Here is a 56,758-nt window from a genome sequence, read left to right as displayed (position 1 = left end):
CCGCGTGGCGCTTGAGCATGGCATTGGCCAGCGGCAGGATGTCGCCCTGCCGCTCGCGCAACGGCGGAATCTGGATCGGAAACACGCTGAGCCGGTAATAGACGTCCTCGCGCAGCACGCCCTGCTGCACCGCCTGCTGCAGATCGCGGTTGCTGGTGGCGATGATGCGCAGGTCGAGCACGATGCGCTTGCGCCCGCCGAGCCGCTCGATCTCGCGCTCCTGCAATACCCGCAGCAGTTTGGCCTGCAGCGCCGGGGCCATCTCCGTCACCTCGTCGAGCAGCAGCGTGCCACCCTGCGCCTGCTCGAACTTGCCGGGTGCCGACTGGCCCGCCCCGGTGAACGCACCCTTCTCGAAGCCGAACAAGGTAGCCTCCAGCAGCGTCTCGGGAATGGCCGCGCAGTTGATGGCGATGAACGGCGCCGAGGCGCGGGGTGACTGCGCGTGAACATACCGCGCCATCACCTCCTTGCCGACCCCACTCTCGCCCAGCAGCATGACAGTGACATCGGTCTGGGCCGCCTTGCGGGCGATGGCGAGAATCTGCTGCATCGCCGCCGACTCGGCCACCATTTCACCGTCGCCCTGCGCCTTCGGTTTGGCCTTGGGCACCGTGGCCGGGGCTGAAGGCGCTGGGCCTGGATCGGCCTTGGGCGTTGCGAGCGCGGTCGCTGCGGGGACGAACTGCCGAATCTTGGCCAGCGCTTGCGACAGTTCGAGCGGCGCACTCAGATAGTCAGCCGCACCGTTCTGCAGAGCCTGCACCGCCGCCTGAACCGAGCCGCGACGCGCCATGACCAGCACCGGCAGACCGGGGCGCAGACGGTGCAGCCGCGCGAGCACGCGCGTGGCGTCAACGCCGGTTTCATCACCATCGCAAAACACCAGATCGGGCGACCAGCCTTGCTCGGCCGCGCGCACGGCGCCCTCTTCCTCCGAGTGCAGCGCCACGACGCAGCCCGCGCCTGCGAGTCCGTCGCGCAGGCGCTCTCCCCGCGACGTATCGTGGTCGAGCAGCAGAATGCGTGGAGACGTCATCGAGTGAAAGCGCCGTCAGGCGGTAGCGGCAGGGCAAAAAGACGCATACCGGAAGTTAGCAAATCCAGGGCCTGCGCGGTGACGATTTTCCGTCACCTCGATATCGGGCTTTGGGTATGGGGAATCCTCGGCTCATTCAGCGCCGAAGAAATCTCAAATCCGTGACGAAGTCCTGCGGCTCGCCAATTTCGATCTTGGCGAAGGCCGGATGCAGCGGATTGAGCAAGTAATTGGTCTCCGCCGGGATCACGGCGCTCGGCACGGCCAGAACGGCGCTGGATCGGCGCTTGGCCCAGTCGGCTCCAAGGGCCTGCAGTTCCTGCCGAGCTGCTGCGTCGCGCCAGTTGGCGGGAAGCTGCTCGGGAGCGATCCGCTCGATTTTCAGATGGGTGGGCAGGATCGCGGGGATCATCACATACCGCGCACGCAGCGGCTCGTCCTGCACCAGCATTTCCAGCATGGCCAGCGACTGGCTGCCTGCGGTGTAAACGACGGGAATGCCCTTGCGGTTCCAGCGCCCGCCATATAGCCTAGCACCCTCGCCAGTGAATGCGGCTTGCGCGAACCGGGACGTGACCAGCCGCCAGACCGTGCGCATCAGGCGAAGACGCCGTGTTCGATGCGGCCCAGGGTGTCGAGCACGGATTCCGCGCCGATGTCGGTATCCAACAGCGACAGCGGGGTCATGCCAGACAGGGCCGCATTAGGCGATTTCAACCAGTCCAGCGCGGCATCCATGTCCTCGAAGACCTCTCTTGCCCGCTCGGCCACGCGGGCGAGCCGCACCAGCTTGGCCGATTCCTCGCTGTTGAACTGCCCTTCCTTCTTGCGCCGCGCCAGTGTGCGTTCAGGGATGCCCAAGGCCGCGGCCAGCTCGGCCTGGGTCACGTGCAGGGTCTTGGCAAGCGAGTCCACTGCCGCCGAGGGAATCCCCTGGCGTATGACCGACACCCATTGCAAGGCGGTGCGGGGCCGCGCAGGCAAGACTTGTTTGCCGCCGAGCAGGGTTTCGACCGAAAAGGCAAGGGCCATGTTGATGCTCCACCATCCGCCAAATGGCCTCAAGCATACACAAAACTGGCGGCCATTCGCCGATGGCTGGACTCTATTTTTTTGCCTCGGTGTCCAGACCGTACTTGCGAATCTTCTCGACCAGCGTGGTTCGCCGCAAACCCAGATGCTGCGCGGCGTGGGCGATCACGTAGCGGCCGCGCTCCAGCGCCTGTTCGATCAGGCTGCGTTCGATCTGTTCGAGGTAAGCCCGCAGGTCCATGCCCTCCTCGGGCAGAACGGGGGTCAGCGCGGTCTCGACCATCGCCGCCATCAAGGCTTGCAGCCCGTCCTGCTCGTCTTCCGGCGGCGCGGCGATCGCCGCCTGCTCCTCCAGCCCACCGTCTACGATCTCCAGATCACTGCCCGAGCGCAGCTTGGGCGGAAGATCGGCCAGACGCACGATGGAGCCGGCGTGCAGAATGAGCAGGCGTTCCATCAGGTTCTGCAGCTCGCGCACATTGCCCGGCCAGCGATAGCGCAACAGGGCCTGCTGCACGCCTTCGCCGAACCGCAACCGGCCCAGGCCCTGGGCCTCCAGCCTTTGCAGCGCGTGTTCGGCCAGTTGAAGAATGTCCTCGCCGCGTTCGCGCAAGGGCGGCACCTGCACCGGAAACACGTTCAGGCGGTAGTACAGATCTTCCCGAAACCTGCCCAGGCCGATCTGCTGCTCCAGATCGCGGTGGGTCGCGGCGACGATGCGCGCCTGCGAAGCCAGCACCTCGCTGCCGCCGACGCGCTCGAAGCATTTTTCCTGCAGCACGCGAAGAATCTTGACCTGCAAAGGCGGACTCATCTCGGCGATCTCGTCGAGGAACAGGGTGCCGCGTCCGGCCAGCTCGAAGCGCCCCTTGCGCGCATTCAGCGCCCCGGTAAAGGCGCCGCGCTCATGGCCGAACAGTTCGCTCTCCATCAGCTCGCCGGGAATGGCGCCGCAGTTCACCGCGACAAAAGGCCGGGCGGCGCGGGGCGACCAGGCATGCACCGCCCGCGCAACCAGCTCCTTGCCCGTGCCCGATTCGCCCAGAACCAGAACCGTGCTGTCGGTCTGCGCCACGCGACGAACCTGCTCGCGCAGCAGGCGCATGGGCGCGCTCTCGCCCAGTAGGAGCACATCGGCGGTCAGCGCGTGTGCGGAGATGGAGTCGTCAAACATGGCCGACATTTTCGCAGCCGGACGGCACGACGAAGGCACGCCTGGTGCGCCAGATCAGAGCCGTGACCCCGTTCAAGGCAGTTTGCGCAGAATGCCCTCGGTGCCCGTCAGCTTGCGCAGAGGGCCTCGTGCGGCGCGTGCGGCGTCGGCGTTTCGGTAAGGTCCGACGTAGAACAGACGCAGGCCTCGAACCTCCTTCGCCACCACGCAGACCTGGGCATAGCCCGCGCCGTGCAGCTTGCGGGCGAGTCGGTCAATGCTTTGCTGTTTGCCGAAGGCGCCGACCTGCACATACCAGCCCGCGGCTCGGCAGACACCCACAGCCCCGCTCGGCCGGGGTTTCTCGGTGGATGCGGGGGCATGCGCCTTGCGCACTGGCGCTGCGGTCGGCCGATGCTTCGGCTTGGGTTCAGGTTTGACGGTGGAAGGCGCGGCCGCCACCCCCGGAGCCTTGGCCGACGCGGCGGCTGCGGCGGCCGTCGTCTCGGCAGCCGATGGGGCCGCAGGCGTGCTCGCCGCAATCGACGCGGTGCTCGACACGGCGGGTGCGCTTGCCTGCGTTGCCGTGGCTGCCGCAGGCTGGCTTGCCGCGGCCAGTGCGTTCATCGCCGCCGCCGCATTGCGTTCTTCCTGAGCCGTGCTCAGGGCGGGTTTGGGCTGAGATGCCGCCACGGCCGAAGCCGAGCGTGCGGCGACGTTGGATGCACTCGAAGCCGGATGGACGACGGTGCTTTTGGTGCCTGGCGCAGATCCTCGCAGACCCAGCGCGGCCCAGGCGATCAACCCCAGGAGAATGAGAATACCGAGAACGAGAATGCCGCGATTGAGCCAGCGAACACGGTTTTTCAGGGGTTGGAGATCGTCGTTCAAGAGTGCGTTCCGGGGCTGGGCGGCGTGACGGGGGTCAACTCGGCGGCCGGCCCGGCGGGCTGCGCGGGGGCTTGGGCGGGCAAGATGGGGGTCTCGTTCACGTTCGCATGGCTGAGGGGCGACACGATCACCACACTGACGCGCCGGTTGGCCGCGCGTCCCTTGGCCGTGTCGTTGGATGCGACCGGATGATATTGACCATACCCTGCGGCGACAAGTTGCTCAGGCCGAACGCCTTGCGCAATGAACATCTCCACCACCGACACCGCCCGGGCCGACGACAAGGCCCAGTTGGAGCGATACAGCGGGGTGTTGATTGGCCTGTCGTCGGTGTAACCATTGACCTGGATCGGATAGTCGACTCCGTGCAACACCTGGGCGATCTGATCGAGCAGTTCCTGCGCCTGAGGCGTCAGTTCGGCTTGGCCCGAGGCGAACAGCACCGTGTCGTGAATGTCGATCACCACGCCCAGTGGCGTCATGCGTACCTGCACATCGCCCTTGCGGATGGCGCTGCTCAGCAGCGCCTCGATCTGCCGGGCCACGCCTTCGAGGGTTTTCTGCACTTCCTTGGCGCCAGGCCCGCCTCGACCGGGCTGAATGATCTCGGGCTTTTGCTGCTTGGGAATGGGCGGCAGGTCGATGGCCGACGGCATGCTGTTGAACGGCTGGCCCACCTGAACCGGATTGGGCGTGGTGGGCTGACCGGTGAAGGCCGCAATCATGGTTTGCGACAGCACCTTGTACTTGCCTTCGTTGAGCGAGGAGATTGAATACATCACGACGAAAAACGCGAACAGCAGGGTGATGAAGTCGGCATACGACACCAGCCACCGTTCGTGGTTCTCGTGCTCTTCGTGGGCTTTTTTGCGGGCCATGGAATATCCGTTCGATTCAGGGCGAGCGGGGCATCACAGCCCCTTGCGCTGCCGCGCCACCTGACGGCGATGGTGACGGAAGATGAGCCGGTCGAGGTCGTTCTGCACCTGCTGATCGAGCGGATCGAGTTCCAGCGTGTGCCAGAACTGCCCCCGGTCGGGGCGCTGCTCCGTGACCTGCCCCGAAAGCAGCAGCGGCAAGGCGATGCGATGCCGCAGGTAGATGCGCGCCCACAGTCGCCGCCCTACGTCCAGCGGCTTCTCGCTGGCCCAGCGCAATTTGCGTGACGACAGCGCACAAGGCCGCTCAGAGGGCAGATTGCCCAGTCCGCGCAGCGCCGCACTGGCCATGAGCAGCAGCAGATCGACCCGCCGCTCCAGGTTCTGGATGGGGTCGCTTCGGCCATGCTCGGTTTCGTGCGACACCGGCGGCTCGTCAAGCATCAGCAAGGCGCGCAACAGGGTGTTGTTGTCGGACATCACCTCGGCTCGCGTCTGGGGCGGGTTCAGCTCGTCCACCCAGTCTAGCGGGAACACCCCGTCGAGCTGCACCGCCGCCACCGCACCGTGCAGCGCATCGGGGTGGCTGGCAAAAAAACGGGAATCGGGAAAATCGGCTGATTCGTTGGGCTCGGACATGGCGCTGTTCTCCTCGCTTGCATTGTCCCACCACAGCAAAAGCCGGGCCAGTCCGAATCGAGAGCGGACAGCGCTCAGGCCGCGGCTTGCTCCAAGCCCTGAAGCCACGAGTCGCGCAGCGCGGTCACGACCGTGCGGCAATCTTCAATGGCCTGCAAGTCGTCGAAGATATTGGCCTGCGCCAGTCGCGCCAACAGATAGGTGTAGATGCGCTCCAGGCGCTCGCCCACCGGCTGCTCGGCGAGCTGCGGGCCGTCGGGCAGCACGGCCAGCAGATGCTCGACCAGTTGATAGGCGCGCCCGAGGGCTTGCCCCTTGAGCGGCAAATCCTTGCCGTCGGGCTGGCGCAGGGCGGCTTCGGCGCGGCGCAGGTATTCCAGAATGCCGTCGAGCCCGAGAACATAGAGCTTGTCTGCGGGAATGCCCTGGTTCTCCACCTGACGATAGGCGCGCGTGGCAAAGGCTGCTGCACTCATCAAACTCTCCTGATATGGCGGCGATCAGCCGCCAGTCGAACTGGAACTAGAACTTGAACTACTGCTGGACGGGTTGAAGAACGCCGTCAGATACTGCCCCACCGATTGCAGTTGGGCCACCTGGGTCTGCATGGCGTTGAACTGCTGCTGCAGCAGCGCGGTCTGCGCCGCAGCGCTGTTCTGCAACTGGGTGATCTGCTGATCGATGCCTTTGATGGTGTTGTTCAGGCCGCTGGTCGCGGCGGAGACGAAGCCGCTCTGGGTGTTGAGCGCCTGCGTCAGAATGGCGTTCATCTGCTGATAAAGGCCCTGGCTGACGGTGACCGAGCCGAGACTGCCCGTGGCTTGGCCGGTGATATTCACCTGCAGCCCCAGCGCCGCGCCGGGGCCCGTCACCGTGAGCTGCTGCCCTGCCCCGGTGCCGACCTGCCCGTTGATCGAGCCGATCACATCGGTGCCCTTGACGGTTTGCAAGGTCGTACCCACCCCGGTACTCCCTGCAGACGCCGGCTGTGTGGAAACGACCGTGAAGCTCTGTGCGCTGCCGTAGCCCGAGGTCTGAAATTCGAGGCTGCCGTTGTTGTTGAGCGCCGTGATGCCGCCCAGACCCTGCTGGCTGAGGGTGGCGTTGATCGTGGCGACGATGGCGTCGATCGTCGAACCCGAGGCCAGTTGCACCGAAACACTGGTGGCGCCCGAGCCGAACACCAGGGTCTCGGAACTGGTGATGCCGCCGCTGGCCACCGGATTGGCTGCGGTGAACGTGCCCTGCGTGGCCCCCGAGGTGACATTCACCGCGTAGGTGCCGGGCTGGGTGTTGTTGCCCGCGCCGACATATTGCACATTGGCGTTGGTGGCCGTTCCCACCTGGCCGAACAAACCGGCCACGGCGTTGTAATTGCTCTGCAGGGCGCTGCTGAGGGTGCCGGAATCGAGCGACAGCGTGCCGTCCTGAGCCAGGCTCACGCCCACCGCGCCGAGCGAGGTGTAGGCACTGCCCGGCGTCGTGCCGATGCCCTGACCGCTGATGAGATTGAGAAGCTGGGTGCGCAGGGTCTGGATGCCAGCGTTGCCGATCAGCGGCCCGTTCTGTCCCGAGGTGCCGCTGGAGGTCGATCCGCCGTTGTACGCGGTGAGCTGATTCAGCGTGCCCATCGTCGTGTTGAAGGCGGTGACGAAACTCTGCACCGAGGTGACGAAGGCGCTGGTGTCGTTGGCCACGGTGAGGGTGGTCGATCCGCTGGCTTCGAGCAGGTTCAGACTCACCCCCGGAATGGCCCCGCTCACCGTGTTGGTGGCGCTGGTCACCGCCAGGCCGTTGATGCTCACCGAAGCATTGCGGGCGGTCTGGCTCTCCGTCATGCCGCCCGAGGTGCTGGGGCTGTAGCTCAGACTCGCCAGCGACCCCGTGGCGCCGCTGGTGCTGACCGTGAACGCATTGGCCGCCCCGGTGTTGTTGCCCGTGAGCGTGAGGCGGTAGCCGGTGCCATCGAAAATGACCGCGGCGTTCACGCCACTGTTGGATTGATTGATCGCCGCAGCAATGCCGTTGAGCGAGTTGTTGCTGTTGTCGATGGTGATATTGGTCGCCGTGCCGCTGCCCACCTGGATCTGCAGCGTGCCGGTGCCCACGGCCGTGTTGGTGGCCGAGGCGAAATCTTGCGAATAGATGCTTTGCGTCTGCGCCAGAACGATATTGCTCAGCGAATAGGTGCCCAGCGGCGCGTTGGAACTGGCCGTTCCCGACACCGCGCTGGAATTGCTCAGATTGACGGTGCGGTTGTTGAGCTGGGTCACGTTCTGCAGCCCGGCCACCGTCGATTGCAGGCTGGAGAGACTGCTCTGCACCGAGCCCCAGGCGCTCAGGGTGGACTGATATGACTGCTGCTGGTTCTGCAGCAGCGTGATGGGCTGCTGATACGCCGCCGACAGCGACGTGATCAACGACTGCACGTTGATTCCGCTCACCAACCCTGAAATGGACACCGACGACATACCGAACTCCCGATGCGTTACCGCTTGTTGAACTTAACGACACTCCCGGGCTGAACTGTAGGGCCGACGAGCCGGAGGCCGAGCATTCAGGCCTTTTCCTGCAGCAGACTGCCTGGCGGCATCGGCTGGTCAGCGTTCTCCGCCGCGGCCTTGACCACTTGCTCGGACGGCACGTAGTAGCGCACGAAGACCTGCTGCGTCACCTTGTCCTTGAGTTCCACTAGAAGCTGGCCCGGGTGCGAGCCGTCTGGATTGAGACCTGCGCTCAGCGCCACCGAGGGCGCCTGCTGGCTGACCTGCTTTTGCAGGGTGTCCACCGCTTTGGCCACAGCTGCGGGTTGAAGCGCGGCAGCGGCTTGCGGCTGCGCCGGACCGCTTGCTGCAGCCGACGCGCCGACGGCGGCCGATGGCGGGTTGGCCGCGATGGTCGGCAGCTGAGGCTTGTTGCTCAGCGCGGCCAGTCCGTTTGCATTTTGAACGTCCATGATGCCTCCATGCACTCGAAACCAGAATCAGGATGCAGATGGCAAAACCCCCGGGACACCTGACGGCGGCCCGGGGAAACCCCCTGGAGAAACTCAGGCGTGCTTACGGCAGCAGCTTGAGGTAGCTCTGTTGCAGCGAGTTCGCCGTGGCCAGAGTCGAGATGCCCGCTTGCTGCAGGATCTGGTACTTGGACAGCTGCGTCGTCGCCTGCGCGATGTTGGCATCCTGCACCACCGACTGCGCGGCCTGCAGGTTGGTCGCCGTGGTCTGCACGTTCTGCACCGAAGCCTGGATCCGGTTCTGGATCGCGCCCAGCGCCCCGCCCTGCTGGTTCAGGGTATTGATCGCCTGGTCAATGATCGACAGCGCCTGGTTGGCCCCTTGCACCGTCGAGACGTCCACCGTGGACACCGCCGACAACGTGCTGATGTTGCTCAGACCGATGGCCGTGCCATTGCCCAGCGAATAGCCCTGGGTGGACTGCAACTGGGTGAAGCCCTGCACCAGTGCAGTGGTATTCGTGCTCGATATCGTTGTACCGCCCGCATCCAGGGTACCTCCACCGGTGAAGCCGGTGATGGAAATGTTCTCGCCCTGGCTTTGGGTGAGCACGAGTTGGTTGCTGGAGTTTACGCTGGCGGCAATGCCGGTCTGGGCGGTCGAGCCATTGATAGCCGAGACGAGGCCGCTCAGGCCGGTAGGCGACACATCGGTGACGTTGGCCGAGATGTTGACCCCGTTGGTCTGACCGGTCGTCGTACCGTTGCCGATGCTGAAGCTGAAGCTGCCGGTGGTGACGGTGAAGGCCACGCTGGTGTTGGCCGTGGCGGTCACACCCGTGTTCTGGCTGATGGCATTGATGCCGGCGGCGACGCTGGCGGCGGAATCCGTCGCGGCCACCGCCACGCTGTCCGAACCCGCATAGCCCGATACCGAGACGTTGCCGGCCGTGAAGGCACCTGCGCTGGCCGTGATGGTGTAAGCCTGACCTGCCGCGTAACCATTGCTGCCTGCCGCGCCGGTCGTGCTGTAAATTGTGCCGCTGGCCGCCATCACGTTATTGCCGATGGCGTTGGAATTGGCGTTGGACACGGACACGTTGATGATCTGGTTGGCGTTGGCGCCCACCTGGAACTGCTGGCCGCTGAACGAGCCGTCGAGCAGGTTCTGACCGTTGAACTGGGTCTGCGTGGCGATGGTCTGCACCTGCGCCAGCAACTGCGACACCACACCTTGCAGCGAGGCCCGGTCTTGCGAGGTGTTGGAGCCGTTGGCCGACTGAACCGCGATGGTGCGGATCTGTTGCAGCAGGTTGGTCTCGTTCTGCAGCGCGCCGGTGGCGGTCTGCACCAGCGACACGGCCTGGTTGCCGTTGGACACGGCCTGATTCAAGCCGTTGATCTGGGTCTGGAAGCGCTGCGAAATGGCGTAGCCCGCCGGGTTGTCCGCAGGCCCGTTGATCTGCTTGCCCGTGGACAGCTGCTGAATGTAGGTGCTCAGACTGCTGGACGTGCTGTTGAGCGCGTTGAGCGAATTCAGCGAATTGACGTTGGTGTTGATGATGCCGGAAATGGCCATGATGGAGCTCCTTTGCTATGGGGAAATCCGGCATCCGTGCCGAATACGGACAACCCTGTCCGCACTCCACTTGACGGCACGCCTGCGTGGGACTTTAGGCTTGCCGGTGAAAATTGTTCTATTGCGGTGGTACCGTCGCAAAAAAGCAGTGCGGCCCTGCCCGTGCAAGACGGAACTGGGCCGCAGCCGTCTGAAAAATCCGCTTAAGGCAGCAGCTTGAGGTAGCTCTGTTGCAGCGAGTTCGCCGTGGCCAGGGTCGAGACGTCCACCGCGGACACCGTCGACAGCGAGCTGATGCTGCTCAGGCCGATATTGCCGCCATTGCCTAGCGAGTAGCCCTGGGTGGACTGCAGCTGGGTGAAGCCCTGCACCAGCGAGACCGCCTGGTTGCCGTTGCTGACTGCCTGGTTCAAACCGTTGATCTGGGTCTGGAAGCGCTAAGAAATGGCGTAGCCCGCCGGGTTGTCCGCAGGGCCGTTGATCTGCTTGCCCGTGGACAGCTGCTGAATGTAGGTGCTCAGGCTGCTGGACGTGCTGATGAGCGCGTTGGGCGAGTTCAGCGAATTGACGTTGGTGATGATGATGCCGGAAATGGCCATGATGAGGCCCCCTTGCCTCGTGTGTTCTGACTCGTGCGTCGGCCGCAGACGTCCTTGTCCACACATCGCACGGCGGCACGCAGTGACAAAACTTTAGGGCGACGCTCAACGATGCCGTTGCGCACTGAACATCCCGGGAGCGTGCGCCTTACCTCCGGTCATTCAGTTTCGTTCCTGAACACTCTCCCGGACTGCCCGCCCCAGCGTCTCGCGAACGTGACTCACCGTAGTCTGAATCTGGGCCCGAGCCGCCGTTCTTTGCCCAAGCGCTTCCCGACAATGTTCCTGGTGCAGGCGCTGGCGCTCACCGGCCTGCTGCGCGGCGGCGATCGCCTGCGCGACGGCGTTCAACGATGCCCGAAGTCGCGCCTGCGCGGCATCGCTGTTCGTCGCTGCCTGATTGGGAAACGGCTCCGGGACGGTGGGGAGATCATCGAGCGCGGGCGCGGTCTGCAAATTCATCTCTCCCGCGCTTGCCAGCAAGGCGTCGAGGTCGGTCTCGGTCTGCTCCAGCGGCAAACCCTCGGCCGCTGGGTCGGAGGCAAGATGCGAAAGTTGCAGACGCAGATTCAGGCCCAGCAACGTCAGCGCCTCGGCGGATTGGGCGAGCCGCTCGGCGTAGCGTCTCTGTTGAAGGGCGCTCTGCTCACTCGTAGCCTCGCGGGCTTGGACGTAGGCTCGAATCGCAGCATCGCGCTCGTTCATCGCCACGGCCTGGGCCTCCATAGCGGTCTGCAGCTCTTCCACCGCCTCTTCCAGCGCCTGGAATGCCTCGACATGGCTCTGCCCAGCCAGGTCTGTTTTGTCTTTGCCTTGCCCGGTCGGTGCGTCCGGCCATGGCTGTGTGTTCAACCAGGCGGATTCCAAAGATGACAAAGCCTGTGCTGCCTGCTGCGCCTGCCCTCGCAGCGCGGCGAGCCGGGCTTCGGCCTGCGCGACCTGGCGCTGCAAGGCCAGACCACGCGCCCGCTCGGCTTCGAGTGCAGACGCCAGCGCGTCGAGCCTAGCCTTGTCGTCCTTTGCCTGGTCCAAGGCTGGGCGTATGGCTGCGACCACGTCGACCAGCGGCTGCCAGATGGCCGACACCGGGGCGTCATCGCGCTGCGACGCAGCGGGGGCCAGCAGGCGTTCGCGCTGGATGTGCTGCATCTGCAGCACATCCAGCCGAAACAGCAGCCCCAGATAGAAAGCCAGCACCACGAGCAGCGCAGCGCCCGCGCACCATGCGGTCAGCAGCAGCGGCGGTTCGGTATCGACCCAGACGAGCGCGACCAGGCCCGCGCCCCAGATCAGGGCCATCAGGCTCAGCCACAGCAGGCGGCGTTGCGGGTTGCGCATCATCTTGACCTCTCCGCCTCGGCCCAGCATGCCTGCCACAAGGCGGCGACATCGAACACGGCGATCGGGTCGGCCGAGGCGGGCAGCGACGCAGAAGGTCGATCGCCCGCGCCCTCCCCCGCATGCAGCAGACCCTGAATGGCGTTCCACGGCGCGGGCAGCCCCGGCCTGGCGGGCGCCCAGTGCCTCGTGAGGGTGGCCGGGCTCAGCCGCAGCAAGCCCTCCACACCGTCCACGGCCAACACGCCGGCCTGCTGCGCCTGCGTCCAGACCAGGAAGCGCGCATCGCCACCGGCAAGGCTGGAGCGCCGCAGCAGGCAGGTGCCCAGATCGAGCACCAGCAGCGGTCGGCCCTGCCACGCCATCAGCCCGGCGCAGTGCGGTTGCCGCTCGGGGCTCGGCAAGGCAATCAGCCGGGGTGCCAGAACGACCTGCCGCACGGGGGCCGCCTCCAGCGCATGAATCTGGCCGCCCACTCGAAACCTCAACCAGGACAAGCCTTGGCTCATGGCATGCCCCGGCGCGCTCACTGCACTACCCTCCTCGCTACGCTCGACCCCCCGAGGGAGTTGAGCGCCACCTTCGGGCGGCCGTGCGGTGGCGCTCATGCCTCAGCCCCCGCAAGCAGCTTTTGGCTGAGCCAGGGAAGGTCAATGAGAAGCACCGGCTCTCCAGCGTCCGGTGCCCAGGGGGCGCCCTGCCAGGCCGTGGCCTGCACGCCGCAAGCCGTCTTAACCGCCTGCGGCACGGGCCAAAAGATCAGCTCCCCCGACGGGCCGATGGCATCGACCCGCACGGCAAACGGCGGCTCTCCCGATGGGGGCTGCAGCAACAGCGCCGCACGACGATCTGGCGCGATGGCCTCTCCCTGGGTCCAGCACAGGGCGAGATCGAGGGCTGGCAAAGCCTCGTCGTCATGGAGCAGGAGCAGAGGTCCGCCGGGCTGTATCCAGCAAGGCGTGTCGGGCGCCAGCACCCGCGACGCCGATGCCACCGGCACCGCCACAACCCAGGGGCCGACCCTGGCCGTCTGCACCGCCAGGGGCTGGCCGCCTTCTGCCTGCTGCTGCGCCGGTTGGTCGGGGGCTTGCACCGCGTTCTCGGGTTCCGGTTCCGGTTCCGGTTCCGGTTCCGGTTCCGGTTCCGGTTCCGGTTCCGGTTCCGGTTCCGGTTCCGGTTGCGTCTCCAGTTGCGTCTCCGGTTGCGTCTCCGGTTGCGTCTCCGGTTGCGTCTCCGGTTGCGTCTCCGGTTCCGTCTCCGTCTCCGGCTCCGGCTCCGGCTCCGGCTCCGGCCCCGGTTCTGGCTCCGGTTCTGGCTCCGGCTCCGGCTCCGGCTCCGGCTCCGGCCCCGGTTCTGGCTCCGGTTCTGGCTCCGATTCTGGCTCCGGTTCTGGCTCGGGCGCCAAATCAATGGTGAAGGCCGATGGCGGCTCCGACTCCGGCGGAGGCGAAATGTCTTCTGAACCGGCCAGATGACGACGCAAGCCGTCGATCACCGCTTGCAGTTGATCCCAGCGCAAGGGGGCGCCTGCAGCCATCGCGGGCAGTTGCTGCAACAGGTCTTGCTCGCCAAGGCGACAGAGTGTGCTGACGGCTTCGAGCTGCAGGAAGTCGGCGCCGATGCGGATGCCTCGCAGCGCTTCGGCCGCGTTACCCAGGGCTTGCAGGGTTTCGTCGCGCGTGGTCTGGGGCTGCAATCCGGCGATGAACAGACGCAGAAACTCCTCCGCATCCACGCGGAAAGCCGCCTGCAGTTCCTGCGCGCTGGCCGAGCGCAGGCTGCTGGGCGGTCGGTGGCCGAGGGTTGCCATGGTCATGGTGGAGGCGCTCGCCACCTCAGTCGATCGGGCCTTGCCGCCTTCGTGATGGCGTGACACATGAGCGCATGGCGCAAGACGAAGATCTCATCGGCACGTTCCGCGCTCGAGGCGCACCTGATCCCGCCCCTCGGCCTTGGCGTTGTAGAGCGCCAGATCGGCACAGCGCAGGGTCTGGGCGATCGCGCGGTCGGTCAGGGCCGCCACGCCTGCGGAGATGCTGATGTGCAAGCCGCCAGTCTGGGTCTGCACCAGAGGACGCTGCGCGATGGCCTGCCGCATGCGATCGACGATACGCACCGCCTGCGCCGCCGTGGCGCCGGGCAGAACGAGCACGAACTCCTCGCCGCCGTAGCGATAAACCCCGTCGTAGGGGCGCAGTGTGCTGCGCATGAGGCGGGCAAGCGCCGTCAGTACCCGGTCGCCGGTCTGGTGGCCGTGCTGGTCGTTGACGCACTTGAAGTGATCGACATCGAGCATCACGACCGCGCATGGGCGACCTTGGCGTGAGACCAGAGACTGTTCGCCCTGCAGACGCTGCTGCAGCGCGGCGCGCCCCGGCAGCCCGGTGAGCGGGTCATGCGCCGCGCGCTGGGCGGCCAGCGCCACCTCGAGATCGGCAAAGCCCTGCAGCACGTCCAGGCCCAGATCGATCAGACGGTCCCAGGTCTGCATGGCGCGAAGCTGCTGCTTGTCGGTGGCGGCAAGCGCATTGATCAACAGGCAGAGTTCGTCGAGCCGCTGCAACTGCGCCTCGCGCAAGGGCGGGAGATCGGCGGTATCTGGCCCGCAGGCCTCGATCGCCTGGTCGAGCTGGTGTTCGATCGCAGCTCGCGGCAACGCCGCCACCGCACCAGGATTCTGGCGATAAGCCCCCAGGCGCAGACAGCGCTGCAACCAGGCGGCATAGATCTGTCGAGCGAGGCGCAACGCCTCGGTGTCTGCGGAGCTGGGTGGCTGCACCGCCAAGGAAGCGGCGTCATCGCACCGACTCTCAATCACGCTCAAGTGCGGCGCAGACCACGCGCTCGACTCGGCAGTGGGCATCAGGGCAAGGGCTCGCATGAGGATCTCCTAATAGGGTTGATCCCTGCATAGCAAACCCGGTGCCACCCCGTTATGCCACCCTCGAGCATTTATCAGTGGATACTTGCCCCCAATTACAGCCATCCAAGGATTGAATCAGGCCGCCATTCCCCTCAAAACCCCGTAAAGACGGTTTTTTGACGCCATCAACCCTGACTTACTGCAGCGGCACCACCACCTGCCCCTGCGCATCCACGACGCCGCTGACCACCCGGCCCGACTGCACATTGCGCACCAGCACCGACTGCCCGACCCGGCCATCGGCCAGGGCCTGCCCCAGCGCCACCAGTCGTACCCCCAGCCCCTGGGCGACGAGGCTGACCGACTGGCCGTAATGGACCAGCTGCGGGCCCGTCAGCATGCTCTGCACCAGCGGCTGGCCAGCCGCCACGCTGTAGCGCAGCACCTGCCCGACCAGCGCCTGGGCATCGTTCACCGCCCCTGGGGGCAGACGCGTCGCATCGCGCTCGACCGTGGTGAGGTCGGCTGCGGTAAGCACATGCCCGGCCTGCAGCGCGCGCGCCACGACCACCACGCCCTGCTGCCGGTCGACACGTACCGGCAGATAAAGCGTCCACACCGCAGGCCTCGCGCAGCGCACTTCCACCGTCTGCGCGCCATAGGGATTCGGGTTGCCGAAGTAGGCGGTGCGAAGCTCGGCGCAGGGCGGAAAGCGCAATCCGGGTGCGGGGCCCTGCACGTCGATCATCACCTTCTCGCCACTCGCAGGCAGACCCGCGCGCACGAAGGCCTCGACCGCCGCGCGAATCTTCGCAGGGCTCTCCGCGGCAGGCACCGCCCAGGCCGCCGACATGCCGCCCAGTGCGATGACAAGGCCGAGAGCCCACAGACCGGCGACAAACCGGCCATGACGAAACCGAGGAAAGATGCGCAGCATGGCGTGAAGACTAAAGGGCCAGAGTTGGAGAAGACGCCCACAATCCGCAAGGTTCATACCAGCAAGGACGCGTCTCTTTCGCCCCTGACGACTGCCTGCCGCACATCCCCTGACCGGCAAACTCTTGCCGCTGGGCGCTTGCCGCTCGCCGTGGCAAACGCATTCTCCGAGGGCAAGGCAGTTGCGCAGCGGCTTGACCTCGCTGGCATGGAATCTGCAGTCAACAGGGCCAGCAACGCTCAGAAACAACAGCCATGACCTCAGCCCTCGACCGCGAATTCGCCCCGCTTCAAACCGCACTGAACCTGCGGGCGCAGCGGCAGCAACTGCTGTCGGCCAACATCGCCAACACCAATACGCCCGGCTACAAGGCGGTGGACCTGGATTTCTCGGCCGCTTACAAGGCCGCGCTGTCCGGTCAGCAAACCGGCAGCCTGCCGCTCAAGACCGACCATCCCCGCCAGCTCGCAGGCAGCGTCGCCCCGGCGGGCTCGGACTTCGTCGCCTACCAGGCCGGCAACACCGTGCGGCTCGACGGCAATTCGGTCGACATGAACCGCGAGCAGGCGGCGTTCCAGAAAAACAGCATTCAGTACGAAGCCGACCTGACCTTTCTCACCGGCAAGATCAAAACCCTGACCTCGGCCATCACCGGCAACTGATTCCAGGACCGACACCATGTCCCTGTTCTCCGCCCTCGACGTCGCCAACTCCGGTCTCACGGCCGAGAGCTACCGTCTCAACGTCGTGGCCAGCAATCTGGCCAACGCCAACTCCGCCGTCAGCTCCAACGGCCAGCCCTACCGTGCCCGCGAAGTGGTGTTTGCCGCGCAGCCTCTGTCCGGCCCGGGCGTGCCCGCCGGTGTCAACGGTGTGCAGGTGGCCGGCGTGGTGGAAAAGCCCGGCCCGCTCAAGTTCGTCTATGACCCCGGCAACCCGCTGGCGAACAAGGACGGCTACGTCAGCTACCCCAACGTCAATCCGGTCGACGAGATGGTCAACATGATTTCCGCCTCGCGCGCCTATCAGGCCGACGTCAACGTGATGACCACCACCAAGAACCTGCTGCTGAAAACCCTCACCCTGGGCCAATGACCCTCGGCGCTGAACAAGGAAACCCACCATGAGCACCTCTCCCATCGGCTCCAACGCCTTCCTCTCCTCGCTGCAGACCAGCAGCAGCAGCGGCACCTCGGGCAGCAGCACCAGCGGTCTGGGCGGTCTGGCCGACGTCAACACCTTCTACACCCTGCTGGTGACCCAGCTCACCAACCAGGACCCGATGAACCCGCTGAGCAACCAGGACCTCTCGGCCCAGCTGGCCCAGTTCAGCACGGCCAGCGGCATTCAGAGCATGCAGCAGTCCATGGCCACCCTCACCGCCCAGCTCGCCCAGACCCAGGGTCTGCAGGCGGCCAATCTGGTGGGGCAGACCGTGGTGTTCGACAACAACAGCGTCAGCCTGCCCGCCAGCGGCACTGCGGCCGGTGGCTTCACCCTGGCCTCCGCCGCGCAGAACGTGCAGGTGCAGGTGGTCAACAGCGCCGGGCAGACCGTCAGCACCCTGCAGCTCGGGGCGCTGCCCACCGGCGTGCAGACCTTCACCTGGGACGGCTCCACCAGCAACGGCCAGCAGGCCCCGGCGGGCAACTACACCTTCAACGTCAGCGCCACCGACGGCACCGGCCAATCGGTGGCCGCAGTGCCCTTCGGCACGGGCAAGGTGCAGTCGGTCTATCTGAGCGGCAGCAACGGCCCGTCGCTGCAGTTGCAGGGCCAGAGCGGCACCGTACCGCTGTCGAGCATCCAGGGCGTGATGTAAGCGCCAGAACCTTTCAGCATTCCGATCACATCGTTTTCCGGGGGATTCCATGAGCACGTTTCAAACCGCCCTGTCCGGCCTGAAGGCCGCTTCCACCGATTTGCAGGTGATGGGCAACAACATCGCCAACGCCAGCACCGTCGGCTTCAAGAGCTCCAACGCCGAGTTCGCCGACAGCTACGCCGCAGCCATCGCCGGCACCTCGCCGCAGTACGGGCAGGTCGGTATCGGCACCACCGTTTCTACCGTGGCGCAGCAGTTCTCGCAGGGCAATATCGAAGCCACCAGCAACCCGCTCGACGTGGCCATCAACGGCAGCGGCTTCTTCCAGTTCGACTACAACGGCTCCACGGTGTATGGCCGCAACGGCCAGTTCCAGCTCGACAAGAACGGCTACATCGTCGATGCCAGCGGCGGCCAGCTCATCGGCACTCCGGCGGTCAGCGGTGTACTCACCGGAGGCTCTGGGCCGCTGCAGATCACGGCCACCACGCTGGCCCCGAAGGCCACGACCAGCGGCACCCTGCAGTTGAATCTCAACGCCTCGGTCACCCCCATCGCCAGTGGCACCGCCTTCAGCACCAGCGACCCCACCAGCTACAACTATTCCACGACCAGCACCGTCTACGACAGCCTGGGCACCGCGCATCTGCTCACGACCTACTACGCGCTGCCGTCCACCGGGGCCACTGCCAGCGGCCAGGCGTGGAACGTGTATTACTCCGTGGACGGCACCAGCGCGGCGGGCGGCATCACCAGCGGTGGTCCTTCGACCATTCAGTTCACCCCCACCGGTGCCATCAGCGGCACCGCGACCCTTGCAGTCAGCGGCATCACCTGGGCCGATGGCGCCGCGCCGTCGAACATCACCCTGAACTTTGCCGGTTCGACCAACTACAACGCCACCTCGGTGGTGAACGCGCTCACCACCGACGGTTCGGCGGTGGGCCAACTCAGCAATCTGTCGGTCGATCCGAGTGGCGTCATCTACGGCCGCTACACCAACGGTCAGTCGGCGACGCTGGGCATGATCACCCTGACCAACTTCAAGGCGCCGCAAGGGCTGCAGAGGCTGGGGAACAACTACTTCGTTCCCACCTACGCATCGGGGCAGCCGCTCACCGGCCAGCCTGGCGGCGGGGGGCTCGGGGTGCTGCAGTCGAGTGCCGTGGAGCAATCCAACGTCGATTTGTCGTCGCAACTGGTCAATCTCATCGTCGCGCAGCAGGCCTATCAGGCCAATGCGCAGACCATCAAGACACAGAACCAGGTGGTCCAGACTTTGCTTAGCCTGTAAGCAAACCCAACCTCGACCCCACCCAAGACCGAGCCATGGACACCTTATGGATTGCCGCCACCGGCGCCCGCGCCGTGCTGCAGCAGCAGGCGGTGACGGCCAACAATCTGGCCAACGTCAACACCACCGGCTACCGCGGCGAACAGGCGCAGTTCCGCGCCTTGCCGGTGTACGGCAACGCCTTGCCGACCGGCGCCTACACCGCGGTGCAGGGGCACAGCGCCGATCTGCAGGAAGGGCCTATCGTGCACACCGGGCGCAATCTCGACGTGGCGATTCAGGGTCAGGGCTGGATCGCGGTGCAGGCTCCCAATGGCGACACGGCCTACACCCGCAACGGCGATCTGCAGATCAACAGCAACGGCATTCTCTCCACCAGCGACGGTCGGCCGGTGCTCGGCCAGAGCGGCGCGCCCATCTCCATGCCGCCGCTGGAGTCGATCCAGATCGGCTCGGACGGCACCATCTCCGGCGTTCCGGTGGGCAGCCAGCCCAACGCCCTGGTCGTGGTCAATCGCATCCAGCTCGTCAACCCGCCCGCCGCCCAGATGCAGCGCGGCGCCGATGGCCTGTTCCGCGACATGCAAGGCCCGGCACCGGCCGATGGCACGGTGCAGCTCGCCGTGGGTTCTCTGGAAGGCAGCAACGTCAATCCGATGCAGGCCATGATCCAGATTCTCGACAACACCCGCGCGTTTGAAATCCAGACCAAGCTGATGCAGACCGTGGACCAGAATCACCAGGCCGCCACGCAACTGCTCAACGTCAGCTGAACTCCGCAGAAAGACCGACCACCATGATCCGCTCGCTTTACGTCGCCCGCACCGGCCTGGAGGCCGAACAGACCCGCATGGACGTGATCGCCAACAACCTGGCGAACGTCAATACCAGCGGCTTCAAGGGCTCGCGCGCCGTATTCCAGGACCTGCTCTACCAGAACCTCACCCAGCCCGGCGCGCAATCGTCGCAGAGCACCCAATACCCCAGCGGCCTGCAGCTCGGCACCGGCGTGCGCCCAGTCGCCACCGAGCGCCTGATGACCCAGGGCAATCTCACGCAGACCGGCAACTCGCTCGACGTCGCCATCAACGGCCAGGGCTTCTTCCAGGTGCTCAAACCCGACGGCACCATCGCCTACACCCGCGATGGCACCTTCCAGCTCAACAATCAGGGGCAGCTCGTCACCGCCAACGGCTATCTGGTGCAGCCCACGGTCACCATTCCGGCAAGCGCGCAGACCGTGACCATCGGCAACGACGGCACCGTGTCGGTCACCCTGCCCGGCCAGGCCGCGCCGCAGCAGGTCGGCGCGCTGCAACTGGCGAGTTTCGTCAACCCCACGGGCCTGCAGAGCGTGGGCGACAACCTCTACCTGCAGACCGGCTCCAGCGGCGCGCCCAATACCGGCCAGCCCACGCTCAACGGCCTGGGCTCGGTGCAGCAGGGCTATCTGGAATCGTCAAACGTGAACGTCGTCGCCGAGCTGGTGGACATGATCTCCACCCAGCGCGCCTACGAAGTCAACAGCAAGGCGGTGCAGGCCTCCGACCAGATGCTGCAGTACGTCAACAACAACCTGTGATGACCGCCATGCGCGCAACCCGCCTTCTCCGTGCCTGGCTGGGCGCCGCCTGCGTGCTGGCACTGGCCGCCTGCGCCTCGCCGCAGCAGCACATGAGCAGCGAGGCGCTCAAACCCCTGCCCATTCCAGCCGAGCCCGAACCGATGAACGCGCACGCGCCCAACGGTGCCATCTGGCAGCCGGGCACCAATGTCTCGCTGTTCGAGGACAGCCGCGCCCACCGCGTGGGCGACCTGATCACCGTGCTCATCCAGGAAAACGCCAACGCCACCAAGTCGACCAACACCACGGTGAACAAGGCCGACAGCGTGAGCGCCGGGCTGTCGAGCTTCTTTGGCAAGCCATTCACCGTGGGCGGCTACTCGCCGTCGATGGGGCTGACCTCGTCGAGCAAGTTCGGCGGCAACGGCGCCACCTCGCAGAGCAACACCTTCACCACCACCCTGCAGGCCACGGTGGTGCAGGTGATGAGCAATGGCAATCTGCAGATTGCCGGCCAGAAGGAAGTCATGCTCAACGGCGGACACGAATACATCCGCGTCGCCGGTGTGGTGCGCGCCGCCGACGTGAGCCCGCAAAACACCGTGCTGAGCACCCAGATCGCCAACGCCCGCGTGGAATACAGCGGCACCGGCGATGTGTACGCAGCCGCCAAGGTTCCCTGGCTGGCGAGCTTCTTCCTCTCGCTCTGGCCGTTCTGATTGCGCCTTTCTTCCATGAACACCCCTGCATTGCGTTTCCTGTCGCGTCTGGCCCTCTCAGGCCTGGTCCTGCTCGCGGCCACGCTCGCCCCCGCCCAGGCTGCCGCCATCCGCGACCTCACCAGCGTGCAGGGCGTGCGCGTGAATCAACTCGTCGGCTACGGCCTGGTGGTGGGCCTCGGCGGTACCGGCGACCAGGCCACGCAGGTGCCCTACACCACCCAGTCGCTGCTGTCGATGTTCCAGCGTCTGGGCATCAACCTGCCGCCGAGTGTGGCCTCCAATCTGCAACCGAAAGACGTCGCCGCGGTGATGATCACCGCCAATCTGCCGCCCTTCGCGCAGCCGGGCCAGCAGATCAACATCACCGTCTCCGCCGTGGGCAACGCCTCCAGCCTGGCGGGTGGCACCCTGCTGATGACCCCGCTCAAGGGTGCCGACGGCCAGACCTATGCCGTGGCCCAGGGCAATGTGGTGGTCAGCGGTTTCGGCGCGTCTTCCGGCGGCAACAGCACCCAGGTCAACTTCCTCACTGCGGGGATGATCGCCAACGGCGCCACGGTGGAGCGTGCCGTGGCGAGCAATTTCGACCAGTCCGGCCCGCTGCTGCTCTCGCTCAACACCCCCAGCTTCGGCACGGCCAGCCGCGTGGCCGACGCCATCAACCAGCGTTTCGGCGCCGGTACGGCCACGGCGATGAACGCCGGGGTCATCCAGGTGCTGGCGCCGCTGGCCGCGGGCGAGCGCACGGCCTTTCTCGGCCAGATCGAGGCGCTGGACGTCTCGCCCGAGTCGCCGCCGGCCAAGGTGGTTATCGATGCCCGCAGCGGCACCGTGGTGCTCGGCCAGAACGTCACCCTGGGCGCCTGCGCCGTGGCCCACGGCAACCTCTCGGTGACCATCAACACCCAATACGAAGTCAGCCAGCCCAACCCGCTGGGCGCTGGCCAGACCGCCGTCGTTCCCAACACCACCGTGAAGGCCAAGGCGGACAAGGCCAATCTGCTCATGTTCAAGCCCGGCGTCACGCTCGAAGCCGTGGTGCGGGCACTCAACGCCGTGGGTGCTGCGCCGAGCGATCTCATCGCCATCCTGCAGGCGATGAAGGCTGCGGGCGCCCTGCACGCCCAGCTCGACGTGATTTGAGACTGACCATGGCGCTCGACCCCACATTGCCCGCCGTGCCCCTGCCCCCCAGCGGCAACGCCGCCAGCAACAGCCTGTCGTTTCAGGGGCTGAACCAGCTCAAGGCCACCGCCGAGGCCAATCCGCGCAGTCCGCAGGCGATCAAGGCAGTGGCGCAGCAGTTCGAGGCACTGCTGATGCAGCAGATGCTCACTGCGATGAACGCCACCAGCCTGGGGCCTGACATGCTGGGCGACACCTCGGGGCCGATGTTCAGGTCGATGTTCAACCAGCAGCTCGCCACCACGCTCAGCCAGGGCCAGGGCATCGGCCTGGCGAGTTTCATCGCCCGCGAACTGTCCAGCCGCTACGGCGCCACCTCGCCCGGTGCCCATGCCGCCGAGGCCAACGCGGCGGCGCTTCCCTTGAGCGCCAAGAGCAACGCCACCCTGCCCGAGCCGCTGAGTCGCTATCGGCAAAACGCCCTGCCCGCCTTGCCTGCCCTGTCGGCTGCGTCGGCGACCCTGCCCGCCACCGCGCCGACCGGCACGGCGGGCGCAGCAGCGGCGGCGCCTGTCGCCACGCAGAGCCAGACCGACAAGACTGCCGCCGACCAGGCCCGCAGCTTCATCGCCAGCATTCTCCCCAGCGTGCAGACTGCGGCGAAACAGCTCGGCGTGGCGCCGGTGGCCATTCTGGCGCAGGCGGCGCTCGAAACCGGCTGGGGAAAGCACACGCCGGGGAACAATGTCTTCGGCGTCAAGGCCGGCGGGGCTTGGGTCGGCGGTACGGTGCAGACGCTCACTCGGGAATTCCAGAACGGCGTCGCCACCGTGGGCGCGGCCGCCTTCCGCGCCTACCAGAACGTGGCCGACAGCGTGGAAAACTATGCCGCCCTGCTCTCGCGCCCGCGCTACCAGTCGGCCAGGGGTCAGGGCAACGACATTTCCGCCTTTGCCTCGGCGCTGCAGCGCAGCGGTTACGCGACCGACCCCGATTACGCCGCCAAGATCGTGGCCATCGCCCGCAGCCCGCGCATGCAGCAGGCCTTGGCTCAATTGGGCATGGGCTCAAGTCTCGACGCCCAGTGACGTTAGAACTCATACTTCCTGCGTCCGCCCCCTGCAGCCATGAACCCGCCCTCGATTCCCCAAGACGAACGCCAGCTCGTCGCCGCGCTGACCGAAGTGCTGCGTCAGCAGCGACAGGCGCTGGTGAACACCGGCACCGAGGGTGCCCTGCCCGTCACCCCCATCTGGGAACCGCTGATTCAGGCGCTCGATCAATTTGCCGAACGGCGCCGTTCGGCTGACCCGGCGCTGGACCGATCGCCCGAACTGACCGCCGAAGTCACCGCCTTGCGCGACGAAACCCTGGCGCTGCAACACACCCTAGGCGTCTGGAGCGCGGCGCTGCAGCAGGCCATCACCCAATCGCAGCGCCAGACGGCCGAACCCACCTATGGGCCGACGACGGGCGCTTCCAAGGCCTACGGCAGCGCGCAGCGCCAGACCCTGGGCCGCGGCTGATCGGCACCGCCCCAACCCCAAGCGCAGGAACGGACATGTCAGGAATCAGCGGACTTCTCAACAATGCCCTCACCGGCCTGCAGGCGGCCCAGTCGGCGCTGCAGGTCACGGGCAACAACATCGCCAACGTCAACACCCCGGGCTACAGCCGCGAGACCGCGGTGCAATCGTCGCTCACGCCCAGCCTGTATGGCGGGCAATATCTGGGCAACGGCACCCAGATCGAGGCGGTCACGCGCAGCTACAGCGCCTACTTGCAGTCGCAGGTCTGGAGCACCACGGCAACGGCCAGCGGCGCGCAGACGCTCAACACCCAGCTCCAGTCCATCGTCAACCTGGTGGCCGGCGCCAATGCCGGACTGAGCACATCGATCAACCAGTTCTTCGCCAGCGGGGTGGCGCAAGTTGCCGCCAACCCGTCGGACATGCCATCGCGGCAGAATCTCATCAGTCAGTCGCAGGCGCTGGCGCAGACCTTCCAGACCTCAGCGCAACAGTTGCAGGACGCCGCCAGCGGCGTCAATCAGCAACTTCAGCAGAGCGTCACCGCCATCAACAGCCTGACGCAGCAGATCGCCAAGCTCAACGTCCAGATCAATTCAATGTCGGGCACCGGCAGCACGCCCAACTCGCTGCTCGACCAGCGCGATCAGCTCGTCACCCAGCTCTCGGCGCAGGTCGGCGTGACCGTGCTGCCGCAGGACGGCAACCAGATCAATGTGTTCACCGGCAACGGTCAGGTGCTGGTGGCCGGCGCCCAGTCTTTCGACCTGAAAACGGTCTCCAACGCCTACGATCCCTCCCAGCTTGAAGTGGCCTACTCCGCCAATGGCGCGGTGCTGTCGCAAGGCCTGCAGGGCGGCGCGCTGGGCGGTCTGCTGGATTTCCGCAGCCAGGTGCTGCAACCCGCGCAGAACGCGCTCGGCCGCATCGCCGATGGTCTTGCGGCCGCGATGAACAGCCAGCAGGCGCAGGGGCTCGATCTCAACGGTCAGTTCGGCGCACCCATGTTCCAGGGTGGGCCGGTGCAGGTGCTGGCGAATTCGGCCAATACCAGCGGCGCCATCATCAGCGGCAGCGTGGTCGATGTCAACGCGCTCACCACCGCCGATTACAAACTGGCCTTCGACGGTAGCAACTGGACGGCGACCAACCTGTCCACCGGCAAGGCGGCCTCGATCACCTCTGGCGTATCGGGCGGCAGCACCACCCTGACGTTCGACGGGGTGCAGATTGCGGTATCGGGTGCGCAGGCGGGTAACACCTTTCAGGTCCAGCCCACGCGCTACGGTGCGCTGAATTTCCAATCCACCCTGACAGACCCGGCCAAGATCGCCGCGGCCTCGCCCTATGTTTCCAGCGCCGGGCAGATGCAGTCGGGCAGTCTGGTCAATACCAACCTGGGCAATCTCACTTTGTCGGCGGGGTCGTACAGTAGCACGCTACCCTCTGGAAGCATCCAGGTTGCCGGTCTGAATCTTGGCAACACGAGTTCACCACCGTATGTGCAAGTCACCCTCACCAGCGGTGGCACCAGCGGCAGCGTGGGCTTTGAGGTCAGCTCCGGCGGCAGCGTGCTCGCCACCGGCAGCGTGGCCCTCGGCACCAGCGGCCAGGTGCTGTCCATCCCCTACGCCAGCACGCCTCCCGGCGGCTACTGGAACGTCACCCTGGCCGGCAGCACCGCCGTTTCGGGCGATGCCTTCACCCTGAGCCCGGCCCAGGGCGGCGATGGCGGCAACGCGCAGGCCATGGCCGCGCTGCAGACCGCCAAAACGCTCGACAAGGGCACCACCTCGCTGGAGGGCGCTTATTCGCAACTCGTCGCCCAGGTCGCCACGCAGGGCAGTCAGGCGCAGAGCGCGCTCAGTGCCGCCACCTCGGTCGCGGCGCAGGCCACGGCGGCGCAACAATCGGTTTCCGGCGTGAACCTCGACGAAGAAGCGAGCAACCTGATTCAGTATCAGCAGGCGTATCAGGCTGCGGCCAAGGCCATTCAGGTGGGCAACAGCCTGTTCACCTCGCTGCTGCAGGCCGTGCAGTAAGGAGCGTTCCCATGCGCATCAGCACCTCACAGTTCTATGCCGCCAGCCTCACCGGCATTCTCAATCAGCAAAACACGCTCAACACCCTGAGCCAGCAGCTCTCCACGGGCAGCACCCTGGTCAACCCCTCCGACCAGCCGGTCGCCGCGGCGCAGAATGTCTCCCTGACCGGGCAGATCAACCGGCTGGCCAACTACACGCAAAACGGGCAGAACGCCCAAAACGCCCTGCAGCTCGAAAGCGCCACGTTGCAAAGCGTCACCACCCTGGTCAGCCAGGCACGCCAGCTCGCGGTGCAGATGAACAACGGCACGGTCAATTCGCAGGATCTGCAAAATGCCGCGACCACCATGCAGGGCTATCTGCAGCAACTCGCCCAATACGCGAACACCCAGGACGGTCAGGGCAACTACCTGTTCGCCGGCAGCAAGAGCGCAACACAGCCCTTCACCCTGCAGGCCGACGGCACGGTGCTCTATCAGGGCGACGGCGGGCAGAACCAGCTCGCGCTCGGCCCCAGCCTGAACACCCCCATCTCCGACCCCGGCAACGCGCTGTTCATGAACGCCCGGGCCGGCAACGGCACTTTCGTCGTGGGCGCCTCGGGCAGCAACACCGGCGGGGCCACGGCGGGGCCGGGCACCGTCAACAACACCGCCCTGGCGCAGCAAACCCTGCTGGTGGATGGCACGCAATATCAAATCACCTTCAGCGGCAGTGGCAACAGCATGAGCTACGCGGTGAGCAGCGGCACCGGCGGCACGTTTTCCTCCAGCCCGATGGCCAGCGGCGCCTTCACCCCCGGCATGAGCATCGGCCTGCCGCCGGGCGCAACACCTGCAATCACCGTACCTATCGTCGGCATCCCGGCGGCGGGAGACAGCTTCACCGTCAGCGCCTCGGGGCCGCAAAGCCTGTTCCAGACCTTCCAGGCTTTGGCGCAGGCCTTCTCGGCTTCGGCGCAGACCTCGGGCTCCAACGCCCTGCGCGCCCAGTCCACCAGCAACGCCCTGGCCAGCCTCGACCAGAACCAGACCAACCTGCTCAGCGCCCAGGCGAGCATCGGCAGCCGCCTGCAGCAGGTGCAGGCCGTGCAGACGCAGAACGCCAGCCTCACGCTGCAACTGCAAACCCAGCAGACCCAGCTCACCAGCATCAATTACCCACAGGTCATCACCGACTACCAGGCCAGCCTCACGGCACTCCAGGCTGCGCAAAAAGCCTTTACGCAGGTGCAGGGGTTGAGTTTGTTCCAGTATCTTTGATCTCATGCGTACTGCCCGTCATCTCTGGGAATCGCTTGATACGCCCGAACCCACTGAAGTCGGCGCTTACCACAGCAATCCTCGCGCCGATCTCCTTGCCCTGCTGCGCGAGCCACCCAAGCGAGTCCTCGACATTGGTTGCGCCTCTGGCGCGATGGGCGCTTATCTCAAGCAAACCTTTCCGAACGTCGAGCTGTGGGGCGTCGAAAGCAATGCAGATGTAGCCCCCCTGGCGCAGGCGCACTATCACAAGGTGATTTCGGGTCTCCTGCAAGATATCGATCTTGCCGCGCATGGATTGAAGAAGGGCAGTATTGACACGCTTGTTCTGGCCGATGTCCTCGAACACATGCCCAATCCGTGGCGCACCCTGGATGCGCTGCGTCATTGGCTGACGCCTGACGCCCAGGTTCTCGTCAGCCTGCCCAATGCCCGTAACCTGTGGCTGATCGACCAACTGGCGCAGGGCAACTGGACTTATGAGCCATCGGGCATCCTCGACATCACCCATTTGCGCTTTTTCACGCGTGAAGAGGGTCGACGCATGCTCGAGCAAACAGGCTATTCAGTCGAAGCCGTGGCCTACGGGCCGGACAGCCGCTTTTTTCAGATCGCGCATCCCAAGGCATTTCCAGCGGACGTTCAGACCGACCGACTGGTTCTCAAAAGCCTCAGCGCTGACGACTATCAGCAACTCATCAGTCTGCAGATTTTTTACCGGGCGCAACCCAACTCTGCCAAACAGGTCACCGCAGACGAAGCAGGAGGCAATCAAGGGATAGAAAATTCGGCCGAATCCATGCGACTGCTGCATGAGGGCAAGCCTGGTGGAATCGGCACCGCCGTCCTGCTGCACCTGTATTACCCCGACCTGTGGCCCGAGTTTCAGGCTTTCCTCAAGACCCTGCCGCCGCCCTGCGATGTCTATATTTCCCTGAGCGAAGGCCGCGAAGAGGTACTCGCCGACATCGTGCGCGACATGCCCGAGGCGGTGGTCATTCGCCACCCCAACCGCGGACGCGACATTGCCCCGCGCCTTGCCCTGCTGCGCATGGCCCGGCAGCGCGGCTACAGCCAGTTGCTGTTTCTGCACAGCAAAAAGTCGCCGCATCTGCGCGAGGTCGAAAACATCCACATTCCCTTTCTGCAGCACAAGGACGGCAACCGATGGCGGCGCGAGCTGCTGGCCGATCTGCTGGACGCCGCGCCGCGCACGCTGGAGGCGTTTGCGCAGCAACCCCGGCTGGGACTGGTCGGCCCGCGCGGGTTCTGGCTCAGCTTGCGTGGCGACGCCAACTTGGCGCGGCTTGCCGCCCTGTCGCAGCGGTTCGGGCTCGTCCCAGACCTGACGCGGCACGGCTATTTTGCCGGGTCGATGTTCTGGTGCCGACCACAGGCGCTCGATCCTCTGCTGGCTCTCGACCTCAAGCCTGCAGACTTCGACGACGAGACGGGCCAGACCGATGGAACCCTGGCGCATGCGGTCGAGCGTCTGTTCACCCTCAGCGCCGAACGCGCGGGGTTCGAAGTGCGCGACACCGCAGGCGCCCTCATGGCCGCCCCGCCACGGCAGACCTTGCCGTGGATGCCCGAAGGCCGCTGGCTACCGCACGAGCGCGAATGGGCGCAGCAAGCCCTGGCCCATTGGCGCACCGACACGATGGCCGCCCCCCGCATCGCCCTGGCGCTGATGCCCAACGACGCACTGTCGGCGCAGCCCACGCGTGACAGCCTGGCCGGGCAATGGCTCGCGGCCCTCCCCCCGTGCGAGCTTCCCTTGCCTGCGAGCGGAGCCGACTTGTTGGCCCCGGCAAACGACGCGCTGCGGCAAAGCAACGCCGACTGGCTCGGCCTCATCGACGCGGGCGATCAGCTTGCGCCGGATGCGCTGTTTCGCATCGCCCATGCGCTGCGGCAAAACCCGCATTGGCAGATCGTCTACACCGACGAAGATCAGCTCACCGCGGACGGCCAGCATCTTCACCCCCATTGCAAGCCTGACTTCAATCTCGACTATCTGCGCAGCCTGCCCTATGTCGGCGGGCTGCTGCTGATCCGTCGCGATCTGTTCGAAGCGCTGGGCGGGTTCGATCCGCAGTCCGAAGGCGCCGAAGACTACGACCTGCTGCTGCGTGCCTGGGAGCATCTGCAGCAGACCGGCGCCGGGGAAGCCGCCATCGGCCATGTGCCCGAAGTGCTCTACCACCGGCTGCAAGGCTCGGGGCATACGCAGAAATCGGTGCCCGAAATCCTGGAAGCCGGGCAGCTGGCGCTGCAGCGCCATTTCGACCGCCTGGGCATCGCCGCGCAGGTGCAGGCCGGGCCCTTTCCGCCGTCGTTCCGCGTGCGCTGGCCGCTGCCCGAGGTCAAGCCGCTGGTGTCCATCCTCATCCCGACGCGCGACCAATTGCCGCTGCTGCAGCGCTGCGTCGAATCGGTGATCGAGAAGACCAAGTATCCGGCCTATGAAATCCTAATCATCGACAACGACAGCCAGACGACCGAGGCGCGCAACTACCTTGCCGCCATCGAAACCAAGGAAGCCGAGCTCGGCGGCCGTCTGCGCGTGGTTCGCCAGCCCGGCCCGTTCAACTTCTCGGCGATGAACAACGCCGCGGCACGGCTGGCGCGAGGCGACTATCTGCTGCTGCTCAACAACGACACCGCCGCGCTGCACGACGACTGGCTGGACGACATGATGGGCCACGCGGTGCGGCCGGATGTGGGCATCGTCGGCGCCAAGCTGCTCTATCCCGACGGCAAAATCCAGCACGCGGGCGTGATTCTGGGCATGCGCGGTCCCGCCGAACACCCCTTCATCGGTCACCCCCCGGAAGATCGCGGCTATTTCGGCCGTGCCCAGCTCACGCAGAACCTCTCGGCCGTCACCGGCGCCTGCATGCTCATCCGCAAAAGCGTTTATGAGCAGCTTGGCGGTCTGGATGAACAGGCTTTCAAGGTTTCCTACAACGACATCGACCTGTGCCTGAAAGTGCGCGAAGCCGGTCTGCGCATCGTGTTCACGCCGTATGCGCTGCTGATGCACGAGGGTTCGGCCAGCCAAAAAGAGAGCACCGAGAGCAAGCCCGACGAAGCCAAGCTCAAGCGCTTCGCCGCCGAGAAAAATGCGATGTACGCCAAATGGCTGCCCCAGCTCGCGTTCGACCCGGCTTACAACCGCCATCTGAGCCTGGCCAGCACCGACTTTCTGCTCGAAGACCAGCCGCCTCTGAGCTGGGATCCGGCCTGGCGCCCACGGCCGCGGGTGCTGGTGCATCCGGCCGATCGTGACGGCTGCGGCGAATACCGCATCATCGCGCCGATGCGTGCGCTCAACCGCGCCGGGCTCACCCAGGGCTGGGAAACCATGCGTCTGTACGAGCCCGCCGAAATGCAGCGCATGCAGCCCGACAGTCTGGTCGTACAGCGACAGATGGAATGGCCGCAGATCGAGGCGCTGGAGCGCCACGCCCGCACCAGCCGTGCGTTCCGCGTGTTCGAGATCGACGATCTCATCACCAATCTGCCGCACAAGAGCGTACACAAGAGCACCATCCACAAAGACATCGCCAAGCGCTTCCGCAAGGCCGCGAGCCTGTGCAACCGGCTGGTCGTGGCCACCGAGCCGCTGGCCAAGGCCTATGCGCATTTCACCGATGAGGTCGTGGTGCAGCCCAACTATCTCGAAGCCGCGCGATGGGCGCATCTTCAGCCCGCGCGTGCCGAGCGCAGCAAGCCCCGCGTCGGCTGGGCCGGCGGCGTCGGCCATACCGGCGATCTGGAACTGATCGTCGATGTGGTGCGCGATACCGCCGCCGAGGTCGATTGGGTGTTCTTCGGCATGTGCCCCGAATCGCTCAAGCCCCTGGTCAAGGAGTTCCACCCCGGCGTGCCGCTCGACCAGTACCCGGCCCGGCTTGCCGCGCTCGACCTCGATCTGGCCGTGGCCCCGCTGGAAGACAACGCTTTCAACGAAGCCAAAAGCCATCTGCGCCTGCTGGAATACGGCATCCTCGGCTACCCGGTCATCTGCTCCGACCTCGTCCCCTATCAGGGCGACTTTCCCGTCACCCGCGTGGCCAACCGCTACCGCGACTGGATACGCGCGCTGCGCGAAGCCGTGTCCGACCGCGCGGCGCTACGCGCGCAGGGCGATGCGCTACGCGCCAAGGTGCTGTCGGATTGGATGATGGAAGACCATTTGGATACCTGGCTCAAGGCGTGGCTGCGCTAGGGCTCACCCGCCTGCGCAGACTCCATATCTTTTACACCACACTGCCCGTTTCATTCCATAGGTCGCTGCTAGCATCGAAGCCACGCCAACGGCCTTGTCTTCAGCCATGACCAGTTCCACGACCACACCAGAAATCGCGCCGACCACTGCGCCGAGCGCCACCATGCAAGTTCACATCGCGCGGCAGCCCATCGTCGACCGCAAGCAGCAGATCGTCGGGTATGAGCTTTTTGCGCGGGAAAGCGGCACCGCCGATCGCGCACCCACCCAGCACAGTGCGGAATCCGACAGCGTGCTGCTGTTCAACGCCCTGTCCAACATCGGGTCCGAAAATCTTTTCGGCGAAAAGCTCGCCTTCATCAACTGCGTGGTCGAAGACCTCAAGGCCGAGCATCTCGACATCGTCTTCCCCGAGCGCATCGCCCTCGAAATTCCGCGCATCTACGGTGACGATGCCACCGGCATCGCCGAAGTCGCCGCAGCGCTCAAGCCCTTGAAGGAACGCGGGTTCCAGCTCGCGGCCGGCCCCTTCGCCGCGGCTTCGATCTATGCCGCCTGGCTGCCTTTTCTCAGCTACATCAAGGTCGACGTCCAAGGCATTTCCGCCAATGTGGCCGTCGCACTGCAGCGCAAGGCCGAAACGCACCGCAACCTCAAGCTCGTGGCCGAAAAGGTCGAAACCCCGGAGCAGTTCAAGACCTACTTCGACGCCGGTTTTCACTTTTTCCAGGGCTATTACTTCGCCCGACCGCAGACCATCAGCGCCAAGGTCATCAATCCCGCGCATGCCAACGTGCTGCAGTTGATGAATCTGGTCATGCGTCAGGCCGAGCTGAATGAAATCGAGGTGGTGCTCAAGCGCGATCCGGCGCTGTCGTTCAAGCTGCTGCGCTACATCAATTCGTCAGGTTTCGGCCTGATGTCGGAGGTGACCTCGTTTCGCCATGCTGCCGCCATCCTCGGCTACAAGAAGCTGTTTCGCTGGCTGGCGCTGCTGCTGGCCACCGTGCCGGGCAATGCCGCGTCGCCCGCCGTGGCGCGCACCGCCATCACCCGCGGCCGCATGATGGAGCTGCTGGCCAAGGACACGCTTTCCGACGAAGACGCCGACAACGCCTTTGTCGTGGGCATTTTCTCCATGCTCGACGTCATGCTGGGCGTGCCCATGGAAAAGGCGCTGGCCGAGATCACCCTGTCCGAACCCGTCGTCATGGCGCTCAAGGACAACAGCGGCGTCTTCGGCAGCTATTTGCAGCTCGCTCGCGCCGTCGAGCAGAGAGACTTTGACAACCTCGACTTTCTCGCTTCGGCGCTGGGCATTCAGGGCTGGCGCGTCAGCTCGGTGCATCTGGCTGCGCTGGCCTGGGTGGAAGAACTCGGTATTTGACAGATCACGATGAAAGAGGTCACCGCCAAGCTGTTCCGCGAGGAATATCAGGTCAGCTCAGAGCAAAAAGCCGATCACGTTCTGCACAAGATCATCGAGCGTCACGAACCGCTGGCCGTGCTGCCGCATGACCGCGCCGAGGAATTCAGCTCCGTCCTGCTCGAAGTCAACCGCAGCAAGCACTGGATGATCATCGACGAGCTCACCCCGGAGGCTGGCAATCGTCGCCTGGAAAACGGCGCACCCTTCTTCACCATTGGGCGCTACGAAGGGGTGTTCGTCGGTTTTCAGTCCAAGCTGATCGAGCGCATCACCTTTGAGGGTTACGGCGCGCTGCGCATCGCCTATCCCGAGCTCATCTATTACCTGCAGCGGCGCAACTTCTTCCGCGTCTCCGTGGCGCCGGGCGATGTCGGCACCGTCGACATTCAGCGCCGCGGGGCCAAGCCGTTGTACGGCCAATGCCACGACCTCAGCGTGAGCGGCATGCGGCTGCTCGTGCCTTCCGCCCTCGACTATGCCCTGACCACGGGCGAATACATTCCTCTGGTGCGTTTCAGCCTTGAAGGGGTGGAACTGGCGGTGGAAGCCGAGGTGCGCTACGTGGGCAACCTGCGCGACACCAGGACACGGCAACCCGTGCGTCAACTCGGTCTGCAGTTCCTGAACATGGCACCGGCCTTCGAGCAGCGGCTGCAGCACTATGTGCAGCGGCGCGACCGTGAACTGCTCAGGGACGCCCGGCGCTGATTCACGCGCCAACCGGGGTCAGCACCAATAATCGCTGCAAAAGATCGGCAGGCAACGCGGCGGCGGCCTGCGGGACGAAGGCACCGTCACCCTCCACCTCGTCGGCCTCGACGATATGCTGCTCGAACTGCCCGGCCTGGGCATCGAACACGAGGGGTGCCTGCCCATGGGCGCGCAAGGGCTGCGCAGGCTGGCCCGGCAGCAGCACCATCACCATGGGCACAGACGCAGCATCGAGCCGCGCGTAGCGCAAGCCGAAATGCGCTGCAGGCGCCAGCAGAAAGCTCACCGCGGCATCGTCGAGCGACTGCAACCACAGAAACGGCTGCTGTTTCTCAACGACGATCAGGGCATATCGCTGCAAGCCCTCGAATCCAGGCAAGGGCGAAGCGCTCAACCAGACCTGATGACCCGAAACCGGCAGCGGCCCGAAGCGCGTCTGAGCCACCTGAGGCGCCGCGTTCTGCGAGGTCGCTATTGGGTCGGACGGCACCTGCTCGCCCGTCTGCGCCGGGGCGAAGGTCGGCATCGGCGGGTTCAAGACGTTTCTCCCTGGGAAGCGGGGTTCACCCATTGGTCGATGGACAGGCCTTGCGGCGCGACCGCAGCCTGATTGCCCTGGAGAATCTGGGCATAGAGTTCTTCACGCAGGATGCGCAGATCTATTGGCCCCTCGATGCCGATGCGAACCTTGCCCGGCGCGGACTGGAGTACGACCAGACGGATGTTGTCCCCGATTCGTATGGCCTCACCGGGGCGTCGCGTCAGAATGAGCATGCATCAATCTGCCAAAGTCCGCGCGAACGCCGGTATCAGGCGCTGACCAGCAACCGGGCCGAACCGCTGCCGGACTGGCCCTGCCCATGAGAGCCATAGAGATCGACGCTGTCGGGAACGCCCCGCAGGATCTGCAGCGCGCCCTCGGTGCTGCGCACCAGCGCCGAGATCATGACCCCGTTGCGCTGGTTCGCCGCCGCAACCTGTCGGGCCAGGGCCTGAACCTGCCCCCACGATGCACTGGCGGCAGCGTCTGCCACCGCCGCGAATTGACGCAGGCGATCGCGCTCGAGCGTCTCGAGCTCGGCCATCAGCGCGTTTTTCCGCTCGGTCAGCTCGGGCAACCGGTCGGCTGCCGCCTGCAGCAGACAGGCGTGTTCTTCCATCAGCAGACGATCGAGCGCGTGCAGCCGCTCGAGCTGCTGGTGAAGAAGGCTGTCGATGGTCTGCGACATGGCCCGGCGTCAATCATTGACACGCAGGCTTATCGGCCCGCGGGCTTGCTGGCGCCGATCAGGGCCTGGCTGTCCTGCAGCAGCCCCTGAGCAATGCGCTGCGGGTCCACGACGTATTGCCCGCTGGCGATGGCGCTGCGCAGTTCGCTGATGCGCGCATCGCTCGCCGGAGGGGTGATGCCCTGGGTACTCGCGAGATGGAGCATCTGCCCGGCGCCTGAAATGGAGACCTGCTCGGTGGACGGCCCAGCGGACGGGTTGGTCTGCCCTGCTTGCCCGGCAGCGCCAGCCGACCCAGCACCAGCTCGGCGCGATGCGGCCGTCGTTCCGCTGGTGGCGGTCGAAGCACTGGAAAGGGAGGCGTTCTGGATGGGAATCATGGTGGCATTCTCTCCTGTTGGAGAGCTCAACGGCACGCTTGAGACGAACTTTAGGGGAAGTGTGACTTTTTTGGCAAACCGGGCCGGAGCCGGTCTGGCGCCATCTTAAGGCCACCCCGAATCGCCCGTCATGGCCGGGTGTCGCTCACCGGCCCGACCCCCGCGCTTGCTGCTCACGCCAATTCGGCACGCACCAGCAGGTCGAGCTGTCTGCGCATGTCCTCCTGCGCCTGGGTGAAGGCGGGCTTGTCCACGCCCTCGGCCAGCGCGTTGATCAGGCGGAGAAAGGCCAGATGCAGCGGGCTCCCCTCAAGCCCTTCACGTTCGATGTAGTCATGCAGCGCGGTCGCGGCACGGGCAGCCAGCGGCAGCACATCAGGCCAGGGGCTCATGTAGGCCAGCCGACGCTCCCACAGCAGGTGGGCGGCGTAGATGCCCAGGGCCGTGCGCGGGTGCTCACGGTCGATGGACAACCGAAAGCCGCGCACCCACTCCACCACCGCGTCGGCCGGCATGGGCCGTGCCAGGCCGTAGCCCTGCCCCGCATCGGCCTGCAGAATGATCGCCGCCTCCACCAGCCCGGGCGATTCCAGGCCCTCGACCACCACGGCGCTGCCCAGATCGTGCGCCAGCCGGGTGAGATGCTGAATGAAATCGAGCGCGCGCCGAGGCGCCTTGCCCAGCCCACCGAGCAGACCCTGATCGATCTTGACCTCGTCGAACGGAAAGCTGTCGAGCCGCAGCAGGGAGCTGTAGCCCGAACCCAGATCGTCTTCCGCCAGCCGCACCCCGGTGGCGCGGAACCGCGCCAGCAGGGCGTCGCGCCGTTCTGATAGGTCGAGGTCGCCGCTTTCGAGCAGTTCCAGGGTGAGCCGCTTCGGGTCTGTGGGATGACTGCGCAGCAACTGCTCGACCCGCTCGACGTAGCGCGCATCGCTCAGCGCCGCGGGCGGCATGTTCACCGACACGTCGACGTCCACGCCCTGCGCGGCCCAGCGATGGCGCGCGAGCAGGGCCTGCTCCAGTCCGCGGCTGAAGAGATGCCACATATCCTTCGCGCCCAGCACCGGCAGAAACTCCAGCGGTGAAATGAGGCCGTCGCCATCCGGCCGCTTCAACCGCGCCAGGGCCTCGAATTTCTCGGGCCGGCCCGTGCCGAGGTTGATGACGGGCTGGTAAAGCATCTGCAGACCACCGCGATCGAGCAGATCGACATAGAACTGCCGCCGCGCGTAGGGCACCACACCCGAGGGACTGCTGGCGTGGCGGGCGAAGGCCAGACCGAGCACTCGCTGCAGATGCTCGACGAACACCCGGCGGTCCGCGCTAGTGAAGAAGCCGGGATAGCTGCTGTACAGATCCATCAGGGCCATGGGCTGGCCCGATACGTCCAGAATGGGAATGGACACGGCGCTGCGTATGCCCAGTTCGCCCGCCAGTTGCTTCCAGGGCTGGATCGCGGGGTCGGTGGCATAAGCCGCGGTGTATTGCACCTCGCGGCTGCGCCAGGCCCGGCCCGAGGCGCCCAGCCCCTGCGCCGAATCGCCGCGCACCGTGGTGCCCTCCACGGCATCGGTGCCGATCCGGTCGAGGTAGAGCGTCTTGAAGCGACTGCCGAAGGCATGCTCGAACTGCAGCACACCCGCCGCGTCGGGCCGACCCAGCGTGCCTGCGACCACGCCTTCGATGTTTTCCAGCGCGCCCAGCACCGAGCGCAACAGATCGCTCAGCGTGTGCGCACTCAGGATGGCCGCGTCGATGCGAGCCAGAGCGGCGTCGAGTTGGCGGCCGATTTCCTCATGCCCCTCGATCTGCCACTGCAATTCGTCCTGCAGCCGCGTGACGAAATAACTCAGCAAGGCCACCCGCTCGGAGGCGTCCACCCGCCCGGCAAAGTGCATGATCAGCAGTCGAGTGTAGAGCCCGAAGGACTCGGTCAGCCAGGAGGCCTCCAGTCCGACGAGCGCATGGACCCGCCCCACATGCCGCGCGACTCTGGCGGCCGCCTCGTTGCGGGGCTGGAACAGGCTGCGCAAATGGCGCTCCTGGTTCTGGCGCAGCCGGGCGAACTCGGCCTCGGACAACAGGTTCAGCACCCGGGCAAAGCGGGGCTGCTTCAACAACTGCTCGTAGAAGCGGTGAATGAAGCTGCCCACGATCGCCTGCAGTTCGGGCTGCACGGCAGCCAGCAAGGCGCGCAAGGCCGACAGTTGCTCGGGCGAGTCGGGCTCCCTGGAGATATTCAACTTTTCATACATGGCCGACATGCTATTGATCTTTCTCAGGCGCCAGCAAGGGTCGTTTCAGCACTGGTTGACCTGAGGCAAATCAGATCGAGATTCGTGATTCGAGGATCGGCCACCGATTCAAGTTCGCCGCTTGCGTGCCGTTACACCATGCGAACGACGAACCTTCGCGAGGCCCACCTTGAAATTCCTGGTTGTTGACGACTTCCCCACCATGCGCCGCATCGTGCGCGGCCTGCTCATGCAGACCGGCTACGTCACCGGCAACATCGACGAAGCGGAGAACGGCGAAGAAGCCTGGCGCCGCCTGCAGGCGGGCGGCATTGAGTTCGTCGTTACCGACTGGAACATGCCGGTGATGCAGGGGATCGACCTGCTCAAGCTCATCCGCGCCAGCGACAACCCGGCCATCCGCAGCCTGCCGGTGCTGATGGTCACGGCCGAGGCCAAAAAAGAAAACATCGTGGCCGCCGCCCAGGCCGGGGTCAACGGCTACATCGTCAAACCCTTCACCGCGCAGACCCTGAAGGAAAAGCTCGACGCCATCATGGCGCGTCTGAACGCGGCGGCAGGAGCCAACACATGAATGCGCAGGCCACCGCGCTGCACAGCCTGACCGAGGCCGACGCCCTGCTGCACGAAGGCGTGCGCCGCATCATGGCCGCCTCCAGCGATCTGCCCGAGGCCAGCCATCCTCTGGAAGAGGCCCTGCGGCTGACCGAGACCCAGGCCATGGCCACGCTCGAAGCCGTGGAGAACGGCTTTTCGGAAATCGCCGCCATCCGCGCCACGCATGGCGGCTTCATCGACGACCGCCTCGACCGGCTCGAACGCCAGTTCCACACCATTCTCGCCAGCCAGCAGGGGCAGGATCTGGCGGGCCAGCGCTTAAAGAAAACCATTCACCTGCTACAGGCCGTCGAACAGCGCATCCGCAACGCGGTGGAACAACTCGGGCCGCATCTTCAGGCCGCGCCAGACGCCCAGACTGCCCCGTCCACCGAACAAGCTGCGCCCCACAACGGCGTGCCCACCTACGCCGGACCCACCTTTGCCCAGGACGACGTGGACGCCCTGCTGCGCGACCTCGGCATCTGAACCCAACGCCCGCCATCATGGACAACGACATCCTGCTGGAATTCCTCGCCGAATCGCGCGAGTTGCTAAGCCAGGCCCAAGATCAGCTCCTGCGCCTGGAGTCCCAGCCCGACAGCCCCGAGATTCTTGGTGCCATCTTCCGGGCCTTCCACACCCTCAAGGGCGGCGCCGGGTTTCTGGAAGCGCAGAACATGGTGGACTGGTGCCATCACCTCGAAGACCTGTTCGACAAGATGCGCAGCGGCAAGCTGCGCGCCACGGCGCCGATGATCGACGCCATCCTGCGCGCCACCGACGTCATCACCGCCATGCTCGACGACATGGCCCGGGGCGAGAATCCGCCTCCTGGCCCGACAGACCTGGGGCAGACCATCCAGGCTTTCGCCCGCGGAGAGACGCCGCCACCCATGGCTGCACCCGCAGAGCCCACACCCTCGCCGCAGGCCCAGGGCAGCGCGCCCAGCGCAGCAACGCAAGGCCTGTGGGTCACCCAGGCCGAGCGCGATGGCGGCGGCACCGGTCTCTACGCCGAGCGCCGCGCTCCTGCCAGCGCCGAAGCCGCAGACAGCGATTCGATCACCCAGGACGAATTCGAGCGCGTGCTCGACGATCTCTATGGCCAGGGCCAGGCCCCTGGTGCCGCACCCATGCCCGCGCCGCCGAAGCCCGCGACGCCTGCCGACGAAATCACCCAGGACGAGTTCGAGCGCGTGCTCGACGCCCTGCACGGCCCCGGCCAGGCGCCGGGCCATACCAGCGCGCCGCCGACCGCAACGCCTCCGAAGACCGAACCCTCTGCCCCGCGCGCAGCAGGCGGCGCGCCGCAGGAGGAAACCTCCATCCGGGTCGATTCCACCCGGCTCGACCAGGCCATGAATCAGGTCGGTGAACTCGTGCTGCTGCGCAACCGGCTGAGCGCCGCAGTCGCCCGCATGGGCCAGGAAGACGAAGCCCTGACCCGCCTGGCTCGCGAGACCGATCTGGCGGTGAACGACCTGCAGAACACCGTCATGCGCCTGCGCATGCAGCCGTGCAAGCGCCTGTTCCAGAGCCTGCCGCGCGTGGTACGCGATGCCTCGCGCAGCCTGGGCAAAAAGGTGAGGCTCGAACTGGAAGGCGAAGACGTGGAGATCGACAAGACCGTGGTCGATGCACTCTCCGGCCCGCTCATTCACCTGGTGCGCAACGCGCTCGATCACGGCATCGAAGACCCCGCCAGCCGCAAGCAGGGCGGCAAGCCCGAAGAGGCGGTGCTGCGTGTGGCCGCACATCACCTCGGCGACAAGGTGCAGATTCTGGTGGGCGACGACGGCCGCGGCATGAATGCGCAGAAGATTCTGCAGCACGCCATCGCCAAGAACGTCATCACGCCGCAGGAAGGCGCCCGCCTTTCCGAGCGCGAAATGCTCGACCTCATCTTCCTACCCGGCTTCTCGACCAAGGAGCAGGTCAGCGAACTCTCCGGCCGCGGCGTCGGCATGGATGTGGTGCGCTCCACCGTCACCTCGCTGCGCGGCCGCATCGACATCGATACCGCCTTGGGCAAGGGCAGCACCATCACCCTGGAACTGCCGCTGACCATGGCCGTGCTGCCTGTGCTCTATTTCCGCCTGCGGCGCGAGACCTACGCCCTGCCGGTGGCCGCCATCGAGAACCTGCTCGCCATCGACCCCGCGCAAGTCCACTCCATCTCCGGCCGGTTGATGGTGCAGGTCGATGGCAGCCGCGTCGTGCCCTACATCGACCTCGGCCACCTGCTGCAGAACCGCCCGATCGACCTGAACAAGGACCAGAGCGAGGGCATTCTGATCGAACAGGGCCTGCTGGTGGTCTCCGAGGCCATGGGCACGGAAGACTCGGTGGTCAAGCCCCTGGACATCTCCACCCAGGACACCCTCTATCAGGGCGCCACGATCTCCGGCAACGGCGAAGTCGTGCTGATCCTCGACGGTGCCGCGCTGGCCCGGGTGCAACGCAAGAGCTGAACCATCATGGACGACCAATCCCTCGACACCCTGCGCCGCGACTTCATCGCCGTGGCCGACGCCACCTACGCCTTCCAGGGTGCGCTGAAAAAGCGCCTGCGCGAAATCGACCGCAAGGCGCTCAACGCCCAGGTGCTGGTCAAGCGCCACGGCAAGGAACTCGCTGGCTATGGCGTGGTGGCGCAGGCCTTCCGCGAAGGCGCGCAGGCCATGCAACTTGCTGCCGATCACGTGCAAAAGCTCATCAACCCGTTGATGCTGCACTTCATGGAAACGCTGCGCGACGTGCAGCAGATGGAGAGCCTGCGCCACATTCAGAGCGCCGCAACCGGCAACTGCCCGGCTCTGGCCGAGCGCATGCGCCGCCATGCCGAAATGCAGGATCGCCACGCCGCCGGCAGCCGCCGCGCCGGGCTGGCGCTGAACACGGCGCTCGACCGCTTCCAGTCCGTCATCGCTGAACTCGACTATGTGGTGGTGAACGGCCGCATCGAAGCCGCGCTCAAGGGCGCAGTCAACGCCCCTCTTGCCCAGGTCTCTCTGGAAATGGATCGCTCCGTCAACGGGGTGCAGGAATTGCTGCGCGCCTACCGCCAACAAATCGAAAGGATCATCGAATGAAATCGCTGCCGTTTTTCAGCCAGGGCAACCACCACTGGAACATCATTTACGACCAGGACGAGCGCCGCGTCATCGATTCCAACGTCTATGCGCTGAGTGTGGACGATCAGACCATGATCCTCGATCCGGGCGGATTCGAGATCTTCCCGCAGGTGTTCAGCGCCCTGGTCGAAGTCGCCCCGCCCGGTTCGCTCAAGGCCGCCTTCGTCAGCCATCAAGACCCCGACATCGCCTCCAGCCTGCCGCTGTGGAATGCCTGCAACCCCGACATCGCCTGGTATGTGCCCAAGCTGTGGAGCGGGTTCATCCGCCACTACGGCGCGCTCGATGCCGACCTGCGCGACATCCCCGATGAAGGCGGCGAAATGACCCTGGGCTCGGCGCGGCTGCAGTTCGTGCCTGCGCACTACCTGCACTCCTCGGCGAATTTCCATGTGTACGACAGCTTCGCCAAGGTGCTGTTTTCCGGTGATGTCGGCGCGGCCCTGCTGCCCGTGGGCCACGCGCCGTTCGTCGACCGCCGCAACATCGAAACGCCGGCTGCCTTCGACGAGCACATCAAGTCGGCCGAGTATTTCCACAAGCGCTGGATGCCCTCGATGGCCGCCAAGCGCAACTGGTGCGAACGCGTGTCCAAGATGGACATCGACTTCCTCGCCCCGCAGCACGGCGCAATCTACACCGGCCAGAACGTCAAGCGCTTCATCGAGTGGTTCGACGCCCTCAAGGTGGGCAGCGCCATCGAGTAAAGCCGCCTTCCGCAATCTTCTGATCGACATTCAACGTTCTTTTCACGAGACGCATCATGGACGCCACCGCCCTCCACTATCTGCAACAAGCGTTAGAGCCGCTCGACAGCCTCGAAATGCTGGCCGAGGCCGACGCCGCCATGGAAAACCCCGTGTTCTTCATGAACCGCACCGCGCGCGAAACCATGGAGCGCTTTCACGCCACGCTCAACTCCGCATTGCGAGGCGCCGACGTGCGCAGCGCCCTGCACCACTCGATCCACCAGTTCCACAAAGACCCCGAGCGCATCCGCGCCATCCTGCGTCGCCTGGCCGATGGCAGCCTGGACAAGCATGTGCAGGAAATGCCGATCGGGAAAGTCACGTTCTCGCTGGTCTTCGTCGCCGTGCGCGACCCTGCCGGACAGGTCATCGCCTTTCACGCCAGCTGGCGCGACATCTCGCACATGAAAGATGTCAGTCAGGTCAGCGATCGGCTCAAGGAAGTGGTGAGCACCCTCAATGGCGCGGCTGGCGAGATCCGCCAGTCGATGACCTCGGTGGACACCGCCATCGGCAACGTCGGCCGGGCGATCCAGGGCAACGGCACCGCGGTGTCGGAGCTGCAGGGACAGGTCGATGCCATCAGCACCATCGTGCGCAACATCCGCGAAATCTCCTACCAGACCAATCTGCTGGCGCTCAACGCCGCCATCGAGGCCGCCCGCGCCGGCGAACACGGCCGTGGCTTCGCGGTGGTCGCGGACGAGGTGCGCAACCTCGCCCGCCGGGTGCAGGCGGCCACCGCCGAGGTCGAGTCCAACACCACGGCCATCGGCCAGCAGGCGCACGACATCGCCGTCACCAGCGCCAGCTCCAGCAAGGAACTCGACCTGGTGCAGTCGGTCGTGGTGCGCATGAACAATCAGGTCACGCAGATGCAGACCAGCGCCACGCGCATGATGCTGCAATCGGCGCAGGAAGATCACAAAGACTTCGTCAATCACATCCTGGCGGAGACCTGCAAGGACAGGCAGGCCAAGCTGCCCACCGAAGTCACCGATCATCACAACTGCCGCCTCGGGCGCTGGTATGACAGCCAGGGGCAGGCAGCCTTCGGCGGTCTGTCGGCCTTTCGTGCTCTCGAAGCGCCGCACGCGCAGATTCACGCCACCGCCCGCCAACTGCTCGAAGCCGTGCACGCGGGGCAGCGCGACCAGGTGGCGCGGCTCTCGGCCTCGCTCAGCGACCAGGAAGGCCTCATCGTTGATCGTCTGCAGGCGCTGAGTGACGCCATCGAAGGCAACAGCGCCGCTCACTGAGACTGCGCCGACACGACAACCGGAGACCGTCCGTGGAACCCGATCAAGCCGACATGACCGCCGTGATGGAAGCGGAGGCACCCGCCCCCTCCGGGCCGTCCCCCCTCCCGACCTCCCCCACTGCTGGGGGAGGAGACAGACTCCCTCTCCCAGCGGGAGAGGGTTGGGGTGAGGGGCCGCTCCCTCTCCCTCGGGGAGAGGGCCGGGGTGAGGGGCCGCTCCCTCTCCCTCGGGGAGAGGGCCGGGGTGAGGGGCTGCGCACCCACACCATCCCCTCCGGCGGCCTGCTCGAGCGCGTGCGCGAAGACCGCGAGCGGGTGCTGCAAGCCGTGCTCGACCTGCTCAGCGGCCGTGGCGACGGTGCGCTGCGCGACATCGACCTCATCGACGCGGCCGCCTGGGCGGAGAGGCTCGGCGGCGTGCGCCAGATGCTGCTCCACGGCGTGGACGCGCTGCGCACCACCACCCAATCGCTGGCCTTTGCCGAAAGCCGCACCGCCGGGTTCGACCACGACATCCACGGTCTGTCGCAAAGCGTGGGCGACATGGCCGCGCGGCTACAAAGCGCGGCGATCCACACCCACACGGCGCAGACCCAGCTCGACGATCTGCGCGCCAATGTCGACGCCACGACCGAATCGGTGCAGCGCAGCAGCCAGGCGATAGACACCACCCTGGGCGAAGTGGCCGACGTGTCGCGCTTCATCGCCAATACCGAGACCAAGCTCACCGGCTTTGTCGACGCGGTGCGCTCGGTCGAGGCACTCACCGCAGGCATCAGCGAAATCGCCTCGCAGACCAATCTGCTCGCGCTCAACGCGGCCATCGAGGCGGCGCGCGCCGGCGAACATGGTCGCGGCTTCGCCGTGGTGGCCGACGAGGTGCGCAACCTGGCGCGCAAGACCGCCCGCATTACCCACGAGATCGAGGAACTCACCCACAGCCTGCGCGACCAGTCGGCCGACGTCGGCACCGGCATGTCCCGCTCCGTGCAGCGGGTCGAGCGGGTCGGGGCACTGGTCACCAATATCGGCGACACGCTGGGCGACGTGAAGACCATGCTCGGCAAGGTTCGCACCGTCACCGCGGAACAGACCGGACTGATGCGCCAGCTGGTGAGCGACGCCGACCGCCAGCGCCTCGACGCCGAGCAGTCTGCCGCACTGATGAAAGTGCTCGTGGGCCGCTTCGAGGCCATGATGCAACTCATCCGCGCCTCGCGCGAGCAGCTCAAGACCGGCGTGACCGCAGTCTCCAAATGGCCCGACACCGCCGTCACCCTGCGGGTGTCTCTGGCCATGCATTACCAGTGGATCGGCCAGCTGCTGACCGCCGCACAGAAACAGGAAAAGGTGGATATGGACGTGTCCAACTTCCACGGCTGCTTCTTCGGCAAGTGGTACTTCGGCGCGGGCGCGGCCTACTTCGGCAGCGATGCCGGGTTTGCCGACGTCAATTCCGTTCACCAGGACGTGCACCGCACCGGGCAGGCGCTGGTGGAAGCCATCCGCACCGACAACACCGCCCGCACCACCGAACTCGCCGCTCGCCTGGAAGACCTGAGCAACACCATCACCGAACGGCTCGAAGCGCTGATGCGCCAGATTCCCTGACCGACCCCAGATTGCCCCAACAAGCCCACAGGACCCACACCATGAACTCCTCCGTTTTGCAAGAAGTCGACGAGCGCTCGAATCTCGCCGGCACCAACAAATTCGAACTCCTGCTGTTCCGCCTGGGCGAGGAAAACCAGTCCAACCGGCGCGAGCTGTTCGGCATCAACGTCTTCAAGGTGCGCGAGGCGCTGGTGATGCCACAGGTCACCGTGATGCCGGGCGCGCCCAAGCATGTGCTGGGTGTGGCGAACATCCGTGGGCAGATCATTCCCGTCATCGACCTGCCTGGCGTCGTGGGCTGCACCCCCAAGACGGGGCTGAACATTCTGGTGGTCACCGAGTACGAGCGCTCGGTGCAGGGCTTCGCGGTGGAGGAAGTCGAAGAAATCGTGCGCCTGGAATGGAGCAAGGTGCTCTCGGCCGAGGCCAACGCCGTGGGCGGCATGGTGACCAGCATCGCCCGGCTGGAAGATGATCAGGCGACGCGCCTGGCGCTGGTGCTCGACGTCGAGAAGGTGCTGCGCGACGTGCTGCCCTCGCGTGTGCACGAAGTCAAGGACACGCATCACATGGGCCCGGCTCTGGGGCTCAAGCCCGGCGCCATCGTGCTCACCGCAGACGATTCCTTCGTCGCCCGCAGCCAGATCGAGAAGGCCTTGCAGGCGCTGCAAGCGCCCTTCGTCAGCACCAAGACCGGCAAGGAGGCCTGGGATCGTCTGCAGGCCCTCGCCGCCGAGGCGCAGGCCGAGGGCAAACGGGTGGAAGACAAGGTGCAGCTCGTGCTCACCGACCTGGAAATGCCCGAGATGGACGGCTTCACCCTCACCCGCAAGATCAAGCAGGACGATCGCTTCAAGAACATTCCGGTGGTCATTCATTCCTCGCTGTCGGGCTCGGCCAACGAAGACCATGCCCGCAGCGTCGGCGCCGACGCCTATGTGGCCAAGTTCGTCGCCGACGAACTGGCTCAGACCATCCGTCGCGTGCTCGCAGCACACGCCTGAGCCATGGACACGGCCCCCGTCACCGCCACCGAGGCCGACGCCGCGTCGTCGGTCTCCAACCCCGCGGCCTTCCTTGAACACCTGCTCACACAGCGACCCATCGACCTGACCCAGGCCGCGCCCGAGGGCTGCGGCCACGCGCTGGACGAGTTCCTGTCCGTGGTCACGCATCTGGTGGACACCACCACGCACAACGCCACTGGCGTGGCCTACGGCATTGCGCGCATCAGCTTCGAGGCCCGCACCGCCACGCAGGACGCGCAGAAAAGCGCCCAGGCCCAGACCGAGCGCATCGCCGCCATGGGTGAGAGTCTTGAGCGCTTCATCCGCGGCATCGTCTCGGTGCAGGGACAGACCGAAGCCCTACGCGCCGACTCGCAGAGCATCAACCTGCTGAGCACCCGTGGCGCGCGCGAGGCGCACGAGGCCAAGGGCGTGTTCGAGCAGCTTGCCCAGACCACCAGCAGCAACCAGGCCGAAATCCAGACCCTGGGCGCGCGGTTCGCGCAGGTCACCGCGGTGACGCAGGTCATCAAGGACATCGCGCAGAAAACCAGTCTGCTCGCGCTCAACGCCAATATCGAGGCCGCCCGCGTCGGCGAGGCCGGGCGCGGCTTTGCCGTGGTGGCCGACGAAATCCGCAAGCTGGCCATGAGCACGCAGAAGTCGGTCGAGAGCATCGCCACTTTTGCCGCCGAAGTCAGCCGCAGCCTGCAGATCGTGACCCAATCGACCGCCCAGTTCGCCACCCAGATGGAAAGCGGCCAGGCGCTGGCCACGGCCATGTCCAACAATTTTCAGGACATCGCCCGCAGCATCGAGGCCATGAACGGCGGAGTGAACAAGGTCTATACCCAGCTCGGCGAGGAGGTGGACGCGGTGCGCGCCATCAGTGGCGAGTTCGCCGCGCTTTCCAGCACGGTGCAGGCCAGCGCCCGCCAGACCATTGCCACCAGCGAGCGCATTGCCGACGAGGTGCAGCAGTCGCTCAACGCCAGCCAGACGCTGTTCGAGGCTGCCACGCAGTTCGTCACGGCCTCCAAGACCAGCCAGGTCATGCGCGATCTCGATGCCGCCTGCAAAGAGATCGAGGCGGCGCTGGAGCAGGCGCTGGCCAGCGGCGCGCTCACCGAGCAGGCGCTGTTCGACGAGCATTACGAACCGGTGCCCGGCACCCGGCCGCCGAAGTTCCGCACCCGATTCACCGAGTTCATCAAAAGCCGCATCCAGCCCATCGAAGACGCCTGGCTGGGGCGCAGCGAACAATACCGCTTTGTGCTGTTGGTCGATCGCAACGGCTATGCCGCGGCGCACAACAGCGTGTTCGACCGGCCATTGACCGGCGATTACGCCACCGACCTGATCGGCAACCGCTCGATGCGGCTGTTCGACGACCCAGTCGGCCTCGCCGCCGCGCGCAACGCCAACCCTTACCTGCTGCAGGTCTACGCGCGAGACACCGGCGAGATCATGCAGGAGTTGTCGCGCCCGATCCGGGTGAGCGACCGTCACTGGGGCGCTGTGCGGCTGGCTTTTATCTGAACCACAACCCGGCAACCGTCAGTTTTTTGCCTGATACTGCGATAAGTCGTCAGCGCTTTTCTTCGATTCAGCTCGCATGCTGTTGTAATGCAACGCGAACTTGAGATTCCTTCGCGCATGCCTCACAAAGCCCACTTCCAAACCGACCGCCGCCGCATCCTCATTGTGGTTCTGCTGGGCAATATTCTGCTGGCCGCAGCGGTCGCCTCGATTTTGTGGAACGGCTGGCAGCGCAATGCCACCGGCGTCTCGCGCATTCTGCAGAGTGAAGTGGCCTTTTGGAGTGACGCGCTCAACCAGCGTTTCGACCAACTCCAGTCGACCTGTCTGCTTGCCCAGCAGCAACTGCTACGCAAGCCTGAACTTCTGGCCGCTGCCGGTCCCTGGCTGCGCGACCTCGACAAGATGGTGCCGTTCATCCAGGGCATCACCCTGCTCAACGCCCAGGGCACAGTGCTCAACGTCGAAGGTCAGCGCCTCATCGAGCCCTTGGCATCCACATCGATCGCCAAGCGCCCGGGGTTTGTGAAGGCCCTGAGCGAGCCGGGGCAGATCCAGGTCGGGCGGCCTTTAACCGATGCGCTCCACCCTGACCAGACCCTCTCGCCGGTGTATTGCGCTCTGACCACGGAAGACCCACAGCACCCGGTGGTGATGGTGTTCAACATCGGCCTGCAGCAAGTGCTCAAATCGGTGCACCACCAGCAGCAAAGCCTCGACGGTGCGGGACGCTGGAAGATCGCCATTGGCCTGCTGCGCTCGGACGGGTACCTGCTCGCGCGCCTGCCGGCCCCGCTGCCGCACACCCGCGCCGACCTGGCCCGCGCACCGGCGCGCGGCGTGCTCGCGCGCGAGATCGCGGCCAAACCCGATCAGTCCGGGGGCGTGTTCAGCGGCGCGGTGCAGTCGGTCGGCGGCCAAAGCACCTTCGGCGCCTGGCAAAGGCTCAGCGGGCACCCCATCGTGGCCTTCACCAGCCTGCCCACCCAGGCACTGACGACGCTGTGGTGGCGGCAGTATTGGTCTACGCTGGTCGGCTGGGGGCTGCTGCTGCTGTTGCAGATCGTGGGCGGCGCGCTCATCAGCCGCAGCATGGAGCGCCAGCATCGCCTCGCCCAGATCAACGCCGCGCTGGCGCAGACCAGCAAGGCCGTGGCCGAGGCCACCGACGAGATCGCGCTGTTTCAGAGCATCTGCGACATCGCCATCAGCGCCGGCGGCATGGAACTGGCCTGGATCGGCCGTCCAGGCGCCGATGGCAAGGCGCAGATTCTGGCCGCGGCGGGCAAGACCGGCTATCTCGACGGACTCAGCCTCTCCAGCAACGCAGACGAAATCGGCGGCCAGGGCCCCTTCGGCGTGGTCTGGCGAAGCGCCGAGGCGGTGTTCGTCCAGGGTGGCAAACACCTTGATCTGATCGTGCCCTGGGCCGACCGCATGCGCCAATTCGGGCTGCGCACCATGGCGGCGCTGCCGGTGCTGCGCGGAAGTCGCATCGACGCGGTGCTGAGCATTTACCGCGACAGCCAGGGCCGCATCACCCGCGATCAGCGCGGCCTGCTCGAAGAACTCGCGCGCAGTATGGGCCATGGTCTGGATCGTCTGGATCTCGCCGCCGCCGAGCGCAAAGAGCGCGAAGGCCTTGAACGGCATCAGGAGCTGATCCGCTCGGTGCTGGCGCAGATCGACATTCTCATCAGCGCCCGCAACGACCAGGAGGTGCTGGAAAACACCTGCACCCGGCTGCTGGAAACCGGCCTGTTCGCAGCCGTCTGGGTCGGTCAGCCCGATGCGCAGGAGAAGGTCAAGCCGCTCGCCGTCGGTGGCAACGGGCTGGATACGCTCTCGGCCCAGCCGCCTTTGTCGGTGCGGGCCGATGCGGGCCACGCCCTGGCGCGCGCCTGGCAGACCGGGCAGGAACAACAGGAAGACGACTCGGCCTCCCCTCTGCTGCAGCCCTGGGCCGATTTTTCGCTGCCCGGATGGCAGCCGCTCGCCCTGGCCCTGCCGCTGCGGCGCAACGGCAGCCGCTGGGCGGTGCTGACCTTGGTGATGCTCAATAGCGCCGATCTCGACGATGTCCTGCACGCCCTGCTGCGCCGGGTGGCCAGCCTGATCGAGCAGGCGCTGGGCGAAATCGACCTCAAGACCGATCTGGAAGCCGAGCAGGCGCAGCAGCGGCATCTGGCCCGCCACGACGCCCTCACCGGCCTGCCCAACCGCCTCGCGCTGGAAAGCCATTTGCCCCTGGCCATGGCGCGCGCAAGGCGCCACAAAACGCTGCTGGCCGTGGGCGTGATGGATCTCGACGATTTCAAGCCGGTCAACGACACCCATGGCCATGCCGCCGGCGACCAACTCCTGCGCCAACTGGGCGAGCGCCTCAGCGCCGCGGTGCGAGAAACCGATCTGGTGGCCCGCCTAGGCGGTGACGAGTTCGTGCTCGTGCTCGAAGGCGTGGCGCGGGCCGAAGACCTGCCCATCGTGCTCGACCGCATCCACAGCGCGGTTGAAACCCCCTTCGATCTGGGCGATGGGGTGATGGCCAAGGTCGGCATGAGCCTGGGCGTGACCCTCTACCCTCTCGACGACGTGCAGCCCGAGGTACTGCTGCGCCATGCCGACGCCGCGCTCTATGCCAGCAAGGCGCACAAGCGCGACCGCGCCGCCTGGTGGCAGCCCTGGGGCGATGGCATGGAACAAGTGGCCGCCCGGCCCGACGCCGCGCCGACCAAGGTCGACCCGTACGGTGCGGTGGCCGCGCGCCTGCTTGGGCTGGTGGTCGAGCCGCTGGAGCAAAACGCCCAGACCTTTGTCGAGCACTTCTACGCCGCCCTCGAGCAAGACCCGGAGTCGGCGGCGGTGCTGGCCGCGCTCTCCGCCGACGAGCGCAAGCAACTGCAAAGCCGCCTCATCCATCAGTTCCAGCTGATTCTGCAGCCGGAACTATCGGCCGAGACGCATCTCGACGACGCGCGCCACACCGGCAGCGTTCACGCCCTGGTGGGCGTGAGCACCGGCGCTCTGGTCAAGGGCATGGGCAGCTATCTGCAGAGTCTGCAGGAGCTGCTGGTCGATGCGCCGCTGCGCGACCCCGACCGCACCCTGCTCACCCAAGCCATCACCGCAAGATTGCAGACCGAACTGCACGGGCAGAGTGAAGGCGGCCAAGCCCTGCGCGAGCAGTACCAGGAGATGCTGTACGGCCTGGAGCAGATGCAGCCCGACCTCACCCAATGGGCCGATCTGGCGCGCACCCTGCTCGATGCGGTGGCCGAACTGCCCGGAATGGCCGCCACCGTCATCTACAAGCCCAACGCGCAAGGTGAGTTCGTGCCGGAGTTCACTGCGGGAGCGTTCGACGACTACTGGCACGCGCTGGAGAAAATTGACCGGGCCAATCTCGCCATCGACCCTGCGAGCGAGTTCGGCCAGACGCCCCACCCGCGCTGCTGGCGCAGCGAGCAGATCGAAACCAATGCCAGCTACGTCACCGACGCCCGCATGGCGCCCTGGCGCGCGTCTGCGCACAGCGTGGGCATCCGCAGTTCGGCCGCCGTGCCGGTGAAGGACAGCCGCGGCCGCATGCTCGCCGTCATGGGGCTGTACGGCCGCTACCCCGGCATGTTCAACACCCGCCACATGCTCAGTTTCATGCGCGGCCTGGAGCAATTGTTCGAGCGCGGGCTCTACGGCCTGATGACGCGGCGGGAAACCGCGCTGCTGCCGGTTCGAGACCGCCGCGCCTGGCGCCACCGCCTGTTCAGCGGCGGTCTGGAGATGCATTACCAGCCGCTGGTCGACCTGCGCAGCGGCAGGCCGACCGCGGTGGAGGCGCTGGCGCGGTTGCGGCTCGAAGATGGAGGCCTGATCGGGCCCGGCCAGTTCCTGCCCTCGTTCGGCGCGGCCGAGCTGACGCGGCTGTTCACCCTCGGGCTCGAACAGGCGCTGGAGCAATTGTCGCGGTGGGACGAGACCGATCTGTACCTCGATCTTTCGGTCAACCTGCCGCTGGAAGTGCTGCTCATGCCCGAATGCGCCCGCTGGGTGGCCGACGCCCTGCGCGAGCATCGCATCGCGCCAGAACGCCTGAGCGTCGAAATTCTGGAGGACACCGATTTCCAGAACGACACCGAGCGCGACCGCGCCGTGCGCAGTCTGGCCGAGACCGGCGTGCGGCTGGTGATGGACGATCTGGGCAGCGGTTACAGCAGCCTGCTGCGGCTGCGCACCCTGCCGTTCGACACGGTCAAGATCGATCAGGGCCTGGTACGGCAGATTCCTTCCGAGCAGCAAATAGATGGCGAGGGCATGATCGGCTTCATCGGCGCACTGGTGCGCATGACGCAGGCGCTGGGCCTGAAAGTCGTGGTCGAAGGTCTGGAAACCCCTGCGCTGGTGGAAGTCGCCGCGGTGCTCGGCGCCGACACCGGGCAAGGCTATGCGCTGGCCAAGCCGATGCCGGCCGCCGCAGTGTCCGGCTGGCTGCGCGGTTTTCAGTGGGCTACGCAGACCGTCGAACCCAAGACCGACCTGGGCCTGCGCGCGCGCCACTGGGTTCGCGCCCATACGGAGCGCTCTCGGGCCGCGGCCGGCCCATCGCCTGATTGATGCGGCAACCGCCCCCTCCCAACCTCCCCCGCGTGTGGGGAGGGATGGGGTGGGGCGCTTCCCTGCCCTCTCCCTCAGCCGCGCAGTGTGAAATAGCGCAAAGCGCCCTTGGGCAGACTGCCCCCGGCTTTGGCGCCATCGCAGGGCACGGCAAATTCCACCCGTTTGCGCCCCGCCTGCTTGGCCTGCAACAAGGCCGCATCGACCCGCTGATAGACCGCAGCGAAATCTTCGTCCCGGCACAACTCGCCGACACCCGCGCTGAAGCTCAGCGGAATGCGGCGGCCAGCGGCATCCTGCACCAGGGTCTGGCCGCTGAATGCGTCCAGCAGGCGCTGCACCACCACCAGCGACTGCTGCACCGGCGTGTCGGGCAGCATGAGCATGAACTCCTCACCGCCCATGCGGGCGATGCGGTCGCTCGGTCTGACCAGACGACGCGCCAGAGCGACCAGGGCCTTGAGCACCTCGTCGCCAGTATCGTGGCCGTGGGTGTCGTTGACCTCCTTGAAATGATCGAGATCGAGCAGCACCAGGGTCAGCGGCGAGCGCTGGTGGACGGCGCGCGCCTGCATGCGGCCGAACTCGGCATCGAGGCCGCGGCGGTTGAGCGCACCGGTGAGCGGATCTTCCTGCAACTGCTGGCTGGCCTGCTCCAGCTCGCCTTCCAGCGAGCGAATGCGCTCCTGCGCCGCCTGGGCCTGGCGTTGCGCCTCGGCCAGATGCACACCCAGCTCGCCGCTGCGCTTTTGCATGCTGCGGCTGTCGTCGAGCACGTCCTGCACCAGTTCGCGGATTTCGTCCCACTCGCGACTGCCCTGCAGCCGGTTTAGCCGCTCTTCCATGCGCTGGTTGTATTCGCCGCCTTCTGCGGCATAGTCGCCCAGCTTGCGCACCAGCAGGTCGATCAGCGCCTTGGCGGTGCTGTGCGCGTCGTCCTCGCTCTTGCGCAGCACGCTGTGGCGCACCAGTAGGTCGCGCACCGCGTTCTGCGCCTGTTCGATGCGCTGGGGCTCGAGCGGGTGCTGCAATTGCTCGCTGATGGCCGTGGCCTGCGCCCCCACCCAGGCCTGGGGCACGAAGTCGCCCAGGTGCCCGAGCAGCAGCTTGACCAGGTCGATCAGCCCGTCTCGCACCGCGTCTTCGCTGCTCTGCTCGCGGTCGATGGCCAGCCAGACCTCGCGCGCCTGCGCGCCCAGTTCGGAGGGCTGGGCGGCAGGTTCGTCCACCGCGTCGATCAGCGCCCGCAGTTGCCGCTGCGCGCCTCCGGTACCGCAAAAGGGTTGCACGCCGTGCTTGAGCGCCTGCCGCAGCAGGGCGCGCCACTCGTCGCCGTCGCTTCCGGCTTGCGCCTCGCTCGACGCGGCCTGCAACGATGCAGACTGACTGGCGCTGCGTGCGGGCAGCGCGCTCCAGCGGTCGAGCAACTGTGCGAGTTCGGCCCCGCGCGCATCGGTTGACGGCAGGCTGTCGAGCCGGACGAGCTGCTGGCGCTTTTGCAATTGCGACAGCCCCTGCTGCGAGCGCTCCCATTGTTCGATCAGCCTTTGAAGGTCGCCGCCCCGGTCGGCGGCTTCGGCGCTCGGCGCCGCAGCCCCGTTGTGAAGACTGTCGAAGACCCGCCGGTAGTTGTCTGGCGTGGGCTGAAGCTTGAGTTCGAGCAAGCGCTTGAGCGTGGCGCGCGCCTGATCGGCGATGGTGTTCATGGCGAAAAGTGACTTTGTAAGTGTGTTTTACGCCATCGTATTTCAGCGCGATTCGGGCAGGTGCAAAACCGGAGGTTGCGGCGGCGCCGACCCGGCTTCGAGCCGCCACAGCCAGGCCAGCAGTTCGGCCACGGCGGTGTAGAGCGCAGGCGGAATCTGGCTGTCGAGATCGACGGCCATGAGCAGTTGCACCAATTGCGGCGACTCATGCACGTACACACCGGCCTCCTTGGCGCGGGCGACGATGGCCTCGGCCACCAAGCCCTGCCCTTTGGCGACGACTTGCGGCGCTCCGGCAGCGTCGGCGTCGTAGCGCAGCGCCACGGCCTGGCGCCATTCGGCGCGTGGCCCATGCTCTGGCGGCAGTTGCGTGCTCACGCCGCCTCTCCCCCGGACGACCGCTCCAGTTGAAGCACGCCCACCTCCAGGCCCGAGTTCTGCAAGGCCCTGCGCAACAGGGGCAAGGACGCATCGACACGTTCCTGCGCCTTGGCGTCGTGGCGCAGCACCACATCCACTCGATTGCCGTCCAGCCGCAGCCGCGCCTGCACCGCGCCGAGCTGCGGCAGGTCGAGATCGATCTGGGTGCTCCACGGCCGCTCGGCGCTCGGCTGCGGCCTGCCGCGATCTTCCGGCTCGGGCCGCAGAGTCCAGCGCGCAGTCTGGCCCGGCCAGAGCAGCCCTTCCCAAACGACCTGCCCCTGCATCAGCGCCTGCAATTGCTGCTGGACCACGCCGTGCAGTTCGGCGGGCAGGCGCGCAGCCAGCGCGACAGGGTCGCTCGCCACCTGCGGCCCGCTTTGCACCGTGCTGTAAGCCGCCAGCGCGGCATGTCGCGGCACCGCCACGGCATCGGGCATCGGCGGCGCGGGGTTGGAAGTGGCTGTCGGCGGCGGCGTGGTCGCGGCGTGAGCTTGACTTGCGGGCGGCGGCGCCGAAGGAGGTGCCGATGCCGCAGCGGAGGTCGTTGCGGTCTGCGGCGCCGTCGCCGTTTGGAGCAGGGGCGAAAGTCGGCCCTGCGGCTGCTCCAGCAGGGCCGAGAGCGGCTGCTGGCCCTGCGCCCAGGCGCCCAGGTGACTTTCGTAGAACAGCCCGCTGGCACTCAACGCGCCCGCGAGGCGCTGCGCCGCCTGCGGTGTGGGCATCGCGGGGTCTGGCCATACCGGCATCGCCGCCGCCGTGCGGGCCGCAGACGTGCCCGTGCTTGCGGCACCCGGCTGCGAGGCGCCAGCAGCCTGCATCTGCTGCAGCAGACCGAGCAACTGCCCCGGGCCGGACAACTGCGCCTGCACCGCCGCCGTCTGCCCCTGCTGCGGCGCCAGCAGGAACTGGGCCTGGCCGCTCGGTGAACCGAGATAGATGAGCGGCAGACGCGCGCCGACCTGCGGTGGCGCACCGGGCAAGGTCGCTGCGACCAGCGCGTTGCCCAGACGCAGCATCACCTGGGTCTGCAGGCGACCGTCGGCCGCAGCACCGGCTGCCGCCGCAGCTGCGGGCGACGCCGCCGATTGCACCTGCACCACCTCGGCCTCGAACGCGGTGCCCGGCGCGGCCGAGAACGCGCCACCCTCGGCGCGGGCCGGGGCCGAAGGCCCGACGGGCGAGACCGTTGAGACGCCGTTGAGGACGGGCGGCGTGCTCATGGGATCAGATCGGCTCCTGGCGTAGATGAATGATCAGCTCGGCCTCGGCTTCGCTCAGGCCGCAGCGCTCGGCGATGTCGCGCACCGGCAGCCCTTGCCGCGCCAGAGCGCGGACTTTGGCGCCCACCTCGTCGGCCGGGGGCAGGTCGGGCGACTCGTGCAACACCGGAAAGTCAGTGAACCCGGCGCTGGCCGCTGGGGCTTGCGGGTCAGGCGCAGTCGATGACGTCGAGGGTGTCGGCATGGGCGACGGATCTGAAACCGGCTCGGGCGCGGCATCGGCGCGGGGTGCCAGGGTGAACAGGGCCGAAGGTGGCGGCGTCGCCGCTTCGCGCTCCTGCTCCAGGGTCTGGATGCGCAGTTGAAGGCCGTGGACCTGATCGCGCGTGGTTGCGAGCAGGTCGAGCATGCGCTTGAGGGTAAGGGTCAGCGCGATCTGCAGGGCCACGATCAGCGCGGCGAAGACGAGGAGGATGAGGGTCATGATGGCGCGGAGGATGGCGGGCAAAAAAGGGGGTCAAAGGCCGGGATCAGGCACGGTCGTCGATGTATCGGCCCCGTGGCGCGTCGGGATCGGGCGTCTCGGCCGGGGGTGCATCGGGTGTACCCGCCGGGGCCGAGCCCTCGGGGGGCTGGCGCCCTGCCCTGGGCTTGCGCTCGGGCGACTGCTGCCGACCACGGCCACCGCCATCGGGCAGACGCGATACCGGGTCATAGGCCCCCACCGGGTTGATCGTCGCATCGTCCATGTTCACGCTCCTTCCGGCGGTACCGGGTCACGAAACGCAAGGCAGGAGCCGCACACCGCACCGCCCTGTTCTGCCTCGGCTCAATGCGCGAAATAGCTTTGCAGACGGCCTTCGATGATGCGCGGGTTTTCGCCCTCGGCGATAGCCACCAGGCCATCGACCTGCATTTCCTGCAATTTGGCCCGATTGTGCACGATGCCCTTGAGCTTGTTGGCCACCGGCAGGAAAAACAGGTTGGCCGCGCCCACGCCGTACACCGTGGCGACGAAGGCCACCGCGATGCCGCCGCCGAGCTTGCTCGGATCGGCCAGGTTTTCCATCACGTGAATCAGCCCGAGCACGGCGCCGAGAATGCCCACCGTCGGGGCGTAGCCGCCCGACGACTCGTACACCTTGGCCGCCTGGGTGTCGTGATGCTCGACGGCGCCGATTTCCTGCTCCAGGGTGGATCGGATTTTTTCGGGGTCGGTGCCGTCCACCAGCATCTGCAGGCCCTTTTTCACGAACGGGTCGGGCACCGACTCGACCACGGCTTCCAGCGCCAGCAGGCCGTTCTTGCGCGCGGTGTCGCTCCATTCGAGGATCTGTTTGATGCTCTCTTCGGGGCTGCCCTTGGGCGGCAGCACGATCCACG

At 66.2% G+C, this 56,758-nt stretch carries 54 protein-coding genes and 1 pseudogene (2 of these 55 cut by a window edge); 26 read left to right on the top strand and 29 right to left on the bottom strand.

The features are described 5' to 3' along the window. The 18 genes from ASC45_RS07390 to flgA form a co-directional block, all read right to left on the bottom strand. Nucleotides 1-1,039, bottom strand: the 5' portion of a protein-coding gene (locus ASC45_RS07390) for a sigma-54-dependent transcriptional regulator (protein ID WP_055450391.1). Its footprint begins 407 nt before the window's first position; only the first 1,039 of its 1,446 coding nucleotides appear in the window; it begins with the start codon at nt 1,037-1,039; its stop codon lies beyond the left edge, outside the window. Between the two features lie 136 nt (nt 1,040-1,175). Then, the gene (locus tag ASC45_RS07385; RefSeq protein WP_055450390.1) at nt 1,176-1,637 is read right to left on the bottom strand and encodes an RES family NAD+ phosphorylase; all 462 of its coding nucleotides are present in this window, start codon (nt 1,635-1,637) and stop codon (nt 1,176-1,178) included. Further along, nucleotides 1,637-2,071 carry a type II RES/Xre toxin-antitoxin system antitoxin gene (gene parS, locus ASC45_RS07380; RefSeq protein WP_055450389.1) on the bottom strand — a complete coding sequence of 145 codons (435 nt, stop codon included), beginning with the start codon at nt 2,069-2,071 and terminating at the stop codon, nt 1,637-1,639. Before parS ends, ASC45_RS07385 begins: the two co-directional genes overlap by 1 nt. 73 nt (nt 2,072-2,144) lie before the next feature. Then, nucleotides 2,145-3,245, bottom strand: coding sequence for a sigma-54 interaction domain-containing protein (locus ASC45_RS07375; RefSeq protein ID WP_072243007.1), 1,101 nt, complete (start codon nt 3,243-3,245; stop codon nt 2,145-2,147). A 72-nt stretch (nt 3,246-3,317) separates the two neighbouring features. Continuing rightward, a complete protein-coding gene (locus ASC45_RS07370) occupies nt 3,318-4,115 on the bottom strand; it encodes an SPOR domain-containing protein (protein WP_055450387.1) in 798 nt (265 codons plus the stop codon). Further along, complete coding sequence (gene motD, locus ASC45_RS07365) at nt 4,112-4,993, bottom strand: flagellar motor protein MotD (protein WP_055450386.1); 882 nt, start codon at nt 4,991-4,993, stop codon at nt 4,112-4,114. The genes ASC45_RS07370 and motD overlap by 4 nt, the downstream gene beginning before the upstream one ends. 33 nt (nt 4,994-5,026) lie before the next feature. Continuing rightward, the gene (locus ASC45_RS07360) at nt 5,027-5,632 is read right to left on the bottom strand and encodes a PilZ domain-containing protein (RefSeq protein ID WP_055450385.1); all 606 of its coding nucleotides are present in this window, start codon (nt 5,630-5,632) and stop codon (nt 5,027-5,029) included. Nucleotides 5,633-5,706: 74 nt separating this feature from the next. Beyond that, nucleotides 5,707-6,108: a flagellar export chaperone FliS gene (locus ASC45_RS07355; RefSeq protein WP_055450384.1), complete on the bottom strand. Its 402-nt coding sequence runs from the start codon at nt 6,106-6,108 to the stop codon at nt 5,707-5,709. Between the two features lie 24 nt (nt 6,109-6,132). Further along, entirely contained in the window at nt 6,133-8,103 is a 1,971-nt protein-coding gene (gene fliD / locus ASC45_RS07350) for a flagellar filament capping protein FliD (protein ID WP_055450383.1), read from the bottom strand. An 86-nt stretch (nt 8,104-8,189) separates the two neighbouring features. Then, nucleotides 8,190-8,588 (bottom strand): hypothetical protein, encoded by a 399-nt coding sequence (locus tag ASC45_RS15715; RefSeq protein ID WP_055450382.1) that lies wholly within the window; start codon nt 8,586-8,588, stop codon nt 8,190-8,192. Between the two features lie 103 nt (nt 8,589-8,691). After that, nucleotides 8,692-10,167 (bottom strand): flagellin N-terminal helical domain-containing protein, encoded by a 1,476-nt coding sequence (locus ASC45_RS07340; protein ID WP_055450381.1) that lies wholly within the window; start codon nt 10,165-10,167, stop codon nt 8,692-8,694. A 203-nt stretch (nt 10,168-10,370) separates the two neighbouring features. Further along, nucleotides 10,371-10,580 carry a hypothetical protein gene (locus tag ASC45_RS16040; RefSeq protein ID WP_055450380.1) on the bottom strand — a complete coding sequence of 70 codons (210 nt, stop codon included), beginning with the start codon at nt 10,578-10,580 and terminating at the stop codon, nt 10,371-10,373. A gap of 24 nt (nt 10,581-10,604) precedes the next feature. Next, nucleotides 10,605-10,766 carry a flagellin N-terminal helical domain-containing protein gene (locus ASC45_RS16035; RefSeq protein ID WP_245609988.1) on the bottom strand — a complete coding sequence of 54 codons (162 nt, stop codon included), beginning with the start codon at nt 10,764-10,766 and terminating at the stop codon, nt 10,605-10,607. A 162-nt stretch (nt 10,767-10,928) separates the two neighbouring features. Continuing rightward, nucleotides 10,929-12,107 (bottom strand): coiled-coil domain-containing protein, encoded by a 1,179-nt coding sequence (locus ASC45_RS07330; protein WP_055450379.1) that lies wholly within the window; start codon nt 12,105-12,107, stop codon nt 10,929-10,931. Next, complete coding sequence (locus tag ASC45_RS07325; protein WP_055450378.1) at nt 12,104-12,613, bottom strand: chemotaxis protein CheW; 510 nt, start codon at nt 12,611-12,613, stop codon at nt 12,104-12,106. The genes ASC45_RS07330 and ASC45_RS07325 overlap by 4 nt, the downstream gene beginning before the upstream one ends. A 95-nt stretch (nt 12,614-12,708) precedes the next feature. Continuing rightward, nucleotides 12,709-13,914 (bottom strand): histidine kinase, encoded by a 1,206-nt coding sequence (locus ASC45_RS07320; protein ID WP_174514706.1) that lies wholly within the window; start codon nt 13,912-13,914, stop codon nt 12,709-12,711. A 93-nt stretch (nt 13,915-14,007) separates the two neighbouring features. Then, nucleotides 14,008-14,985, bottom strand: a complete 978-nt coding sequence (locus ASC45_RS07315) for a GGDEF domain-containing protein (protein WP_055450377.1) — start codon at nt 14,983-14,985, stop codon at nt 14,008-14,010. A 178-nt stretch (nt 14,986-15,163) separates the two neighbouring features. Then, complete coding sequence (gene flgA / locus ASC45_RS07310; protein ID WP_072243002.1) at nt 15,164-15,904, bottom strand: flagellar basal body P-ring formation chaperone FlgA; 741 nt, start codon at nt 15,902-15,904, stop codon at nt 15,164-15,166. A 254-nt stretch (nt 15,905-16,158) separates the two neighbouring features. Between flgA and flgB the strand changes: the two genes are divergently transcribed. The 15 genes from flgB to ASC45_RS07235 all read left to right on the top strand — a co-directional run bounded on the left by flgB (nt 16,159) and on the right by ASC45_RS07235 (nt 33,641). Further along, nucleotides 16,159-16,566 (top strand): flagellar basal body rod protein FlgB, encoded by a 408-nt coding sequence (gene flgB, locus ASC45_RS07305; protein ID WP_055450376.1) that lies wholly within the window; start codon nt 16,159-16,161, stop codon nt 16,564-16,566. A gap of 16 nt (nt 16,567-16,582) precedes the next feature. Continuing rightward, complete coding sequence (gene flgC, locus ASC45_RS07300; protein ID WP_055450375.1) at nt 16,583-16,999, top strand: flagellar basal body rod protein FlgC; 417 nt, start codon at nt 16,583-16,585, stop codon at nt 16,997-16,999. Between the two features lie 28 nt (nt 17,000-17,027). Next, entirely contained in the window at nt 17,028-17,726 is a 699-nt protein-coding gene (locus ASC45_RS07295) for a flagellar hook assembly protein FlgD (RefSeq protein WP_055450374.1), read from the top strand. A 49-nt stretch (nt 17,727-17,775) separates the two neighbouring features. Further along, nucleotides 17,776-19,023, top strand: a complete 1,248-nt coding sequence (gene flgE / locus ASC45_RS07290; protein WP_055450373.1) for a flagellar hook protein FlgE — start codon at nt 17,776-17,778, stop codon at nt 19,021-19,023. A 35-nt stretch (nt 19,024-19,058) separates the two neighbouring features. Further along, nucleotides 19,059-19,796: a flagellar basal-body rod protein FlgF gene (gene flgF, locus ASC45_RS07285; RefSeq protein WP_055450372.1), complete on the top strand. Its 738-nt coding sequence runs from the start codon at nt 19,059-19,061 to the stop codon at nt 19,794-19,796. 23 nt (nt 19,797-19,819) lie between these two features. Continuing rightward, nucleotides 19,820-20,605 (top strand): flagellar basal-body rod protein FlgG, encoded by a 786-nt coding sequence (gene flgG / locus ASC45_RS07280; RefSeq protein ID WP_055450371.1) that lies wholly within the window; start codon nt 19,820-19,822, stop codon nt 20,603-20,605. Between the two features lie 8 nt (nt 20,606-20,613). Next, nucleotides 20,614-21,306, top strand: coding sequence for a flagellar basal body L-ring protein FlgH (locus tag ASC45_RS07275; protein WP_245609987.1), 693 nt, complete (start codon nt 20,614-20,616; stop codon nt 21,304-21,306). Nucleotides 21,307-21,321: 15 nt separating this feature from the next. After that, nucleotides 21,322-22,452 (top strand): flagellar basal body P-ring protein FlgI, encoded by a 1,131-nt coding sequence (locus ASC45_RS07270; RefSeq protein ID WP_055450369.1) that lies wholly within the window; start codon nt 21,322-21,324, stop codon nt 22,450-22,452. Nucleotides 22,453-22,460: 8 nt separating this feature from the next. Next, nucleotides 22,461-23,522: a flagellar assembly peptidoglycan hydrolase FlgJ gene (gene flgJ, locus ASC45_RS07265; RefSeq protein ID WP_055450368.1), complete on the top strand. Its 1,062-nt coding sequence runs from the start codon at nt 22,461-22,463 to the stop codon at nt 23,520-23,522. Nucleotides 23,523-23,561: 39 nt separating this feature from the next. Continuing rightward, nucleotides 23,562-23,960: a hypothetical protein gene (locus ASC45_RS07260; RefSeq protein WP_055450367.1), complete on the top strand. Its 399-nt coding sequence runs from the start codon at nt 23,562-23,564 to the stop codon at nt 23,958-23,960. Nucleotides 23,961-23,995: 35 nt separating this feature from the next. Continuing rightward, nucleotides 23,996-26,005, top strand: coding sequence for a flagellar hook-associated protein FlgK (gene flgK / locus ASC45_RS07255; protein ID WP_055450366.1), 2,010 nt, complete (start codon nt 23,996-23,998; stop codon nt 26,003-26,005). An 11-nt stretch (nt 26,006-26,016) separates the two neighbouring features. After that, complete coding sequence (gene flgL, locus ASC45_RS07250) at nt 26,017-27,270, top strand: flagellar hook-associated protein FlgL (RefSeq protein ID WP_055450365.1); 1,254 nt, start codon at nt 26,017-26,019, stop codon at nt 27,268-27,270. A 4-nt stretch (nt 27,271-27,274) separates the two neighbouring features. Next, complete coding sequence (locus tag ASC45_RS07245; protein WP_055450364.1) at nt 27,275-31,504, top strand: glycosyltransferase; 4,230 nt, start codon at nt 27,275-27,277, stop codon at nt 31,502-31,504. 106 nt (nt 31,505-31,610) lie between these two features. Beyond that, nucleotides 31,611-32,891 (top strand): EAL and HDOD domain-containing protein, encoded by a 1,281-nt coding sequence (locus ASC45_RS07240; protein ID WP_055450363.1) that lies wholly within the window; start codon nt 31,611-31,613, stop codon nt 32,889-32,891. 9 nt (nt 32,892-32,900) lie between these two features. Then, nucleotides 32,901-33,641 (top strand): flagellar brake protein, encoded by a 741-nt coding sequence (locus ASC45_RS07235; protein ID WP_055450362.1) that lies wholly within the window; start codon nt 32,901-32,903, stop codon nt 33,639-33,641. Nucleotide 33,642: 1 nt separating this feature from the next. On the opposite strand, the gene fliW is transcribed toward ASC45_RS07235, so the two are convergent. From fliW to ASC45_RS07210, 5 genes are all read right to left on the bottom strand, one after another. Next, on the bottom strand, nt 33,643-34,182 hold the full coding sequence (gene fliW, locus ASC45_RS07230; RefSeq protein ID WP_245609986.1) for a flagellar assembly protein FliW: 540 nt from the start codon (nt 34,180-34,182) through the stop codon (nt 33,643-33,645). Beyond that, entirely contained in the window at nt 34,179-34,418 is a 240-nt protein-coding gene (locus tag ASC45_RS07225; protein ID WP_055450361.1) for a carbon storage regulator, read from the bottom strand. Before ASC45_RS07225 ends, fliW begins: the two co-directional genes overlap by 4 nt. Nucleotides 34,419-34,453: 35 nt before the next feature. Next, entirely contained in the window at nt 34,454-34,873 is a 420-nt protein-coding gene (locus ASC45_RS07220) for a flagella synthesis protein FlgN (RefSeq protein ID WP_055450360.1), read from the bottom strand. 29 nt (nt 34,874-34,902) lie between these two features. After that, nucleotides 34,903-35,253 carry a flagellar biosynthesis anti-sigma factor FlgM gene (flgM, locus tag ASC45_RS07215; RefSeq protein WP_055450359.1) on the bottom strand — a complete coding sequence of 117 codons (351 nt, stop codon included), beginning with the start codon at nt 35,251-35,253 and terminating at the stop codon, nt 34,903-34,905. 173 nt (nt 35,254-35,426) lie between these two features. Continuing rightward, a complete protein-coding gene (locus ASC45_RS07210; RefSeq protein ID WP_245609985.1) occupies nt 35,427-37,520 on the bottom strand; it encodes an EAL domain-containing protein in 2,094 nt (697 codons plus the stop codon). Nucleotides 37,521-37,713: 193 nt separating this feature from the next. Here ASC45_RS07210 and ASC45_RS07205 point away from each other — a divergent pair, with 193 nt between their 5' ends. The 11 genes and pseudogenes from ASC45_RS07205 to ASC45_RS07160 all read left to right on the top strand — a co-directional run bounded on the left by ASC45_RS07205 (nt 37,714) and on the right by ASC45_RS07160 (nt 52,026). Next, entirely contained in the window at nt 37,714-38,085 is a 372-nt protein-coding gene (locus ASC45_RS07205; protein ID WP_055450358.1) for a response regulator, read from the top strand. Continuing rightward, nucleotides 38,082-38,597, top strand: a complete 516-nt coding sequence (locus tag ASC45_RS07200; protein WP_055450357.1) for a protein phosphatase CheZ — start codon at nt 38,082-38,084, stop codon at nt 38,595-38,597. Before ASC45_RS07205 ends, ASC45_RS07200 begins: the two co-directional genes overlap by 4 nt. A gap of 17 nt (nt 38,598-38,614) precedes the next feature. Next, the gene (locus tag ASC45_RS07195) at nt 38,615-40,582 is read left to right on the top strand and encodes a chemotaxis protein CheA (protein WP_055450356.1); all 1,968 of its coding nucleotides are present in this window, start codon (nt 38,615-38,617) and stop codon (nt 40,580-40,582) included. Between the two features lie 6 nt (nt 40,583-40,588). Then, entirely contained in the window at nt 40,589-41,203 is a 615-nt protein-coding gene (locus ASC45_RS07190) for a hypothetical protein (RefSeq protein ID WP_055450355.1), read from the top strand. Continuing rightward, nucleotides 41,200-41,952: an oxygen-binding di-iron domain-containing protein gene (locus ASC45_RS07185; protein WP_055450354.1), complete on the top strand. Its 753-nt coding sequence runs from the start codon at nt 41,200-41,202 to the stop codon at nt 41,950-41,952. The genes ASC45_RS07190 and ASC45_RS07185 overlap by 4 nt, the downstream gene beginning before the upstream one ends. 56 nt (nt 41,953-42,008) lie before the next feature. Further along, nucleotides 42,009-42,824, top strand: a pseudogene (locus tag ASC45_RS16155) (methyl-accepting chemotaxis protein); the annotation flags it as partial. Between the two features lie 24 nt (nt 42,825-42,848). Beyond that, a complete protein-coding gene (locus ASC45_RS16225; protein ID WP_425427611.1) occupies nt 42,849-43,253 on the top strand; it encodes a CZB domain-containing protein in 405 nt (134 codons plus the stop codon). Between the two features lie 296 nt (nt 43,254-43,549). Then, a complete protein-coding gene (locus ASC45_RS07175) occupies nt 43,550-44,866 on the top strand; it encodes a methyl-accepting chemotaxis protein (RefSeq protein WP_245609984.1) in 1,317 nt (438 codons plus the stop codon). A gap of 41 nt (nt 44,867-44,907) precedes the next feature. Next, nucleotides 44,908-45,873, top strand: coding sequence for a chemotaxis protein (locus ASC45_RS07170; protein WP_055450351.1), 966 nt, complete (start codon nt 44,908-44,910; stop codon nt 45,871-45,873). 3 nt (nt 45,874-45,876) lie between these two features. Continuing rightward, nucleotides 45,877-47,415, top strand: coding sequence for a methyl-accepting chemotaxis protein (locus ASC45_RS07165; RefSeq protein WP_055450350.1), 1,539 nt, complete (start codon nt 45,877-45,879; stop codon nt 47,413-47,415). A gap of 117 nt (nt 47,416-47,532) precedes the next feature. Then, nucleotides 47,533-52,026 carry an EAL domain-containing protein gene (locus tag ASC45_RS07160; protein WP_055450415.1) on the top strand — a complete coding sequence of 1,498 codons (4,494 nt, stop codon included), beginning with the start codon at nt 47,533-47,535 and terminating at the stop codon, nt 52,024-52,026. A gap of 74 nt (nt 52,027-52,100) precedes the next feature. On the opposite strand, the gene ASC45_RS07155 is transcribed toward ASC45_RS07160, so the two are convergent. The 6 genes from ASC45_RS07155 to ASC45_RS07130 all read right to left on the bottom strand — a co-directional run. Beyond that, the gene (locus ASC45_RS07155) at nt 52,101-53,732 is read right to left on the bottom strand and encodes a GGDEF domain-containing protein (protein WP_055450349.1); all 1,632 of its coding nucleotides are present in this window, start codon (nt 53,730-53,732) and stop codon (nt 52,101-52,103) included. A gap of 42 nt (nt 53,733-53,774) precedes the next feature. Beyond that, nucleotides 53,775-54,110: an EscU/YscU/HrcU family type III secretion system export apparatus switch protein gene (locus ASC45_RS07150; RefSeq protein ID WP_055450348.1), complete on the bottom strand. Its 336-nt coding sequence runs from the start codon at nt 54,108-54,110 to the stop codon at nt 53,775-53,777. Then, nucleotides 54,107-55,375, bottom strand: a complete 1,269-nt coding sequence (gene fliK / locus ASC45_RS07145; RefSeq protein ID WP_055450347.1) for a flagellar hook-length control protein FliK — start codon at nt 55,373-55,375, stop codon at nt 54,107-54,109. Before fliK ends, ASC45_RS07150 begins: the two co-directional genes overlap by 4 nt. Nucleotides 55,376-55,379: 4 nt before the next feature. Further along, nucleotides 55,380-55,859, bottom strand: coding sequence for a DUF2802 domain-containing protein (locus ASC45_RS07140; protein WP_055450414.1), 480 nt, complete (start codon nt 55,857-55,859; stop codon nt 55,380-55,382). 46 nt (nt 55,860-55,905) lie between these two features. Continuing rightward, complete coding sequence (locus ASC45_RS07135) at nt 55,906-56,124, bottom strand: hypothetical protein (protein ID WP_055450346.1); 219 nt, start codon at nt 56,122-56,124, stop codon at nt 55,906-55,908. Between the two features lie 80 nt (nt 56,125-56,204). After that, nucleotides 56,205-56,758, bottom strand: the 3' portion of a protein-coding gene (locus tag ASC45_RS07130; protein WP_055450345.1) for a flagellar motor protein. It continues 190 nt past the right edge of the window; only the last 554 of its 744 coding nucleotides appear in the window; its start codon lies beyond the right edge, outside the window; it ends in the stop codon at nt 56,205-56,207.

The sequence above is a fragment of the Thiomonas bhubaneswarensis genome (assembly GCF_001418255.1).
In the GTDB taxonomy this organism is placed as follows: Bacteria; Pseudomonadota; Gammaproteobacteria; order Burkholderiales; family Burkholderiaceae_C; genus Thiomonas; species Thiomonas bhubaneswarensis.
The sequence above is the reverse complement of the archived record's forward strand: the minus strand, read 5'-3'. Positions and strand labels throughout refer to the sequence as shown.

Coding starts and splice junctions, on each gene's coding strand:
- ASC45_RS07385 (WP_055450390.1), bottom strand. CDS start 1,637: ATGCGCACGGTCTGGCGGCTGGTCACGTCCCGGTTCGCGCAAGCCGCA.
- parS (WP_055450389.1), bottom strand. CDS start 2,071: ATGGCCCTTGCCTTTTCGGTCGAAACCCTGCTCGGCGGCAAACAAGTC.
- ASC45_RS07375 (WP_072243007.1), bottom strand. CDS start 3,245: ATGTTTGACGACTCCATCTCCGCACACGCGCTGACCGCCGATGTGCTC.
- motD (WP_055450386.1), bottom strand. CDS start 4,993: ATGGCCCGCAAAAAAGCCCACGAAGAGCACGAGAACCACGAACGGTGG.
- ASC45_RS07360 (WP_055450385.1), bottom strand. CDS start 5,632: ATGTCCGAGCCCAACGAATCAGCCGATTTTCCCGATTCCCGTTTTTTT.
- ASC45_RS07355 (WP_055450384.1), bottom strand. CDS start 6,108: ATGAGTGCAGCAGCCTTTGCCACGCGCGCCTATCGTCAGGTGGAGAAC.
- fliD (WP_055450383.1), bottom strand. CDS start 8,103: ATGTCGTCGGTGTCCATTTCAGGGTTGGTGAGCGGAATCAACGTGCAG.
- ASC45_RS15715 (WP_055450382.1), bottom strand. CDS start 8,588: ATGGACGTTCAAAATGCAAACGGACTGGCCGCGCTGAGCAACAAGCCT.
- ASC45_RS07340 (WP_055450381.1), bottom strand. CDS start 10,167: ATGGCCATTTCCGGCATCATCAACACCAACGTCAATTCGCTGAATTCG.
- ASC45_RS16035 (WP_245609988.1), bottom strand. CDS start 10,766: ATGGCCATTTCCGGCATCATCATCACCAACGTCAATTCGCTGAACTCG.
- ASC45_RS07330 (WP_055450379.1), bottom strand. CDS start 12,107: ATGATGCGCAACCCGCAACGCCGCCTGCTGTGGCTGAGCCTGATGGCC.
- ASC45_RS07325 (WP_055450378.1), bottom strand. CDS start 12,613: ATGAGCCAAGGCTTGTCCTGGTTGAGGTTTCGAGTGGGCGGCCAGATT.
- ASC45_RS07320 (WP_174514706.1), bottom strand. CDS start 13,914: ATGGCAACCCTCGGCCACCGACCGCCCAGCAGCCTGCGCTCGGCCAGC.
- ASC45_RS07315 (WP_055450377.1), bottom strand. CDS start 14,985: ATGCGAGCCCTTGCCCTGATGCCCACTGCCGAGTCGAGCGCGTGGTCT.
- flgA (WP_072243002.1), bottom strand. CDS start 15,904: ATGCTGCGCATCTTTCCTCGGTTTCGTCATGGCCGGTTTGTCGCCGGT.
- flgB (WP_055450376.1), top strand. CDS start 16,159: ATGACCTCAGCCCTCGACCGCGAATTCGCCCCGCTTCAAACCGCACTG.
- flgC (WP_055450375.1), top strand. CDS start 16,583: ATGTCCCTGTTCTCCGCCCTCGACGTCGCCAACTCCGGTCTCACGGCC.
- ASC45_RS07295 (WP_055450374.1), top strand. CDS start 17,028: ATGAGCACCTCTCCCATCGGCTCCAACGCCTTCCTCTCCTCGCTGCAG.
- flgE (WP_055450373.1), top strand. CDS start 17,776: ATGAGCACGTTTCAAACCGCCCTGTCCGGCCTGAAGGCCGCTTCCACC.
- flgF (WP_055450372.1), top strand. CDS start 19,059: ATGGACACCTTATGGATTGCCGCCACCGGCGCCCGCGCCGTGCTGCAG.
- flgG (WP_055450371.1), top strand. CDS start 19,820: ATGATCCGCTCGCTTTACGTCGCCCGCACCGGCCTGGAGGCCGAACAG.
- ASC45_RS07275 (WP_245609987.1), top strand. CDS start 20,614: ATGCGCGCAACCCGCCTTCTCCGTGCCTGGCTGGGCGCCGCCTGCGTG.
- ASC45_RS07270 (WP_055450369.1), top strand. CDS start 21,322: ATGAACACCCCTGCATTGCGTTTCCTGTCGCGTCTGGCCCTCTCAGGC.
- flgJ (WP_055450368.1), top strand. CDS start 22,461: ATGGCGCTCGACCCCACATTGCCCGCCGTGCCCCTGCCCCCCAGCGGC.
- ASC45_RS07260 (WP_055450367.1), top strand. CDS start 23,562: ATGAACCCGCCCTCGATTCCCCAAGACGAACGCCAGCTCGTCGCCGCG.
- flgK (WP_055450366.1), top strand. CDS start 23,996: ATGTCAGGAATCAGCGGACTTCTCAACAATGCCCTCACCGGCCTGCAG.
- flgL (WP_055450365.1), top strand. CDS start 26,017: ATGCGCATCAGCACCTCACAGTTCTATGCCGCCAGCCTCACCGGCATT.
- ASC45_RS07245 (WP_055450364.1), top strand. CDS start 27,275: ATGCGTACTGCCCGTCATCTCTGGGAATCGCTTGATACGCCCGAACCC.
- ASC45_RS07240 (WP_055450363.1), top strand. CDS start 31,611: ATGACCAGTTCCACGACCACACCAGAAATCGCGCCGACCACTGCGCCG.
- ASC45_RS07235 (WP_055450362.1), top strand. CDS start 32,901: ATGAAAGAGGTCACCGCCAAGCTGTTCCGCGAGGAATATCAGGTCAGC.
- ASC45_RS07225 (WP_055450361.1), bottom strand. CDS start 34,418: ATGCTCATTCTGACGCGACGCCCCGGTGAGGCCATACGAATCGGGGAC.
- ASC45_RS07220 (WP_055450360.1), bottom strand. CDS start 34,873: ATGTCGCAGACCATCGACAGCCTTCTTCACCAGCAGCTCGAGCGGCTG.
- flgM (WP_055450359.1), bottom strand. CDS start 35,253: ATGATTCCCATCCAGAACGCCTCCCTTTCCAGTGCTTCGACCGCCACC.
- ASC45_RS07210 (WP_245609985.1), bottom strand. CDS start 37,520: ATGTCGGCCATGTATGAAAAGTTGAATATCTCCAGGGAGCCCGACTCG.
- ASC45_RS07205 (WP_055450358.1), top strand. CDS start 37,714: ATGCGCCGCATCGTGCGCGGCCTGCTCATGCAGACCGGCTACGTCACC.
- ASC45_RS07200 (WP_055450357.1), top strand. CDS start 38,082: ATGAATGCGCAGGCCACCGCGCTGCACAGCCTGACCGAGGCCGACGCC.
- ASC45_RS07195 (WP_055450356.1), top strand. CDS start 38,615: ATGGACAACGACATCCTGCTGGAATTCCTCGCCGAATCGCGCGAGTTG.
- ASC45_RS07190 (WP_055450355.1), top strand. CDS start 40,589: ATGGACGACCAATCCCTCGACACCCTGCGCCGCGACTTCATCGCCGTG.
- ASC45_RS07185 (WP_055450354.1), top strand. CDS start 41,200: ATGAAATCGCTGCCGTTTTTCAGCCAGGGCAACCACCACTGGAACATC.
- ASC45_RS16225 (WP_425427611.1), top strand. CDS start 42,849: ATGAACAATCAGGTCACGCAGATGCAGACCAGCGCCACGCGCATGATG.
- ASC45_RS07170 (WP_055450351.1), top strand. CDS start 44,908: ATGAACTCCTCCGTTTTGCAAGAAGTCGACGAGCGCTCGAATCTCGCC.
- ASC45_RS07165 (WP_055450350.1), top strand. CDS start 45,877: ATGGACACGGCCCCCGTCACCGCCACCGAGGCCGACGCCGCGTCGTCG.
- ASC45_RS07160 (WP_055450415.1), top strand. CDS start 47,533: ATGCCTCACAAAGCCCACTTCCAAACCGACCGCCGCCGCATCCTCATT.
- ASC45_RS07155 (WP_055450349.1), bottom strand. CDS start 53,732: ATGAACACCATCGCCGATCAGGCGCGCGCCACGCTCAAGCGCTTGCTC.
- fliK (WP_055450347.1), bottom strand. CDS start 55,375: ATGAGCACGCCGCCCGTCCTCAACGGCGTCTCAACGGTCTCGCCCGTC.
- ASC45_RS07140 (WP_055450414.1), bottom strand. CDS start 55,859: ATGACCCTCATCCTCCTCGTCTTCGCCGCGCTGATCGTGGCCCTGCAG.
- ASC45_RS07135 (WP_055450346.1), bottom strand. CDS start 56,124: ATGGACGATGCGACGATCAACCCGGTGGGGGCCTATGACCCGGTATCG.